This window comes from Candidatus Fermentibacter sp. (genome assembly GCA_030373045.1).
Classification (GTDB): Bacteria; Fermentibacterota; Fermentibacteria; order Fermentibacterales; family Fermentibacteraceae; genus Fermentibacter.
Map to the genome: position 1 here is coordinate 1 of JAUCPW010000004.1, position 57671 is coordinate 57671.

At 66.6% G+C, this 57671-nt stretch carries 56 protein-coding genes and 2 tRNA genes (1 of these 58 running past the window's edge); 10 read left to right on the top strand and 48 right to left on the bottom strand.

What is annotated here, in order from left to right:
• Positions 1–8: 8 nt before the first annotated feature.
• Positions 9–84, bottom strand: a tRNA-Arg gene (locus QUS11_01180).
• A 790-nt stretch (positions 85–874) separates the two neighbouring features.
• Here QUS11_01180 and QUS11_01185 point away from each other — a divergent pair.
• Entirely contained in the window at positions 875–1282 is a 408-nt protein-coding gene (locus QUS11_01185) for a hypothetical protein (GenBank protein ID MDM7991905.1), read from the top strand.
• A 26-nt stretch (positions 1283–1308) separates the two neighbouring features.
• Here the strand turns inward: QUS11_01185 and QUS11_01190 are convergent, their stop codons facing one another.
• The 7 genes from QUS11_01190 to QUS11_01220 all read right to left on the bottom strand — a co-directional run bounded on the left by QUS11_01190 (position 1309) and on the right by QUS11_01220 (position 6353).
• Positions 1309–1788: a YfcE family phosphodiesterase gene (locus QUS11_01190; protein ID MDM7991906.1), complete on the bottom strand. Its 480-nt coding sequence runs from the start codon at positions 1786–1788 to the stop codon at positions 1309–1311.
• Positions 1789–1885: 97 nt separating this feature from the next.
• Positions 1886–2242 carry an HU family DNA-binding protein gene (locus tag QUS11_01195; protein MDM7991907.1) on the bottom strand — a complete coding sequence of 119 codons (357 nt, stop codon included), beginning with the start codon at positions 2240–2242 and terminating at the stop codon, positions 1886–1888.
• 31 nt (positions 2243–2273) lie between these two features.
• A tRNA-Ala gene (locus QUS11_01200) sits at positions 2274–2350 on the bottom strand.
• A 42-nt stretch (positions 2351–2392) separates the two neighbouring features.
• On the bottom strand, positions 2393–2830 hold the full coding sequence (locus tag QUS11_01205) for a DNA-binding protein (protein ID MDM7991908.1): 438 nt from the start codon (positions 2828–2830) through the stop codon (positions 2393–2395).
• Entirely contained in the window at positions 2827–3189 is a 363-nt protein-coding gene (locus QUS11_01210; GenBank protein MDM7991909.1) for a hypothetical protein, read from the bottom strand. The genes QUS11_01205 and QUS11_01210 overlap by 4 nt, the downstream gene beginning before the upstream one ends.
• Positions 3190–3192: 3 nt before the next feature.
• A complete protein-coding gene (locus tag QUS11_01215; GenBank protein ID MDM7991910.1) occupies positions 3193–5586 on the bottom strand; it encodes a C25 family cysteine peptidase in 2394 nt (797 codons plus the stop codon).
• Positions 5586–6353, bottom strand: a complete 768-nt coding sequence (locus tag QUS11_01220; GenBank protein ID MDM7991911.1) for a nitrilase-related carbon-nitrogen hydrolase — start codon at positions 6351–6353, stop codon at positions 5586–5588. The genes QUS11_01215 and QUS11_01220 overlap by 1 nt, the downstream gene beginning before the upstream one ends.
• 121 nt (positions 6354–6474) lie before the next feature.
• Here QUS11_01220 and QUS11_01225 point away from each other — a divergent pair, with 121 nt between their 5' ends.
• The 3 genes from QUS11_01225 to QUS11_01235 are packed head-to-tail and all read left to right on the top strand — an operon-like array spanning position 6475 to position 8442.
• Positions 6475–7671 carry a pyridoxal phosphate-dependent aminotransferase gene (locus tag QUS11_01225; protein ID MDM7991912.1) on the top strand — a complete coding sequence of 399 codons (1197 nt, stop codon included), beginning with the start codon at positions 6475–6477 and terminating at the stop codon, positions 7669–7671.
• A complete protein-coding gene (locus tag QUS11_01230; protein MDM7991913.1) occupies positions 7668–7952 on the top strand; it encodes a glutaredoxin family protein in 285 nt (94 codons plus the stop codon). The genes QUS11_01225 and QUS11_01230 overlap by 4 nt, the downstream gene beginning before the upstream one ends.
• Position 7953: 1 nt before the next feature.
• Positions 7954–8442, top strand: a complete 489-nt coding sequence (locus QUS11_01235) for a ferredoxin-thioredoxin reductase catalytic domain-containing protein (GenBank protein ID MDM7991914.1) — start codon at positions 7954–7956, stop codon at positions 8440–8442.
• Here QUS11_01235 and QUS11_01240 read toward each other — a convergent pair.
• The 37 genes from QUS11_01240 to der all read right to left on the bottom strand — a co-directional run bounded on the left by QUS11_01240 (position 8432) and on the right by der (position 45269).
• Positions 8432–8812, bottom strand: a complete 381-nt coding sequence (locus QUS11_01240; protein MDM7991915.1) for a NusG domain II-containing protein — start codon at positions 8810–8812, stop codon at positions 8432–8434. The genes QUS11_01235 and QUS11_01240 overlap by 11 nt on opposite strands.
• Entirely contained in the window at positions 8793–9776 is a 984-nt protein-coding gene (amrS, locus tag QUS11_01245) for an AmmeMemoRadiSam system radical SAM enzyme (protein ID MDM7991916.1), read from the bottom strand. The genes QUS11_01240 and amrS overlap by 20 nt, the downstream gene beginning before the upstream one ends.
• 10 nt (positions 9777–9786) lie before the next feature.
• Positions 9787–10770, bottom strand: coding sequence for an FAD:protein FMN transferase (locus QUS11_01250; GenBank protein MDM7991917.1), 984 nt, complete (start codon positions 10768–10770; stop codon positions 9787–9789).
• A complete protein-coding gene (locus QUS11_01255) occupies positions 10751–11056 on the bottom strand; it encodes a hypothetical protein (protein ID MDM7991918.1) in 306 nt (101 codons plus the stop codon). Before QUS11_01255 ends, QUS11_01250 begins: the two co-directional genes overlap by 20 nt.
• Before the next feature lie 12 nt (positions 11057–11068).
• Positions 11069–11851 carry a hypothetical protein gene (locus QUS11_01260; protein MDM7991919.1) on the bottom strand — a complete coding sequence of 261 codons (783 nt, stop codon included), beginning with the start codon at positions 11849–11851 and terminating at the stop codon, positions 11069–11071.
• A complete protein-coding gene (locus tag QUS11_01265; protein ID MDM7991920.1) occupies positions 11848–12714 on the bottom strand; it encodes a membrane dipeptidase in 867 nt (288 codons plus the stop codon). Before QUS11_01265 ends, QUS11_01260 begins: the two co-directional genes overlap by 4 nt.
• Entirely contained in the window at positions 12714–12878 is a 165-nt protein-coding gene (locus tag QUS11_01270; GenBank protein MDM7991921.1) for a hypothetical protein, read from the bottom strand. The genes QUS11_01265 and QUS11_01270 overlap by 1 nt, the downstream gene beginning before the upstream one ends.
• Positions 12878–13273, bottom strand: a complete 396-nt coding sequence (locus QUS11_01275; GenBank protein MDM7991922.1) for a hypothetical protein — start codon at positions 13271–13273, stop codon at positions 12878–12880. Before QUS11_01275 ends, QUS11_01270 begins: the two co-directional genes overlap by 1 nt.
• A 4-nt stretch (positions 13274–13277) precedes the next feature.
• Positions 13278–13778, bottom strand: a complete 501-nt coding sequence (lptE, locus tag QUS11_01280; GenBank protein MDM7991923.1) for an LPS assembly lipoprotein LptE — start codon at positions 13776–13778, stop codon at positions 13278–13280.
• On the bottom strand, positions 13747–14193 hold the full coding sequence (gene dut, locus QUS11_01285; protein ID MDM7991924.1) for a dUTP diphosphatase: 447 nt from the start codon (positions 14191–14193) through the stop codon (positions 13747–13749). Before dut ends, lptE begins: the two co-directional genes overlap by 32 nt.
• 13 nt (positions 14194–14206) lie before the next feature.
• The gene (gene pnp, locus QUS11_01290; protein ID MDM7991925.1) at positions 14207–16324 is read right to left on the bottom strand and encodes a polyribonucleotide nucleotidyltransferase; all 2118 of its coding nucleotides are present in this window, start codon (positions 16322–16324) and stop codon (positions 14207–14209) included.
• Between the two features lie 64 nt (positions 16325–16388).
• Positions 16389–16658, bottom strand: a complete 270-nt coding sequence (rpsO, locus tag QUS11_01295) for a 30S ribosomal protein S15 (GenBank protein ID MDM7991926.1) — start codon at positions 16656–16658, stop codon at positions 16389–16391.
• Positions 16655–17503 carry a riboflavin kinase gene (locus tag QUS11_01300; GenBank protein ID MDM7991927.1) on the bottom strand — a complete coding sequence of 283 codons (849 nt, stop codon included), beginning with the start codon at positions 17501–17503 and terminating at the stop codon, positions 16655–16657. Before QUS11_01300 ends, rpsO begins: the two co-directional genes overlap by 4 nt.
• A gap of 192 nt (positions 17504–17695) precedes the next feature.
• Positions 17696–18577, bottom strand: a complete 882-nt coding sequence (gene truB / locus QUS11_01305) for a tRNA pseudouridine(55) synthase TruB (protein ID MDM7991928.1) — start codon at positions 18575–18577, stop codon at positions 17696–17698.
• Positions 18574–18924: a 30S ribosome-binding factor RbfA gene (gene rbfA / locus QUS11_01310; protein ID MDM7991929.1), complete on the bottom strand. Its 351-nt coding sequence runs from the start codon at positions 18922–18924 to the stop codon at positions 18574–18576. Before rbfA ends, truB begins: the two co-directional genes overlap by 4 nt.
• A gap of 10 nt (positions 18925–18934) precedes the next feature.
• The gene (gene infB, locus QUS11_01315) at positions 18935–21070 is read right to left on the bottom strand and encodes a translation initiation factor IF-2 (GenBank protein ID MDM7991930.1); all 2136 of its coding nucleotides are present in this window, start codon (positions 21068–21070) and stop codon (positions 18935–18937) included.
• A complete protein-coding gene (gene nusA / locus QUS11_01320; GenBank protein MDM7991931.1) occupies positions 21063–22436 on the bottom strand; it encodes a transcription termination factor NusA in 1374 nt (457 codons plus the stop codon). The genes infB and nusA overlap by 8 nt, the downstream gene beginning before the upstream one ends.
• Before the next feature lie 45 nt (positions 22437–22481).
• Positions 22482–22916 carry a hypothetical protein gene (locus QUS11_01325; protein MDM7991932.1) on the bottom strand — a complete coding sequence of 145 codons (435 nt, stop codon included), beginning with the start codon at positions 22914–22916 and terminating at the stop codon, positions 22482–22484.
• A 181-nt stretch (positions 22917–23097) separates the two neighbouring features.
• Positions 23098–26070 (bottom strand): O-antigen ligase family protein, encoded by a 2973-nt coding sequence (locus QUS11_01330; GenBank protein MDM7991933.1) that lies wholly within the window; start codon positions 26068–26070, stop codon positions 23098–23100.
• Positions 26060–27160: an MraY family glycosyltransferase gene (locus QUS11_01335; GenBank protein MDM7991934.1), complete on the bottom strand. Its 1101-nt coding sequence runs from the start codon at positions 27158–27160 to the stop codon at positions 26060–26062. The genes QUS11_01330 and QUS11_01335 overlap by 11 nt, the downstream gene beginning before the upstream one ends.
• Entirely contained in the window at positions 27157–28200 is a 1044-nt protein-coding gene (locus tag QUS11_01340; protein MDM7991935.1) for an ABC transporter ATP-binding protein, read from the bottom strand. The genes QUS11_01335 and QUS11_01340 overlap by 4 nt, the downstream gene beginning before the upstream one ends.
• 10 nt (positions 28201–28210) lie before the next feature.
• Positions 28211–28582: a hypothetical protein gene (locus tag QUS11_01345; GenBank protein ID MDM7991936.1), complete on the bottom strand. Its 372-nt coding sequence runs from the start codon at positions 28580–28582 to the stop codon at positions 28211–28213.
• Entirely contained in the window at positions 28579–29844 is a 1266-nt protein-coding gene (locus tag QUS11_01350) for a hypothetical protein (GenBank protein ID MDM7991937.1), read from the bottom strand. The genes QUS11_01345 and QUS11_01350 overlap by 4 nt, the downstream gene beginning before the upstream one ends.
• Positions 29814–30611, bottom strand: a complete 798-nt coding sequence (locus QUS11_01355) for a hypothetical protein (GenBank protein MDM7991938.1) — start codon at positions 30609–30611, stop codon at positions 29814–29816. Before QUS11_01355 ends, QUS11_01350 begins: the two co-directional genes overlap by 31 nt.
• A gap of 5 nt (positions 30612–30616) precedes the next feature.
• On the bottom strand, positions 30617–31912 hold the full coding sequence (locus QUS11_01360) for a PAS domain-containing protein (protein ID MDM7991939.1): 1296 nt from the start codon (positions 31910–31912) through the stop codon (positions 30617–30619).
• Positions 31913–33307 (bottom strand): sugar transferase, encoded by a 1395-nt coding sequence (locus QUS11_01365; protein MDM7991940.1) that lies wholly within the window; start codon positions 33305–33307, stop codon positions 31913–31915. It lies immediately after the preceding gene.
• Positions 33307–34254, bottom strand: a complete 948-nt coding sequence (locus QUS11_01370; GenBank protein MDM7991941.1) for a glycosyltransferase — start codon at positions 34252–34254, stop codon at positions 33307–33309. The genes QUS11_01365 and QUS11_01370 overlap by 1 nt, the downstream gene beginning before the upstream one ends.
• Positions 34255–35703, bottom strand: coding sequence for a radical SAM protein (locus QUS11_01375; protein MDM7991942.1), 1449 nt, complete (start codon positions 35701–35703; stop codon positions 34255–34257).
• Positions 35684–36703, bottom strand: a complete 1020-nt coding sequence (locus QUS11_01380) for a glycosyltransferase family 9 protein (GenBank protein MDM7991943.1) — start codon at positions 36701–36703, stop codon at positions 35684–35686. The genes QUS11_01375 and QUS11_01380 overlap by 20 nt, the downstream gene beginning before the upstream one ends.
• Positions 36684–38066 (bottom strand): glycosyltransferase family 39 protein, encoded by a 1383-nt coding sequence (locus QUS11_01385; protein ID MDM7991944.1) that lies wholly within the window; start codon positions 38064–38066, stop codon positions 36684–36686. The genes QUS11_01380 and QUS11_01385 overlap by 20 nt, the downstream gene beginning before the upstream one ends.
• A complete protein-coding gene (locus tag QUS11_01390) occupies positions 38048–38776 on the bottom strand; it encodes a ChbG/HpnK family deacetylase (protein MDM7991945.1) in 729 nt (242 codons plus the stop codon). The genes QUS11_01385 and QUS11_01390 overlap by 19 nt, the downstream gene beginning before the upstream one ends.
• Positions 38773–40149: a radical SAM protein gene (locus QUS11_01395; protein ID MDM7991946.1), complete on the bottom strand. Its 1377-nt coding sequence runs from the start codon at positions 40147–40149 to the stop codon at positions 38773–38775. Before QUS11_01395 ends, QUS11_01390 begins: the two co-directional genes overlap by 4 nt.
• Positions 40146–41417: a glycosyltransferase family 39 protein gene (locus tag QUS11_01400; protein MDM7991947.1), complete on the bottom strand. Its 1272-nt coding sequence runs from the start codon at positions 41415–41417 to the stop codon at positions 40146–40148. The genes QUS11_01395 and QUS11_01400 overlap by 4 nt, the downstream gene beginning before the upstream one ends.
• The gene (locus QUS11_01405) at positions 41393–42601 is read right to left on the bottom strand and encodes an ABC transporter ATP-binding protein (GenBank protein MDM7991948.1); all 1209 of its coding nucleotides are present in this window, start codon (positions 42599–42601) and stop codon (positions 41393–41395) included. The genes QUS11_01400 and QUS11_01405 overlap by 25 nt, the downstream gene beginning before the upstream one ends.
• Positions 42601–43380 (bottom strand): ABC transporter permease, encoded by a 780-nt coding sequence (locus QUS11_01410; protein MDM7991949.1) that lies wholly within the window; start codon positions 43378–43380, stop codon positions 42601–42603. The genes QUS11_01405 and QUS11_01410 overlap by 1 nt, the downstream gene beginning before the upstream one ends.
• On the bottom strand, positions 43377–43970 hold the full coding sequence (gene plsY, locus QUS11_01415; GenBank protein MDM7991950.1) for a glycerol-3-phosphate 1-O-acyltransferase PlsY: 594 nt from the start codon (positions 43968–43970) through the stop codon (positions 43377–43379). Before plsY ends, QUS11_01410 begins: the two co-directional genes overlap by 4 nt.
• On the bottom strand, positions 43971–45269 hold the full coding sequence (gene der, locus QUS11_01420) for a ribosome biogenesis GTPase Der (protein MDM7991951.1): 1299 nt from the start codon (positions 45267–45269) through the stop codon (positions 43971–43973). It lies immediately after the preceding gene.
• 78 nt (positions 45270–45347) lie between these two features.
• On the opposite strand from der, the gene QUS11_01425 reads away from it, so the two are divergent.
• The 6 genes from QUS11_01425 (at position 45348) to QUS11_01450 (ending at position 53013) form a co-directional block, all read left to right on the top strand.
• Positions 45348–45824, top strand: a complete 477-nt coding sequence (locus QUS11_01425) for a hypothetical protein (protein ID MDM7991952.1) — start codon at positions 45348–45350, stop codon at positions 45822–45824.
• Positions 45825–45904: 80 nt separating this feature from the next.
• A complete protein-coding gene (locus QUS11_01430) occupies positions 45905–47380 on the top strand; it encodes an MFS transporter (protein MDM7991953.1) in 1476 nt (491 codons plus the stop codon).
• The gene (locus QUS11_01435; GenBank protein ID MDM7991954.1) at positions 47370–48863 is read left to right on the top strand and encodes a mechanosensitive ion channel family protein; all 1494 of its coding nucleotides are present in this window, start codon (positions 47370–47372) and stop codon (positions 48861–48863) included. Before QUS11_01430 ends, QUS11_01435 begins: the two co-directional genes overlap by 11 nt.
• Positions 48864–49015: 152 nt before the next feature.
• Positions 49016–50260 (top strand): ABC transporter permease subunit, encoded by a 1245-nt coding sequence (locus QUS11_01440; GenBank protein ID MDM7991955.1) that lies wholly within the window; start codon positions 49016–49018, stop codon positions 50258–50260.
• Complete coding sequence (locus QUS11_01445) at positions 50253–51005, top strand: ABC transporter ATP-binding protein (protein MDM7991956.1); 753 nt, start codon at positions 50253–50255, stop codon at positions 51003–51005. Before QUS11_01440 ends, QUS11_01445 begins: the two co-directional genes overlap by 8 nt.
• Complete coding sequence (locus tag QUS11_01450; protein ID MDM7991957.1) at positions 50998–53013, top strand: ABC transporter permease subunit; 2016 nt, start codon at positions 50998–51000, stop codon at positions 53011–53013. The genes QUS11_01445 and QUS11_01450 overlap by 8 nt, the downstream gene beginning before the upstream one ends.
• Here QUS11_01450 and QUS11_01455 read toward each other — a convergent pair.
• The 3 genes in view from QUS11_01455 to QUS11_01465 are tightly spaced (at most 49 nt apart) and all read right to left on the bottom strand, a layout consistent with a single transcriptional unit that may run on beyond the window.
• Complete coding sequence (locus QUS11_01455; protein MDM7991958.1) at positions 52940–55261, bottom strand: PAS domain S-box protein; 2322 nt, start codon at positions 55259–55261, stop codon at positions 52940–52942. The two genes, QUS11_01450 and QUS11_01455, sit on opposite strands and share 74 nt — an antisense overlap.
• Positions 55262–55310: 49 nt before the next feature.
• Positions 55311–57197 (bottom strand): hypothetical protein, encoded by a 1887-nt coding sequence (locus tag QUS11_01460; GenBank protein ID MDM7991959.1) that lies wholly within the window; start codon positions 57195–57197, stop codon positions 55311–55313.
• Between the two features lie 39 nt (positions 57198–57236).
• Positions 57237–57671: the 3' portion of a hypothetical protein gene (locus tag QUS11_01465; protein MDM7991960.1), read on the bottom strand. 360 nt of this gene lie beyond the right edge of the window; 435 of the gene's 795 nt are visible here — the last part of the coding sequence; the start codon falls outside the window, past its right edge — the gene reads right to left on this strand; the stop codon is at positions 57237–57239.

The window sequence follows — 57671 nt, forward strand, 5'->3', positions numbered from 1 at the left end:
GTCCAGTATGGTACCCCCGACGGGACTCGAACCCATGCTTTCGGCTCCGGAGGCCGACGCTCTATCCAACTGAGCTACGGGGGCACCGATAGAACCAGGACAAAACCAGAATATCGCTGCCCCCGAAAGGCTCGATCGCTTTCGCAGGTCCCTCCGGGACCATGCTGTCGCTTCCGTTTCGCGCGCACCGCTCTTGCGGTGCTCAAGGATTGAGCTACGGGGGCATGAAAACGAGCTTGAATTATAGCAGGAAAGCAGCGATGCCGAAAGAGGCTGCAGAGGTAAACCCTTCGGGCATCGTCTGAGGAAGTACGCTCCGGCCCTCTCGCGGTTCGCCAGACACGGTATTCGCAGATTGGCGAACCACTGACGGGCCTGCTCATCTCCGCGGACGCGGAGATGAGCGTTACGGGGGCATGAAAACGAGTTTGAATCAAAGCAGGAAAGCAGCGATGCCGAAAGAGGCTGCAGAGGAAAACCCTTCGGGCATCGTCTGAGGAAGTACGCTCCGGCATTCTCGCGACTCGCCGTTCAAGGATACCGATAGCTGGCGAATCGCTGTCATGCCTGCTCATCTCCGCGGACGCGGAGATGAGCGGGATGAAGCGTTCTGGCCTCGAGGCCGATGTTGTCATCCGGGGGCATTCTAATATACTAGGAAGTGCCGATTATTCAGGAGTAAGGAGTTGCCGTGATGAAACTATCGGTTTCACTTCTGGCTCTCGCCTCCTCACTCGCTTCAGCCGACGTCGTCTATTCGTATACATTCGAGAGTCTGCCGCCCGGATGGACCGCGGATGAGCCGGACTGGACCTTCGGTCCTCAAGGGGCTTGTGTCCAGGTCGGGGCGTCGGGGGGTCCGCCAGTGTCGAACATGGCGGACCTGGAATCGGATTCAGCGCCGATCGTCCTGCCCATGGAGACCGACTCGGTGCTCGTCAGCCTGACCTGCGAATACGAGCTGGATGGATGGTTCTCCACCGGCGAGGCCTACGCTACTGTCTCTGCCAAGGCATATCTGGACGGAGTAGCTTACACTGTGTTGTTCGATTCCGACTCCTGGGGATTCCCGGCCAGGGACGGCATCGACAATCTGGCTTCATACTCGGTGGCATTCCCCGCATCGGCCGGGCAGGAGATCACCTTCCTCTTCAGGGCATCCGCATCGGCCTTCGGGGGTGGTGCCTCGGTAGACTGGACCATCTCCCTCCTCCAGGTTACGGTCTCCGGTCCGATGGCGTTGCAGGGCCAGACATGGGCCGAGATCAAGTCGTGCTTCTGAGCCGATCGAACTGAGATCGGAAGGTACTAGAGGGAGATCCTCTCGACAGAGGGGAGCGCCCCCTCCTCGAGCGTGAGGACGGCGAACGAGGAACCGTGGCCGCCAGAGGCGGAGCCGGGGTTCAGGAGGAGCTTCTCCCCCGTCCACTTCTCCTGCCATTCGTGGGAATGGCCGTGGATGATGATGTCAGGCTCGACATCGAAGGACTTCCTGACCCTCGCCTCGAGGTCCCACGGGGGGCCCCAGCCGTGGATCAGGCCGATCCTCGAGCCTTCGAGCTCGAACACGAGCTTCTGAGAGAGCAGCCTGGACAGGTCGAAGCCGTCCATGTTGCCCAGCACGCCCCGCACGGGCGCCAGGCGTTCGAGGTCCTCCAGCACGAAGGACTCGACGAAATCCCCGGCATGGATGACGAGATCGCAATTCGCGCATTCCTCGTAAACCCTGCCGGGGATCCCTGACGCTCTCGTCGGCACGTGAGTGTCCGAGAGAACGACGATTCTCAAGCTAACGGATCTTCTTCTTGTGCCGATTCGCGCGACGACGCTTCTTGCGCTTGTGCGTCGCGATCTTCAGCCGCTTGCGCTTCCTGCCGTTAGGCACTTACTTGGCCACCTCTTCCTTGACGGCCCGCGAGGGCTTGAAGACGGGGACGAGCCGCTTGGGAACGACCACGGCCTCGCCGGTGTGCGGGTTGCGCGCCTTGCGCTGGTTCCTGCTCACTACCTTGAATGTACCGAAGCCCCTGACCTCGATGTGCTCGTTGGAAGCAAGGGCCTTCTTAACCTCGGCGAAGAACTGGTTGACCACGGTGGCAACTTCCTTCTTCGTAAGGCCGGTGGTTTCCGCGATGCTCGAAACGATGTCGGCCTTCGTCATCTCGATCCTCCTGACCGCCGCGACGCCCCCGCGGCAATTGAACCCCTGCCGCCCTGGCGTGACGGCGTTTTCATGACACACCCGGCGGAATCGCACGCCGGAAAGGGGGACCTGGTGGAGCTGACGGGAGTCGAACCCGTGACCCCTTGACTGCCAGTCAAGTGCTCATACCAACTGAGCTACAGCCCCACCGGGAAAAAGCACCACAAGATAAGGCACTCGGCGAAACTGTCAAGTATCTGCAATGTCACCTTTTGGAGCCTGGAGGGGCCGGAAGGCTCCCTGGGCCTCGCCTCTCTCCATAGGCGTATCCGTAATGCGGAGAGCCACTTCCAGGGTCACCGCCACGGTGCCCCCGAAGAGGTGCCCTCCCCTGGCCTCGAATTCGTGGCTGCCGAGGACCGCGTGGACATGGACGAACGGCTTCCCGTCGAGCATCGAGACGTTTCCGGAGAGCGAGAGAACCTCGTCGGGCCCGGGGAAGACCCGCCTGCGGTAGGCCGAGCCGTCGTACACTCCCAGCTCGACGTCGGCCATCATGCCGACCCCGCATAGCAGCACGGCTCCACCGACGCCCGTCTCCGCACACCACGCGGCCAGGGCCTCCGGGAAGCGCTCACCCCTGTCGAATCTCAGGAGCGGGTAACTCCCGCCGTTCAGGACCCTCAACCCCCGCCACCCCCTCCGATGCTCCCGCCGGCAGTCCAGCTCGGGCTTCCCGTCTCTATCGAGCCGTGCTCGCCGCACGGGCAGGTGACGGTGTATCCGTCTCCGCCCGCTTCCATGACGTACCCGTTACCGTCGGACGGGCACGCAAGGGGTACGGTCCTGCCGGAGAAACGGTCGAGTTCCGCGATCGAGGAGGCCCAGCGGCCGTTGGTCGTCCGATAGAGGGCCTGTTCGGTCGAGAGCGAGTTCATGTTGGCCCGGCACTGGCGGGTCTCGGCCTCGTTCCTGAAACCGTCGCACCCGGGGGCGACTGCGAGGAGCGCTGCCAGGGCCAGTGCCGCGATCAGCGTGATGCGCATGTCCTACCTCATCACGACGATGCGCCTGGTGGCCGCTTCGCCCGTGCCGGTCGAGAGTCTGACGACATACACTCCCGACGGGGCCTCGGAACCGTCTCCGCACTCCAGGTTCCATACCGCCTCGCCGGAGCCGCTGGAAGTGCTCACCAGGATCACGTCGACGACCCGGCCCGCCAGGTCGAGGACCTCCACCGTGCCGCCACCCTGGGCTATCCCCCAGCGGAAGGACACGGACCCGAGGGCGGGATTCTGCGACGGCGCACCCAGGAACGTCGAGAAGGGCGACGGCCCGCCGCCTATCCCCACGCCGTAGACGAGCAGGTCCTCGGATACGGGTGCATGGTTCCTGGCCCATCCCGTGACGGTGGCGGTACCCGGGGCGCCATCGATCGTCACGTCGATCACGGCCTGTCCGGCTGCGTTGGTGAAGCCCACGGCATAACCGGCGGGATCGTCCCACTCCCCGGCCAGGATGCATACCCTGCCCCCCTCCACCGGCCCGAAGGCGTCGGAGAGCGTCACCGTGACAGTCTGCGCCCCCACGTCCAGGTGTGCGGGGCAGTCCATGGAGAGAGCCCCCTGCGGCACCTCGCTCCACATTGGCAGTTCGGGGTCGCCGAACAGGGTGATCGACTTGGCGATCCAGTCATAGTGGGTGTCGGTGGGGATCAGGGGGATGAACTCGTCCCAGGCCAGCGCGTGCGCCGCACCCAGGTGATAGACGCCGTTCACGAAGAACTCGGCGAAGAACTGCTGGTCGACGAGGTCGGACCACTGGTTGCCCGGGTCGGTGGGCTCGCCCCATCCGTACCGGGTGTTCATCATGCAGAACCCGCCGCCGTTCGGGGCGTTGAGCCAGGACTCGGCCAGGCAGTCGCACGTGTCGAACGAGCCGGCCAGGCAGGCGAGGGAGTTCCAGATGCTCACGCGGCCGTGGGCCGAGATGTTCGTGAGGCCCTGGAAGTCGCTCGTGGTGAGATAGCCGTAGGCGTCGCCGATCGATACGAGCGTCTCGCTGCCGTGTCCGGCGTGGTTCACGAGCTGCATGCCGCGGTTGAGCATCTCCATCGACAGTTCGTGGCTCTGCGTGCCGTTCTCCTCATAATGCTTCACCACGGGCTGCCAGGCCGGCGGGGTGTAGAGGGTGTCGACCTTCTCCTTGCCGGCCGAGCCCGGGCAGAAGGCGGGGTCGGTCCACAGGATCGCGGTGGTGAACCCCATCGACGTGTACCAGGGATCTGTGTCGTTCGAGTCGACCGAGGGGATCTGGTAGGCCGTCACCTTGCCGGTGAAGATCCCCACCTCGGCCGTGGTGGAGCAGGCGGCCCGGCCCACGAGGTAGTCGGGATGATAGTCCATCACGTCCTGGCCTATCTCGCCCCAGATCCCGTCGTTGTCGAAGTTCCAGGCGTCGGCTCCGGGCGCCGTGTCGTTCATGTCGCTGAAGTAGATGTCGGCCGCGGGATAGTCGACGTATCCCTCTGCGGTGGCCCAGCAGTTGCGCGCGGGGACCTGGTCGACGTCGCCTCCCAGGAGGACGTACATGGGCGCTCCCTGGTCCCACACGGTCCGCAGGAAGTGCCTCATCCTCTGGGGTCCGTCGACACCGCTGTAGTTGGCCTGGATGTACTCCATGGTGACGATCGAGGCCGGTATCCCCATCTCGGTCTTGAAGGCCGCGAGAGGTTCGAAGGCGCCCGACAGGGCCTCGGACGTGATGATGAGGTAGTCGCCGTAGGGCAGGTCGCGCGAATCGAGGATCACCGCGCCCGAAGGACCGACGTCGCCGGGGTTGAGGACGGATGCCGCCACCAGCTCCCTTGCGGTGCGCTCGGAGGCCGCACTCCTCGCGGCGGGGGCGCAGCCGTCGGGATCGGCCGAGCAGTGGAGCGTGAACGTCAGCGAGGTGACGGCCGAAAGCCTGCCGGTGGAGGGATTCCAGGAAAGGGGCTTCACCACGAGGCCTGCAACCGGATAGCCGAACAGGGAGCCGCCGCCCGAGAGTGACAGCACGGGGGCGCCGGTCTCCCTTGAATATGCTTCGGCGTCACGGGCGACCGGCGAGAAGTCCCAGGGCCGGGAGATGGGTACTGCGTGCTGCATGGGCCTGATGTCATGGCGCCCCGGGAGCGCCGTGCGCTCGACGGAGACGATCGACACCGAATCCACCCCGGTCCAGGGAGCCAGCGCGACCAGGAGAGGCACGGCCGGCAGGGCCGGTTCTCCGGGATGCCCCGAGGGGGAGGCGCCGGGGAGGGTCACCCTCTCGCCGAAGGCGCCGTCCTGGATCGAGAGGTCGTCCAGGGGCATGGTCCAGGTCAGCGTCAGGTCTCCGGCTCCGCCGGCACCGGCGGAGAAGAGGAGGACGGCGAGTGCGGCCAGGGCTGGGAACCTCATCAGTAGACCTCCGGACGCCTGTCCGACAGGCAGTCGATCTTCTGCCGCACCCGCGGCACTTCTTCCGGATCGATATCGAAGTCGCGCACGCCCGGCGCGACATCCCTCCACTGCAGCAGCGCCCCCGAAGGAGAGGAGACGGCCCCGCCGCCGCCGAACCTCACGCCGAGATGCTCCCCTCCGGGATTGCATCCTGCCGTGAAGATCTGGGCTTCGGCCGACCTGGCCCGCAGGAGGCACCTGAAGAGCTCCATCCGGGGCTCGGGCCACTCGGCGGGGACGAAGATCATGCGCACCCCCGCCAGGGCGAGGCGGCGGGAGAGCTCGGGAAACCGCAGATCGTAGCAGACCACCGCGCCCGCCTCCATCCAGGGAGTCACGAACGTGCCGGACGGCGAGCCCGGCGTGAAGACGGAGTCCTCGCCCATGAGCCTGAAGAGATGGGCCTTCTCCGTGCAGTGCACGACGGCGCCTTCACCGGAGATGACATGGAGCCGGTTCACGATGCCGCGGGGAGTGGAGACGGGAAGGGTCCCCGCCACGGCCCAGACTCCCTCGCGCGCGCAGAATGCCCTTACAAGCGGCAGGGGATCGACATCTCCGTCCAGCGCCAGCCCGGGCAGCCTGTCGAGGACGTAGCCCGTGGTGAAGAGCTCGGGGAGCATGAATGCGTCGGGCAGGGGCCTGATCGAGGCGGCCTCGACGGCCTGCTCCTCGGCCTCCGGGGGCGTGCCGGCGATGTCCTGCTCCAGGAGACGGAGTATCATGCCTGCCCTATTGCCTTTCCGGGTTGGAGCGGATAGCTTTCCACGGCAGTCTCGCGTCAATATACGAGGATACCGCCGCATGCGGACAATCCGGAAGGAGAGAACATTGGCCTCCCCCGCAGTGAGCAGCCGCGCAAGGCTCATACAGGCATCGCCCATCCGCAAGCTCACCCCCCTGGCCGATGCCGCGAAGAAGCGCGGAATCGAGGTTTTCCACCTCAATATCGGCCAGCCCGACATACCCACGCCCTCCGACTACTGGGATGCGATGAGCAGGAGAACCCCCCAGGTGCTGGCCTACGGCCCCAGCGTGGGCATACCCGAGCTCAGGCAGGGCATCTGCTCCTACTACAGGCGCGCCGGCATCGACGTGCAGCCCGCGCACGTCATGGTGACCTCCGGCGGCTCGGAGGCAGTGATCTTCGCCATGATGGCGGTGTGCGACGACGGCGGCGAAGTGGTGTGCTTCGAGCCGTTCTACACGAACTACAACGGTTTCGCCACGATGGCCGGGGTGAAGCTCGTACCCGTGAGCTCGAGGGTCGAGGACGGCTTCCACCTCCCTCCCGACGAGGCGATCGAGAAGGTCATCAACGACAGGACCCGCGCGATCCTGATCTGCAATCCCAACAACCCGACCGGGACGGTGCTGACCGCCGGGGAGCTCGACCGCCTGGCCGGGATCTGCACCAGGCGCAACCTGTTCCTCCTCGCGGACGAGGTCTACCGCGACTTCACCTTCGATGGCCGCGTCCACAAGTCCACGCTCGAGCTCGCGGGCATGGAGGACAGGGTCATCGTGATGGACTCCATCTCGAAGCGCTTCAGCTCGTGCGGCGCGAGGCTGGGTAACATCGTGTGCAGGAACGCAGAGGCCATGGACGGGATGGGCAGGTTCGGGCAGGCCAGGCTCTGCCCCCCGACGCTGGCGCAGTACGGCGCGGCCTACATGTACGAGAACCTGCACGAGGAATACTTCGCCGACGTCGCGAGAACCTATCAGAACAGGCGCGACGTGCTGGTCTCGGAGCTCGAGGGGGTCGAGGGAGTGTTCTTCCTCAAGCCCGAGGGCGCCTTCTACGCCACCATAAGGATCCCTGTCGACGATTCCGACAGGTTCGCGGCCTGGATGCTCGACGAGTTCAGCTTCGACAGGATGACCACGATGGTCGCCCCCGCCGCGGGCTTCTACGCCACCCCCGGGCTCGGCACCGACGAGATCCGCATCGCCTACGTCCTCAAGGAGGACAACATGAGGACTGCGCTGGCCGTGCTCCGCGAGGGCCTGAAGGCATACCCCGGCAGAAAGGTGCGATGAGCGCCTTCCCGGCCAGGGTCGAAGGGCGCGATGCGGGCGATGTCCTGCTGTACGCCCTGAGCACATGCGTATGGTGCCGCAGGGCTCGCCAGTACCTGGATTCGCTGGGCATCGCGTACTCCTACATATACGTCGACCTTCTCGAACCGGCGGACAGGGACGAGGCGGTCGAGGCGATGGCAGCGTTCAATCCGCGCAGGTCGTTCCCTACGATCGTCATCGGAGGAGCCAGGGTCATCACGGGCTTCGACGAGAAGGCCCTCAGAGAGGCCCTTGGCTGATATGGAGCCGGAGGCTCTTCTCTCGAAGCTGACGAACGAGGCGGAGGCTTCCGGGTACTCCATCAACCCCGACCGTGCCTTCGCCCTCGAACTCGCACAGGGGCTCGCGCTCAACACCGCAAGGTACGGCTACCCGGCCTGCCCGTGCAGGCTGGCATCCGGTGATGCGAAGGCCGACCGGGATATCGTCTGCCCCTGCGACTACAGGGATGCCGATCTGGACGAGTTCGGAAGCTGCTACTGCGCCCTGTACGTCAGTTCGGAGATCGCCCGGGGCGAAGGGAACGCCGCCCCGGTGCCGGAGAGGAGACCCACGGGAGGTCCGTCCGTCGAGAGGGACACTATTCCTAGCTCAGGTCTTCCATATCCGGTATGGCGGTGTCGTGTATGCGGCTATCTATGTGCAAGGGATAATCCTCCCGGCGTATGCCCGGTGTGCAAGGCAGGCAGGGACAGGTTCGAGATATTCATCGGGCGTTCTAGTGGGTGACGGCGTCGGGAGCCCCTCCGGGCCCTCCCTCGATGCATATCCAGACCTCCGACGGCATGCAGGCCGAGCACTCTCCTGCCTCCGTCACCCATCCCGCCTCCACGCACTGCCTCCCCGGGCATGGTGACGACACGATCCTCGCCCGTCCCCCGGAGATCTCGACCGCCAGGGGGCCCAGCCTCCCTTCCACGGTGAACGAGGTGTCCCTGCCCAGGTCGAACGAAGACTCTCCATGGGGCGAGTGGACCATCAGCCTCGAGGCGCCACCCGTGCCGCCGCCAGCCAGCGCAACCGTCAGTGCAGCGAGGAAGGCGTATAGAACCAGATCGGCGGGGCGGAAGAGCGGCCATTCACGTGACGATGCCGACATCCCTGCCACATTTCATACAGCGTCCCGATGACATTGCTGCTATTCTGACGGAATAACCCGATCTTTCTATCAATACTGTCCCACACTCGGGGCAAAGGGTGTCGCATTCCCCGCCCAGGTTGCCGGGATAGACGAAATCGAGCCGCTTCGAGAACGCCTCCACAGCCCTGCGTATCGTGTCCGGAGGGGTAGGCGGCCTGTCCATCCTGTAGCGCGGGAAGTACCGCGAGATGTGCAGCGGCGTGGCGCGGCCGGCATGGTCGGAGAGCCAGGAGGCCATTTCGGGCCAGTCGGCCGGATCGTCGTTCTCGCCGGGGATGAGCAGGAACGTCACCTCGAGATGCCTGCCCGACCCCGCGATCCTCTCGATCGAACGCAGGACGGGTTCCCGCGAACCGCCGCACAGGCCTCGGTAGAAGCTGTCGCGCCAGCCCTTGAGGTCGACGTTCCACGCGTCGGTGACTTCGAGGAGCTCGTCCAGCGGGCCCGGTTCGACGTAGCCGTTCGAGACCATCACGATGAACCCGCCGGCACGCCGCACGATCGGAGCCGTCTCGACTATGTACTCGAGCCACACGACGGGTTCGGTGTATGTGAAGGCGAGGCCCGAGCTGCCGCCAGAGACCGCCGCGGAGGCCAGGTCGGCCGGGGCGACGAGCCTGGTGGGGCTCTCCTGCTGGGAGATCTCCCAGTTCTGGCAGAAGCTGCACGACAGGTTGCATCCCGCCGGACCCGTCGACAGGACCATCGTCCCGGGATGGAAGTGATACAGGGGCTTCTTCTCGATGGGATCGGCCGAGATGCCGACGCACCTGCCCCATCCAGGGAGGGAGGGCGATCCTCCCGAGAGGCCCCTGACCCTGCACCTGCCGAGTGGCTCCCTCGCAGTCCAGAGGCAGCGCCTCGGGCAGAGCAGGCAGCGCCACGCGCCACCGTTCCCGTCCGCGTCACCGGCCCGGGTCACCCAGCGCGGATCAGTCGAGGGTGCCGTACCGGGTCTCCCCGAGGCCTCCGCCGGGCAGCTCTGTGAGCACGAGCACCCCGGAAGCCCCTGTCTCACAGGGTCTCATCGAGGATCCGGCCACCGCCAGCGCTGTCGAGAGGGCATCGGCCATGTCGGCCCTGTCGTGCATCACCGTGACCGACGCCGGAACGGCCGCCGGCCAGCCCGTCGCCGGGTCGAGGATGTGCGACCAGCGCCTGCCGTCCTCGATGAAGAAGCTCTCGTAGTCGCCGGAGGTGGAGACGGCTCCCCCGTCCGTCTCGATCACGGTGTAGAAACCGTCGCCACGGGGATGCCGGACGGCGATGCGCCATATCCTGCCGCCGCAGCGTATCTCTCCGCCCATATCCACGAGCACGGCCCGCGCACCCATGCCGACTGCGAGATCGTAGGCCCTGTCCGCCGCGTATCCGGCGGCTATCGCACCCATGTCCAGCCCGGAGCCGGGCTCCGCCACCAGCCTGCGCCCGTCTTCGGAGAAGCGGCTCCATCCGCACAGGGCCAGCGCGGAGTCGACCGACGACGACTCCGGAACCGCGGGCGTGCCTTCGAACCCCCAGAGTTCGACCAGCGGCCGTATCGTGGGATCGAACCTTCCGCCGGTGGATGCCGTCAGCTCCCGGGAAAGCGCTGTAAGCCTGGCGAGGTCGGGCGACGGGATGCACGATCCCGTGGCGTCGAGTCGCCCGAGGGAGCCCGTGCCTTCAGGATCGAGATCGCGGTCGAGCGCCGTGACGAGAGCGGCCATGCAGTCGGCTATGGAGTCGGCCGAGGCTTCGTCGGCCACCACGATGAGGCCGGCGATGGTGCCCATGGCAGGGAAGGACCGCCTGACCTCGACTTCCGATCCTCTCCCGGAGAGTATCCTGTACCCGGCCGCCAGGACGAGCGACAGGACGAGGACCGCGGGGAGCAGGCGGCCCGGACGGATTCTGCTAGCGCATCCCTCCGCCATCGAGGGCCCTCATCTCGTCCGTGTGGTACTTGCAGAGATCGGAGCCGGGAATCGCCGGCCGGCCGCAGGTGCGGCACTTGCGGAGGTCGCTCTTCCTGACCGGCCTGTGGACCGGAGCGGATCCGGGAAAGACGATGGCCAGCAGGTGGAGGAACACGCCGAGCCCGGCCATGAACAGCGAGTATCCCCCCACCTTCCAGATCATCCCGTTCGCCGGGCCGGTGAAGAAGGCCGCCGTCCAGGAGACGAGGGCCAGGAAGAACATGATGTTGGCGAAGCCTCTCATATCCGCGCCTCCCTACAGAAGGTCGAAGAAGCTGATGACGTGATTGGTTCCCAGCACCGCCAGCCCCTCCTCCTCGTAGTCGGAAAGGTAGAGCCCGACGGCGCCTGCCTCGACGAGAAGGTTGACCCAGCCGATGCCCTCACCCGACGAGATCTGGCCCCATCCCGGCAGGATCAGCGACTTCCACGCCTGACCGCCGCGCTCGACCGGCTCCTCGACGATTTCGGTCACCGTACGGGACTCGGACAGCTGGAACGCGAGAGGCGGGCGGAACTCTAGGGGCGTGGAGGCGGTGCCGACCTCGAGCATCGACACGTCGGCCATGGACCAGAACTGCTCCCTGTCCACGAGGCCCCTGCGCAGGCTGTCGGCGAGACCGAGAGGGAACGAGAGCGAGACCCAGCTCATGTCGTCGTACGAGACGAGATCGAGCCTGACGTGGGTGATGCCGGTCGACGGGAACTCGGCGTCCTTCGCGAGGATGACGTCGAGCACCCTGTCGAATGGTGCCGAGAGCAGATCGATGTCGAACAGGCTCTGGCCCTGGAAGGTCATGCCCGAGGAGCCCACGGTGTCGACGCAGAGGGAGAGTCCGGTTCCGCGAAGGTCGAGGCCCGCGCGGGTGGATATCTCAAGCGTGTTGCACCCCGGGGCCGGCGTACCGGCCGAGATGTCTATCCTCATCACGCTGACGAAGGGATCGCCCTCGATGAGGGATTCGACGACGCCGAACTCGAACTGTGTCTGAGCGAAGGCGGGAACCGCCGCCAGCGCCGCGAGGATGAGGTATCTCAACGCCGCCCCCTGATCTGGTTGAAGACGCGCCTCCAGTTGGATCCGGCCATCCTGTGCACGTCGATCTCCTTGAAACCGGCGCCGGCCAGGTACGAGAGGATCGAGGGCCACGACTCGCAGCCCGTGATGCCCGAGGGCAGGTTCGTCACCCCGTCGAAATCGCTGCCGAAACCGACGTGCTCGATGCCTGCGACGTCCACGGCATGCCGGACATGGTCGAGCACCGTTCCCATCCCCGCGTCGGCCCCCAGGAAGTCGGGAACGAGGGTGATGCCGACCACTCCGCCCAGGCGGGCGATCTCACGGATGTCGTCGTCCGGCAGGTTCCTCGGGATGTCGCAGTAGCGCCTGCAGTTGCAGTGGGTCGCCACGACCGGCAGACCCATCGAGAGCACCGAAGCCCGCGACCTGTCGCAGAGGTGCGATACATCCACGAGGATGCCTGATCTGATGAGCCTGCCGGCGAGCTTCCTCCCGGCGGGCGTCAGGTCCTCGTCGGTGCCGATCCCGCCGCCGTAGGAATTCATGCCGTTCCATGTTAGGCTCGCGATGGAGACGCACGCGAGCTCGTCGTCGGTGATCCAGCCCGCGGCGATGGATTCGCATCCCTCCAGCCCGAGCAGGATCTCTACGCGCGTCGAGCCGATGCCCTTCCAGGCGTCCATGCCCTTTCGGAATGCCTTCGCCGGATCCTTCCAGGCCTCGGCGCAGATGGCCGCCACGACCGTTCCGACACCCGAAGCCTCCGCCCTGGGCAGGTCGAAGTGGATCTGTCCGGAACCGCCGGTGACCCAGGAGGCATCGTCGGCCTTCAGGAGCGTGTCGACATGGGCGTCGAATACGCCGTCCCGCCCGCCCTTCATCAGGCTCCCGGAGACCCGATGAGGGCCGTGAAACCCGATGCGATCGTGTCGGAACCGAGTATCATGATCAGCACCAGAGCGAGTATGAGGATCAGCAGCAGCACCTTGCCGTACTGGCGCGGAGCCCTGGGGTGCCTGTTCCTCCACTCGGTGGATATGTCCACTAGAAGACGCGTCCGATCCGGAAGACCTTGTGGTATTCACCGAACAGGGGGAAGTAGAGGGTGTCGGGATAGGCGACGTAGATGCTGTCGTCGGTGAACGTGAGGTCGCAGCCCAGAGGTCCCCGGCACTGGAGCACGAGCGGGTTGTCGGTGGAGTCGCGAAGCGAGTTCCAGGCCTCGCGGCAGACCGCACGCCTCTCGACTTCGGTTCCCCTGAAGGCCCTCACGGAGTCGTACGCATCGTTGACCGCCGCCCTCACGCTCGCCGGACCGAGGAGATGGAAGTCGACCATCTTCCAGATCATGACAACGACAAGAAGGCCCAGAGCTCCCCAGATGAGGCAGCCGGGCCTGATCGCCCCGCGCCTGCTTCCCGCCATGCCCGTCACTGCCACTGCTTCACCATCCAGAGATGCACCGCCTCGCCATCTCCTCTGCCACGATGCCGAGGAGGCGCTGTTTCGCCGTGGAGTATTCCTCCAGGTCGGGATCATACACAATCCATTCGTCCACGGGTTCATCGTCGAGGATGCTCCGATCCATCACGAGGTCCGTGAACTCTAGGGACACCCTCATCTCGAGCTTGTACTCCTCGATCTCCTCCGATGCCGAGAAGGAGTAGGGGGTCCTGAAGAAGCCCGTCACCTGGCATTCCACGAGGGCGTCCGGGGACTCGGTGACCACCGACAGGCGTCCGCCCGAGATCAGCTCCGAGACGAAGAGCGAGTTCAGCTCCTGCTCGAGCCCGTATTCCTGGACGGAGCTCCTGAACTGGGCAACGCGGACGGTGGAGAGATGCCCGGGGAGGTTGCCCGTGAAGCTGTAGGCGCACCCGGCCGAGGCTGCGAGGATGGCGGCAGCCGCGAGACTAAGCGCGCCCCGTGTGACCGAACCCGCCATCTCCCCTCCCTGTCGCGGGAAGGCTCTCCACCCTGGCCAGCTCCGCGGCCGGGACTTCGCAGAGGACCGCCTGCGCGATCCTGTCGCCCCTCGCAATGGTTGCCGGACCTTCGCCGTGGTTCACGAGGATGACCTTGACCTCTCCCCTGTAGTCGGAGTCGACAGTGCCGGGGGAGTTCAGGACCGTGAGGCCCAGCTTCGCGGCCATGCCGCTGCGGGGCCTCACCTGCCATTCGTACCCTTCGGGGATGGCCACCCTGATCCCCGTGGGGACGAGCGCCCTGCCGCCAGGGAGGATGGTTACGGGATCCTCAACCGCGGCCAGGAGGTCGAAACCGCTCGAGCCTCCGGTCGCCCTCGCGGGGAGGGGCAGCCCCTCCCCGTGGGGCAGGACCTCGACGAGTATCCTCTTCAAGCGGCCCGGGCCGTCAGGAGCGGCCGGATTCCCCGGACGCGTCCTCGTCGACCCTCTTCATGGTGAGGTTGATCTTGCCGTCGTCCCGGATCTCCAGGACCTTCACCCTCACACGGTCGCCCCTCTTGAGCACGTCGGAAACCTCGTTCACGCGCTCGTTGCTTATCTCGCTGACGTGGACCAGCCCGTCGGTGCCGGGCATAATCTCGACGAAGGCGCCGAACTTGGCCACGGTCGAGACCGTTCCCTCGTAGATCTTGCCCACCTGCGGGACGCCGACGATGTCCTCGACCATCTTCATGGCCTTGGCTGCCGCCGTGGAGTCGGTCGAGAGGATGCGCACCGTGCCGTCGTCGCAGATGTCGATCTTGACGCCGGCCTCCTCCTGGATGGAGCGGATCATCTTGCCGCCGGGGCCGATCAGCTTGCCGATCTTGTCGGGGTTGATCCGGGTGGTGCTCACCCTGGGGGCATACGGGCTCAGCTCGGCCCTTGGCTCTGCGATCGCGGCCTGCATGATGCCGAGGATGTGCTCCCTGCCCAGCTTCGCCTTCTCGAAAGCCTCGGCCAGCATCGCCGTCGAGATGCCCTCGATCTTGAGGTCCATCTGTACGGCCGTCACACCGTTCCTGGTGCCGGCGATCTTGAAGTCCATCTCGCCTAGGTGGTCCTCGACACCGGCGATGTCGGTCAGCACTACGTAGTCATCGCCGTGCTTGGCGAGCCCGAGCGCTATGCCGGCAACCGGGGCCTTTATGGGGACCCCAGCGTCCATCAGGCAGAGCGTGCCGCCGCAGACCGTGGCCATCGAGGACGAGCCGTTCGACTCGAGGATGTCGGACACGACGCGGACCGTGTACGGGAAGGCCTCTTCGTCGGGCATGACGGCCTGTATGCCGCGCTCGGCCAGGTGGCCGTGCCCGATCTCGCGCCTTCCGGGCCCCCTGATGGGCTTGACCTCGCCCACGCTGAAGGACGGGAAGTTGTAGTGCAGCATGAACCGCTTGGTGTACTCGCCAGTGATGGCGTCGATCCTCTGCTCGTCGCTGTCGCCGCCGAGAGTGGCCGCGACCAGCGCCTGGGTCTCGCCCCGGGTGAAGACCGCGGAACCGTGAGCCCTGGGGACCAGCCCGATCTCGCATTCGATGTTCCGGATCTGGTCGGGCGAGCGCCCGTCGAAGCGGATCTTCTCCACCGCGAGCTTCCGGCGGACATAGGCCTTCTCGATCTTCTCCATCACGTTGTCGCGGACGTGCCGCCAGGCGTCGTCAGCGGGCTGGAAGCCGAAGCGCTCGGCGAGCTCGTCGGCGCGGGCGACAGCCCTGTCCACGGCCTGTCCCCACATCTCCTTGCGCCCGTGGCCGTAGACTCCGTCGAATTCGGGGACGGCGACGGCCTCGACGGCCTGGGCCAGGCCCTCGGGTATGGCGATCGGGGTGTGGGTGCGCTTCTCGCGCCCCGCCTGCCTGACGATCTCGAGCTGGAGCTCGTTGATCCTCATGGCCTCGGCTCTCGCGATCTCGATGGCTTCGAGCACCACGCTCTCGGGCACCTGGCTGCAGCCGCCCTCGAGCATGACCACGTCGGTCCCGCGGACGGCGACGACTATGTCGAGATTGGTCTCTTCGAGCTCGGCGAGCGTGGGGTTGACCACGAAGCGGTCGCTGATGCGGCCGATCCGCACAGCGGAGACCGGGCCCTTCCAGGGGATGTCGGAGAGCATCAGCGAGGCCGACGCCCCTATCATTCCCAGCAGGTCGGGATCGTTCTCGGAGTCGGAGCTGATCACCATGCAGTATACCTGGGTCTCGCAGCCGTAGCCCTCGGGGAAGAGGGGCCTTATCGGTCTGTCGATCAGCCTCGCGGCGAGGATCTCGGCCTCGCTGGGCCTGCCCTCGCGCTTGAAGAACCCGCCGGGGATCTTGCCCGCGGCGTACGTGCGCTCGCGGTACTCGACCGTCAGGGGCAGGAAGTCCTGTCCGGGCCTGGCCTCCAGATCGGAGACCGCGGCCGTGAGGACCACGGAGTCGCCATATCTGACCAGGGCCGCGCCATCAGCCTGCTTGGCGAGATGGCCGGTCTCGATGCTGAGCTTGCGTCCGGCAACCATCGTCTCGACTTTGAAGGGCATCTTCTTCCTCTCATGATGGCCGCCCGACGCCGCCCGTGTGGCGCCGCCGGGACGGACCGCGGGTCTATCTCCTCAGACCCAGGTCGTTCACGATCTTTCTGTAGCGCTCCACCTCGGTGGATTCGAGGTACTGGAGGAGCCTGCGGCGCTTGCCCACGAGCTTCAGGAGGCCGCGCCTGCCGTTGCTGTCGTGGGGATGGCGCTTGCTGTGCTCGGTGAGCTCCCGGATGCGCTCGGACATTATCGCTATCTGGACCTCCGGCTTGCCGGTGTCGCTCTCGCTCGCACCGAAGGTCTTCACCAGCTCGGCCTTCTTCTCGGCTGTGATGCTCATCCCTTCACTACCTCCAGAACCCGCTCGACATCACGAGCGATCCTACCTGTCAGTTCACCACTCGTCAGGCCGCTCTCGGGCGGCCTCAGGAACCACCGGAACCCTATCCAGGCGGCTCTCCCGTACGCATCTCCCGACCAGCCCGGTATGTGAGCCTCGCAGATGCAGGCATCCCCGCGGGGTATGAAAACCGCCGCGGGACGGACCGATCCGTCCAGATCCACCGTTGCCGCGTAGCTCCCCGGTGGCGGGAGGAGCTTGGCTTCGGGCACCCGGACATTCAGGGTCGGGAATCCGAGCTTGCTGCTCAGGCCCGTGCCCCTCGAAACGGCCCCGAGGGCCGAGTATTCCCTTCCCAGGAGTTCCGCAGCCTCGTCCAGCCCGGCCTGCGAAACCAGCAGCCTTATCCGGCGGCTCTTCACCGGCTCCCCGCCGTGACACACCGGATCGACCACATGGAGGCCCACGGACCTCTCGCTGCACCACGCCCTCAGCGTGGGGGCGGAACCCGCCCTCCCCGAGCCGAAGCCGAAATCATAGCCAACGACGATCTGCTCGAAGCAGCATGATTCCAGAATGGCGTCCAGGAACTCGCACGGACCCGAGGCCATCGTGGCACCGTCGAAGGGGTGCACGACCAGACCGCAGAGACCCGCTTCCGAGAGGATTTTGCGTCTTTCGCCGGGCGTCGTCAACCTCGCATGCTTCGCGCAGGCCAGGACCTGCCGGGGCACGGGTTCGAAGCACAGCACCGACGCGTCCGGAGAGATGCTGACAGCCCGCTCCACGATGGCCATGTGGCCCCTGTGGAGCCCGTCGAAACCGCCCAGAGCCAGGACCTTCAATCCGTTCCGCCTTCTAGTCCGGCCGAAGACCCGGCAACGGACCCGCGAAACATCCGTGAATCCGGTCCCAGCGCAAGAACCTTCAATCGAGCAGACCTCCGAGCGGACCAGCATCAACGACAGATCTGCCTGTCCCGTACATCGGTGAACGTTGCCTCCCCGCCCGGGGACCGGGGGAGAAAGTTAAAGGAGTCAAGAGCGTTCCGGGCATGCCGGGAGCACGGTCACGGGCCTTATGAACCGCCCGTCGCCGGTTCCCACGGCGAGGAGCTCCCCTCCCGGCCCTTCGAGCAGCGCGACCGTCCCCACGGTGGCATCCTCCACCGGGTTCCCGTGCGACACCCGGGATGCCTCCTCCCCGGTCAGGACCCTTGCGGGATATCCCCTCATCGCCTGTGCCGGGGCGAGCAGGGAGCCGGGGGAATCGGGCCCGGCAGCACACTCCGCCCTGGTGAAGGCTCCGTACGATTCCCTGACGATGCCGGCGGCATGGGCGCCGCAGCCCAGGGCCGCCCCGATGTCCGAGGCGAGAGCCCTGATGTAGGTGCCCGGAGACACGGTGACAGCGAGCCTGAACCTCCCGTCACTGATCCACTGGATCTCCCAGGATCGGGCGGTCACGCGGCGCGAAGGCGTTTCGGGCGAACCGCCGGCCCTCGCGATGCGGAAGGAGGCCAGGCCGCCTATCTTGACGGCCGAAAAGGCCGGCACCTTCTGTTCGAATACGCCCTCGAACCGCTCGAGGACCCTCGCGAGATCATCGGGGGCCGGAGTCACCGGATCGGCCCTGCCGACGACGGTGCCCTCCGAATCGAGGGAATCCGTCTCGATGCCCGTGACGACCTCGAAGGAGTAGCGCTTCTCGTGCCCCGACAGGTAGGCCGAAAGCCTCGTCGCACACCCGAGGAGGACTGGCAGCACTCCGGATGCAGAGGGATCGAGAGTCCCGGCATGTCCGAACCTGCGGTATCCCCAGAATCGTGCGACTCCCGCCGCGGCCCTCCTCGAGGTGCATCCCGACGGCTTGTCCAGCAGGTAGACGGCCCCGCGGCCCCCACGGGGATCGAGGGTCATGTATCCTTCCGGTCCATCTTCCTCATCAGCCTGAGGACCTCCTCGCCTTCCTCGATCGAACTGTCCTGGAGGAAGTGGAGTTCGGGCACGGTCCTGAGGCTGAGCCTCTCGGCCAGCAGGCGGCGGGCATAGCCCTTCGCCGACTCCATGGCATCCCTGGAACGGCGTTTCTCCTCGTCGGTGCCGAGGGTCGAGAAGAAGATGAACGCGTGGGTGGCGTCGGGAGACAGCTTCACGCGGGTCACGGTGATGAATCCTATCCTGGGATCGGCGATCTCGGTCCGCAGGATTCCCTCTATCTCTGCACGGACGGTCTCCGTGAGCCTCTGGAACCTTCTCTCCTTCATCGGATCGGAGCTAGAGCTCCCTCGACACCTCGACTATCTCGTAGCACTCGATGGTATCGCCCGACTTCAGATCGGCATAGCCCTCGAGGCCGATGCCGCACTCGTAGCCTGCGGCGACCTCCCTGCGGTCGTCCTTGAAGTGCTTCAGGGACGAGAGCTGGCCCTCCCACACGACCACGCCGTTCCGCACCAGACGGAAGCGGGAGTTCCGCTTCACCACGCCTCCGACCACGTAGCACCCTGCTATGGTCCCGATCTTCGGGACGCGGAAGATCTGGCGTATCTCGGCGGAACCCAGGAACTCCTCGCGCTTCTCGGGCTTCAGGAGGCCGGAAAGAGCCTTCCTGACGGTATCCTCGACATCGTAGATGATGCTGAAGCACTGGATGTCGACTCCGCTCGCCGCGGCACGCTCGCGGGCCCTGGAGTCGGGCCTCACCCTGAAGCCGACGATGACGGCGCCGGAGGCGGCTGCGAGCATGACGTCGCTCTCGGCGATGCCGCCCGCCCCGCTCCTGATCACGTCGACCGACACCTCGTCGGTGTTCATCCTGGTGAGGGTGTCCACGATGGCCTCGGCCGAGCCCTGCACGTCGGCCTTGACTATGAGCCTCAGGGTGCTGTCGCCTTCGGCGGCGGCCTTGAAGAAGTCCTCGAGGGTGATCTTCCGGTGAGACTGGAGCTCGCGCTCCCTCTCGACGATCTGGCGCCTCAGGCCTATCTCCTTCGCCTCCTGCTCGGACTCGACCACAGTCACGGAATCCCCGGCCTCGGGCACCCCGGTGCAGCCCATCAGCTGGATGGGAGTGCTGGGGCCGGCCTCCTCGACGGGCTCGTTGTTCTGGTCGTAGAGCGCCCTGACCCTTCCGGTGCACTGGCCGGCGATGAACGAGTCGCCGAGATGGAGGGTCCCGTCCTGGATCAGGATGCTGGCGACGGTTCCGCGGTAGGGGTCGACCCTGCCCTCGAGCACCGTGGCCCTGGCCGGGCGGTCGGGGCAGGCCTTCAGATCGAGCATGTCGGCCTGGACCAGGATCTTGTCCAGGAGATCGTCCACGCCCTGGCCCGTGATGGCGCTGACCTCGGCGCACTGGACCTCGCCGCTCCACTCCTCCACCAGCACCTTGTGGCTGGCCAGATCCTGCCTGATGAAGTCGGGATTGGCCGTGGGCAGGTCCATCTTCGTGATCGCCACGACTATCGGCACTCCGGCGGCCTTCGCGTGATCGATGGCCTCCTCGGTCTGGGGCATCACCCTGCTGTCGCCAGCGACGACGAGGACGACTACATCCGTCACCTGGGCGCCCCTGGTCCTCATGGCCGTGAAGGCGGCATGGCCCGGGGTGTCGATGAAGGTGACGCTCCTGCCACCCGCGACGTTCGCCACGTAGGCGCCTATGTGCTGCGTTATGCCGCCGGCCTCGGTCGATATGACGTTGGTCGACCTTATCCTGTCGAGGAGGGCGGTCTTGCCGTGGTCGACGTGACCCATGATCGTGACCACGGGGGCCCTCTGGACCTCCCTGCAGCTCTTCTCGACCCTGCGCTTCTCGATCGATTCGGCGCCGTACTCGGAGACGGTTTCGATGTGGTGCCCGAATTCGGCGGCCACGAGCGCGAGCGTATCGGCGTCGAGCCTCTGGTTGGCCGTGGTCATGAGGCCGAGTTCGAGGCACTTCGCGATGACCTCGCTGAGAGGCACGTCCATGAGGTCCGCCAGCTCGGAGGGGGAGGTGAACTCGGTCACCTGGAGGACCTCGCCCTCGCCGGACGCGGTCAGCTTCTCGTGGCGCTCCTGCTTCTCCTCGCGGTAGCGCCTGCGGCGCTTCTTCTGACTGCGGGCGGCATTCGAGCCCATCTGGGCGACGGTGTCGCGCACAGCCTTGACCGCCTCTGCGGACACGACCGCCTTCTTGCGGCGCTTCTTGCGCTTCTTGGACTTCGACGCGCGGTCGCGCGCCTCCTGCTTCTCCTTCTCGAACCTGCTGACCACGCTCTTGCGCTGATCCTCGGTCAGGGTGCTCATGTGGCTCTTCACGACCACCTGCATGTCGGTGAGCACCTTGATGAGGGCCTCGCTCGAGATGTTGAGCTCTCTGGCCAGCTCGTAGACCCGCTGCTTCTTCTCCGCCTGCTGCTCAGTCATCTCCACCGCCCTGTCCGGCTCCGTCGGAAGCGGCCCTGCCGGCCTCGTGCTCCGCCCTGAGCGCCTCGACCTCGATGGCACGCTTCTCTACCAGACGCCTGGCCTCCTGATGGATCTGCCCGACCTTGACCGGCCCGATGCCGTGCACCTTGAGGAGATCCTCCTCGGTGACCTCCGCTATCGAGTTGGCCGAGTCGTACCCGGAGACCCTCAGGCGCTCCAGGAGCTTTTCGCTTATCCCCGGGATCTCGGAGGCTTCGACCCTGAGCATCTCCTCCCAGCGCTTCTGCTCCTCCCAGAGGGACTGCGTCTCTATGTCTATCCTCGAGCCCACCAGCTCGCCGGCAAGCCTGACGTTGTGGCCGTTCTTGCCGATGGCGAGGGAGAGGTGGTCGTCGGGGACTATCGCGATCATCCTGATCCGCTCCTCGCCCGTTTCCGGATCGGTCTCGCGCGTCTGGTCGACGTTGAGCACCGTAGCGGGCAGGAGGGCGTGGGTGACGAGCACCCTGCGGTCCATGGTCCAGGGGATGATGTCGATCCTCTCGCCGTTGAGCTCCCTCATCACGGCCTGGACCCTGCTCCCCTTCACTCCCACGAAGGTTCCCACTGCATCGACCCTGTGGTCGTTGCTCGCCACCGCGAGCTTGGTCCTGACGCCCGGCTCGCGGGCTATGGCCCGGACTTCGACGACGCCCTCCTCGATCTCGGGGGCTTCGCGCTCGAAGAGCCGCTTGACCAGGAGAGGCGTGGCCCTGGAGAGGACGAGCTGGGGCTCCATCGAATCGGGCTTCTCGACCCTGATGAGGACGGGGAGGATCGGGTCGTTCTGGTTGTAGCGCTCGCCCCTGGCCCGCTCCTCGGCGGGCACGACGGCCTCGATGCGCCCGGCGACCTGGACCAGGACCCTGTTCCTGTAGACCTGCTGGACACGGCACCTGGGGATGATGTGGCCGATCTTGTCCTCGTACTCGTGCTGGACCTGTTCGCGCTCCGCCATCCTGACCAGGGTCAGGAACTCCTGCCTGAACACGTTGACGGATGAGCGCTGGAACTCGGAGATGTCGACCGGCATCGAGATCTTCTCGCCGTTCTCGGCGTCGGGCTTGATCTTCCGGGCCTTCTTCCTGGCTATCTGGAGGTGCTCGCTGCCCTCCTCGACGTTCTCGACGACCTCCATCACGGCTTCCAGCCTGACGTCGCCGAGCTGGTGATCCCACGAGATCCTGATGTCCTGCGGGCTTCCGTACTCGAGTTCGGTGGCCTTCATCAGGGCCTGGAACAGGCTCCTGACGAGGACCTCCTTGTTCACGCCCTTTTCTCTGACCAGCCTCGCGAGAGCGTCAATCCTGTCGTAGTTCGACACTTCGTTCTCCCTAACCGGAAATGGGCTCCCGACCGGCTGCGCCCGTCAGGCCTTCCTGCCCTTGTTCACACCCGTCTCCAGGACTTCGACGGCGCGCGTCACGACCGAGACCGGCACTATCCTGCCCCCGGGAAGGACGAGGCATCCGCCCTCGAAGGACAGGAGCTCGCCCTCGAAAGTCTCGCCGCCGGCCTCGACCCTGATGGTCCTGCCGACGCATCTCAGCCAGTCGTTCTCGGACTCGAGCCTGCGCCCGACCCCGGGCGAGCCGACCTCGAGAACGTAGGACCCGGATTCGACCATCTCGCGGTCGAGCATGTCCTCGATCGCCCTGGAGAGAGCCGCGCATTCGCCGACAGTCACCCTGCCGGGCCGGTCGACCAGGACCCTCAGTACGGCCCGCCTGCCGGTCTGGAACCACCCCGCGTCCACCACGAGGAGGCCCATGCCGCTCGCGAGCGTCTCGAGCGATTCCCTCAACCGGGCCGCGTCCAGTCGGCATCCCCCCAGTAAAGTACAAAACCGCCCCGCTGGCAGGTACACCCGCCCGCGCGGCTCGTACGCATGCAGGAGCTTTTAGCGCTTGAATCTAGCTGGAAACGCCAATCCTGACAAGGGCGGCGGGGCCGCGGCGGGCCGGCCGCCATCCCCCGGCCGGGGATCACATCACCGAGGCCAGGACGTCCCCCTCTATGATGTCATCCTCCAGGATGTCGACGAAGGGATTGCCGGCTTCGCCGAACCGCGTCCTCAGCAGTGGTTCGATCTCCCCGAAGAGCGCGTACATCGAGTACATCGCCTCCTCGGGGCCCAGCAGGGAATCCAGCGAGGTCCTGAGCGTGTCGATCCGCGCCAGGAGGAAGTCGCGCTGGATTTCCGTATAGCCCTGGGACTCGACCCAGAAGGAGCTCGCGATCAGGAAGTGGAACGCTATCGAAGTGCGCACGCCTTCCGCGCCGGTGAGCGCGATGCTGTCGGCCAGCCCGGCGGCCGAGGCCATCGCCGATCCCGGTACCCAGGGCTCCGGCGAACCGGGATCGAGATCCCTCGCGGCGAGCATCCCCCCAGTCCCGTACCAGACGCTCTCGAAGCGCGACAGGACGTCAGGGGGCACGTTGTCACGGAAGTCGCTCCGCGAGATCATGATCCGGTTCATGAGGAACATGTCCACGTCCTGGAGGCCGAGGACAGTCTTCAGGAAGGTGCCCCTCCATGCGGGAACCGTCCCCGTCCGCGGCAGCGCGGCCATGACCTGCAGCGGCACGATCCCGTCCGGCGGCCAGAGGGATATCCATTCGAAACCGTCGGTGAGGAGGCACACGGACAGGTCGACCATCCCTTCGGGGCCACGGGGATCGCCCTTCAGGGAGAGGGCCACCGCTCTCGCCGCCAGATGTCCGGGCAGCAGGGCGTCCGTCGATGCCATCCCGCCCTCGGCCAGGGCCAGGAGCCCCGTGGTGTCGCAGGCCATGGCCCTGCGGAAGAGGTCGGCGTCGGTGGCTGCCATTGCCGCCTGGTCCGCCAGGTCGGACGTCAGGCGCTGGCGTATATCGGCCGGGAGCTCGTCGCAGGTGGATGAGAGGGCCGTGCAGAGGCTGTCGGCGGCTTCCGGATGGAAGAGCATCGCGAAGCCCGAGGTCCATTCCGCAGACTCGATCCGGGATTCGGTCCTGTCGCCGGTCGCGCTGGATCCGGCTATGCCCTGGAGCTTGTCCAGCCAGATCATGTGGAGGGCGTCGAAGCCGCCTCCCAGGGGGGCGAGGGATATGGCCTGGTGTATGTAGTCGGCCCGCCTGTGGCCATGGAGCTGATAGGCCCTTCTCATGGCCCTCATCGTCATGTCGGGCATGCCCAGCCTCGTGTAGGTGAGCGCGAAGTTGTTGTTGAGCTCGGCATAGTCGGGAGCCCTCGTCCTGAGGGATTCATAGGCGGCGAGAGCCTGCATGGTGGCTTCGAGCGAGAGGTCGCGGCCGGCGGGATAGCCGGCCTCCTGCGTCAGCCTTGCGAGCGCCGGATTCGCGGGCTGATAGAGGATGGCCTTGGTGAGCCAGGCGCTGCCGAGGCCGTACCATCCCCCGAGCTCCTCGGGGTTTACCTCGACGCACCTGGTGCAGATCGCTATCGAGCTGTCGCAGCACACCCAGGCGTACTGGAACCGCTGCAGGGCCTCCTGCCGCCTGGCCTCTTCGCCCGTCTGCTCCCAGGCCATGGCCGCATTGGCAGCCAGGCCGAGTTCGCTCTCTATCTTGTCCAGATACTGGTCCTTGCCCAGGAAGAGGTAGTGGCCGGACCTCATGCCGGTGACGTAACGCTCCGTGCCCCAGAGTGCCATGAACAGGGCAGGGAGCAGGAACAGGACGGCGACCGCCCTGGGCAGGGCCCTTTCGCCCGCCCTGCCTCCCGAGAGGAGCAGGCCGCAGAACAGCGCGAACACGAAGGCGCCGGGCGGCCATCTCAGGCTGACCGACACGAAGGCCTCGCCGAGGAAGGCGATGATGCCCGCCAGTATCCCGGCATCCCTGACGGACAGCCTCCTCCTCCCGCCCGACCCGTCGTCCATCGAGGAGGAGAAGAGCCTCCAGAAAGCCGCCGCGAAGAACAGCGCGCCCACGATGCCGATCTCCACGAGTATCTCGAGGTACTCGCAGTGGACGTGGAGCGTGTTGTGGCTGGTGCCCAGGATGCTGTACATCGGGTTCCGCACGGCCGGGAAGATGATCTGGAACGTGCCGGGGCCGTATCCCAGGAAGGGATTGGCGGCTATGAGCGCCAGGGCGCCGCTCCAGATGACCAGCCTCACCCTCGCCGTGCCCTCGCCGAGGCGGGACAGCTCCATGAGCCTGTCCTTCATCAGCAGGCCGACTATCACGACGGCTGCCAGCGCCGCCAGCGGGATGACCAGGCTCCTCCCGGAGCCCCCGCGGATGCCGGTCGACGAATAGAGCGCCATGAAGACCAGGCCGGCGATCATCCCGAGCAGGCTCCCGCGGGTGCCGCTGGCGGATATCGTCAGTACCGAGATCAGCGTGAACGCGGCCATGGACGACAGCTTCGCGGCCCTGCCCATGCGCGATCCCATGAGGATCCCCACGGCTGCGGGCATGAAGGCCGCGACGAGGCCCCCCAGCAGGTTCGGGTTGCCCAGCGAACCCGAGACCCTGCCTCCGGAGCCGAGGTAGACATCCCAGGGGAAGATCACGACGTTCATCCACTGGAGCATCGAATAGACGCAGAGCAGGGCCATTATCACGAGAAGACCCCACTGCACCGTGATCCGGCCCTTGTCGTCGAGCAGGAGCCCGGCCGCCCCGGTGGTCAGACCGAGCATGCCGAGGCTGATGATGATGTTGGGGCCGTTCACGGAAGGCACGCCGGAGAAGTGGCGGGCCGTCATCCAGGCCATGAGCAGGAGGAAGGCCGACGCCAGCTTCCAGTCCACTGCGCGGTTGAGGGGAACCCCCCTCGCCGCCGCGGATGCCACCAGCAGCGAGACCGCGGCCCCGCCCAGGCAGTAGGCGAGCTCCTTGACCAGGATGCTCGATCTGTTGTTGGGCAGGAGAGTGAACACGACGAGGGCGGACACTAGTATCAGCAGCCAGGGGGCGACGGATCTCTCGAAGGGTCTACTGGTCATCCCTGGTCCTGTTCCTCTTCTCTCCACGCGAGATGAAGAATGCGATGATGGCCGAGAAACCGACGGCATGGGCAAAGACGAGCACGGCCTGGTAGGGGGCCAGGGTCGGGAGCAGCAGGGCCAGGATGCCCATGAGCAGCCCGACCGCGTAGAGGAGCAGCACGGCCTCCCTGTGGCTCATGCCGATGCGCATCAGCCTGTGGGCCAGGTGGTTCCTGTCGCCGGAGAGGAGGGGCACGCCCCTCCGTTTCCTGTAGATGAGGACCAGGAGCGTGTCCAGCAGGGGCACCGCCAGGACGAGCAGCGGCGAGAAGATCGCGATCTCCCTGATGGAACCGGCGGGCGTGTAGACACCGAGGACCGATGCGATGCCCAGCATGAACCCGAGGAAGTTGCTCCCGCAGTCGCCCATGAAGATCGATGCGGGATTGAAGTTGAAGACGAGGAACCCGCACGAGGCCCCGGACAGGGCGGCGCAGGCGAAGGCCACAGCCTCGTTGCCGGAGATCAGGTTGATGACCGTCAGGAAGGCCGTGGCTATCGCGGATACCCCGGCGGCGAGGCCGTCGGCGTGATCAAGGAGGTTGAGCGAGTTCGTTATCCCGACCAGCCAGATGATGGTGAGCGGGGCCGAGAGCCAGGCCAGCGGTCCCCCGGCCAGGAAGATGCTGAGCTGGGCGCCCTTGAGCACGAAATAGACCCCGACCGCGAGTGCCGAGAGGGACTGGAGGAGGAGCTTCATCCGGGGGGAGAGCTCGAGCATGTCGTCGAGCAGACCCGTCAGGGTCATCAGGAGGCCCCCGCCGATGACCATCACCCCCAGGGACTGCCAGTTCAGGGGGGTGTCGGCTATCGCGCCCTCGGGCAGGCCGCGCCAGAACAGGAGCCCCGCCGCGATCGTAACGGCGAAGGCCGAGTAGACCGCCGCCCCGCCCAGCAGGGGCGTGGCGATGAGGTGCTTCTTCCTGTTCCCGGGCCTGTCGACGAGGTTTGTCCGGAGGGCCACCCTCCTGGCCACCGGGGTCAGCAGGAGCGATATCGTGAGCGCCCCGATGAAGGCGAACAGGATGTGCTGGATGGAATCGCTCATTTGACGAGCCTTTCGCCGCCTGCGCCGAAGAAGTGGCAGCGCCCGGGCCTGAAGCCGAGCCGGAGCACGCTTCCGACGGAAGCCTCCACGGACGGGTCGCACCTCATGACGATCGGCTCACCCGTATCCGTTCTCATGTAGACGATCTTCTCGTTGCCCAGTATCTCCACGACCTCGGCGACGCAGGAGACGGCGCCTGCCTGGAGCTGGACCACGTCCTCGGGCCTGATGCCGATCCTGGCAGCTCCTTCCGGGATATCCTGCCCCGACGACACCGCTCCCGCCCTCCCGGCACCCTCCCCGGTCAGTTCGAGGAAGTTCATCGCGGGGCTCCCGATGAATCCGGCCACGAACGAGTTCACTGGTCTGTCGTAGAGTTCGAGAGGGGCGGCGAGCTGCTGGATCAGGCCGTCCCTGAGCACGACTATGCGGTCGCCCAGCGTCATGGCCTCGGCCTGGTCGTGTGTGACGTAGATCATCGTGGATCCGAGCCGGTGATGGATCCTGGCCAGCTCGCTCCGCATCTGGACGCGCAGCTTGGCGTCGAGGTTGGACAGGGGTTCGTCGAAGAGGAACACCGAGGGCTTCCTGACGATGGCCCTTCCCAGAGCGACCCTCTGCCTCTGACCGCCGGAGAGCTCGCGCGGCTTCCTGCCCAGGAGGGCGGTGATCTCCAGGATGCCCGCGGCCTCCTCGACCCTCCGGTTCATCTCCGGCCCCGGTATCCTCCGCATGCGCAGGGCGAACGCCATGTTGTCGAACACGGTCATGTGCGGGTAGAGGGCGTAGTTCTGGAAGACCATGGCGATGTCGCGGTCCTGCGGGGAGACGTCCGTGACGTCGCGCCCGCCTATCCATACTGAACCGGAGGTCGGGGTCTCGAGCCCGGCGAGTATCCTGAGCGATGTGGACTTCCCGCATCCGCTCGGTCCCACGAGCACGAGAAAGGAGCCGTCCTCCGCGGTCACGGTGAAATCCCCCAGGGCCGTCACCCCGCCGGGAAAGACCTTGCCTACCGATCTGAATTCGACTGCCGCCATGTCCTCCCCGTCACCTGACGAGGACCGACACCTCCCTGCCGCCGTATTCCGCGCGGAGATGGTTGGAGGGATCGGGCACCCAGATGTGCCCGTCAACGAGGAAGGCGTACCTGTACCTTCCCTTCTCGAGGGCGGCCTCGGCCGTCCAGAATCCGTCGTCATCGGGGGTCATCACACCGCAGGACGGGTCGAGCGTGCCCCCGGCGGATTCGAGTCCCCCCCATGCGTTCCAGTCGCCGATCACCTGGACCGAGGCTGCCCCGGGATACCAGAGCCTGAATCCACCGGGATCCCCCAGGGTCGCGGGCGTGAAGGCGGAGCACCCGCCGAGGGCGAGCGCCAGCAGGAGCGCGGGCACGGCCGCGGCGATCCGCAGCCTCATGGGAACACCGCGCAGAGCGAGACTCCGACGGTCGTCCCGCCGCCCGACCTCTCGAGCACGATCAGGGCGCGGGCACCCTGCCTGCAGTAGGCCACGCCCAGGCTGCATGCGGGCTGGGGAAGGGCCCCTCCCCCGGCTTCGGGGCTCGCCGAGATGTCGAGCAGGGCGTGCACCCCCGGAAGCGGCGAGTAGCCTGCGGTTCCCGTGATCCTCACACTGTCCTGCATCAGCTCCAGCCCGCCGCCCATGGAAGTCCGTCCGGCGTGGAGGACCGATTCGAGGCTGCACCGCCAGGAACGGCCTCCCATCCCGGTGGCGAGGAGGGAGTGGTGGAAGCCGCCCTCGGAGACGAGGTCGACCGACGCCCTTCCTCTCGCCGCCCCCGGATCGGCGGGATCATACCGGCAGCCGGCCATTCCGGAAAGTGCGGAGGTCAGCGGCCTGACGACCGCATCCAGGCCGACCGTGGTCCTGCCCGGCGAGAAGGCTTTCCCGGGCACTCCGATCGAGTCACCGGCCCAGGTGAACACGGGCACGAGTTCGAGACGGCCCCCGCCCCAACCCATGGGCGAGTATCCTGCCCCTTCGACGACGAGGGCCGTGGAATCGGCTCCCGATCCGCTCCTGGCCAGGACGATCCAGGGTTCGATGATGCGCAGGTCGATGCGCGCCTCGTATGTGTCGAGGTCGAAGGCGGAGTCGGCTCCGGCGCTCCAGATCCGCGTGTAGCCGAAGCTGCCGAAGCCGAGCCATGGAGAGGAGGCTTCGAAGACGCAGACGGTGTCGGCGCCGGGAAGGAAGTGTTCCGTGAAATCGAGGGTCGTTCCCAGGAGCCCGCCCAGGCAGCCGTGGATCGAGGACACCGAGTCGATGTCGACCCAGCCGTGCTCGATCAGGGGATCCCTGAGCCCCGGGACGAAGGGCGCCCTGAGCGAACGCGAGACGCCGGCCCCGATCCAGGGGGTTCCGGGCCAGCCGGCCTCGATGCCGCCGCTCCGCAGGAAGATCTCGCTCGAATCCGCATCCCTGGCAGTGACTGTGAGGGAGGCGCCGATGCGCCCTGATTCGAGCTCGAGAGTCTCGCTCAGTTCCATAAGCCTGTCCCCGGCGCCGACCCACGAGTCGCCGCCCGGCGTGCAGAGAGCCTCCGCGGTGAACGTCGCCCTGTGGGAGAGGACCCAGCCTCCCGGATCCAGGGAGTCGGGAGGACTCGCCACGGCCATGAGGAGTATCAGTACCAGCTCGCACCTCCGAACCCGCATTCGACGGTGACGGCGTGAACCGCTGAGGAATCCCCCAGCGACAGCCCGTACCCGATGGTGAATCGCCCGACGTCTGCTGCAGCCCCCGCGTTCCAGGCGTCCCCGTCGGAGCCCGTTGCCGCTCTGAGCCAGGGAGTGACATCCAGCTCGGCCCCGAGTGCCGGACCGTCATCCGAGACGGAGGCATGGACCCTCAGCTCGCGGGTGAAGATGTAGGTGGCCCCCCAGTGGGTCTCGGCCTCGGTCCCCGACGGCGCCGACAGCGGGATGTCGACCACCGAGGCACCGAGGGAGAAGGTGGGGAAGATGGCGAACTGGAGCCCTGCGCTTCCGAGGGCCTCGTTGCCGCCGTCTCTCCTTTCGACCCTGCAGGCCGCTCCCAGGGCGATGCTCGGGCCGAAGAAGCCCTCGATGAATCCCACCGGATCACCCGTAGCGACCCATGCGCATGCCGCAGTGGCCGAGACTGGATCGGAGCCGTCCCCCGGTGCGCCCGGTGCCTCGGCCCAGCCGAGGACGAGCGAGGAGAAGACGGGACCGGTCCTGGTGCCGGCGCCGGCCGCGGCGGAGCTCCCGGAGCCGTCGAGCCAGGACGCCGACAGGTCGATGCCCTCGATCCTGGAGATGCCGGCAGGGGCCTCGTAGGCGGTCGAGGGAGAGTCGCCCCATGCCGAAGGCCAGGCAGCAACGGCCAGGGCCTCCACCGAGCCGGCCCCGGACCATGCCGTGGAGGCGGAGAGGAGCAGGGCTGCAAGGCTCGGTATCATCTCGGCTACCTCCCCTGGTCCGGTACGGGGATCATTATCTGGTAAAACCTGCGGTCTCCGTCAGCCCTCGACACGAAGACGGCGCCCGAGGCGCCTCCGCTCCGGGAGGCGCCGTGCATGGGGAAGTTCGAGAGTCGGTTCTGCCGTCCGCCCGGCACCGAGGCGCAGTCGGTGGAATCGAGCGCGAGCCTGGTGCCCAGCGACACGGAGAGGTAGCTGCCGGCAGCCATGCCGTGCAGGCCGGCTGCCAGTTCGGCACGGTCGATCCTCACCGCTATCCCGCTGCTCTCGGGCAGGCAGGTCCCGAAATCCGCCCCGGCCAGGTTGTTGAAAGCCTCTAGCAGATCCTCGGGGGTGACGCACGCCCTCGCCGGTCCTGCCGGCGCCAGGATCTCCAGAGGGGAGCCCAGCAGCGATTCGAGCCTTCCCGCCGACGAGTGCAGCCATCCAGTGACATCGAGTTCCCGCGGGGCCGCTCCCGGGTTCGGGGTGTCCCCGGGAGGGGGCTCCGGGAGCGGGGTTCGCCCGGCTCCGCCGTCGACCAGGCCTAACGGGGCCGCAGCGGCCCCGTCGCGGCCGACCGGTGATGACCCAGCCCCCGGCGGTTCCTCGAGGATCATCAGCACTGCGCCGGCAGGCGAGCCGTCATATCCCCGGAAGGATGAGACGGATACCATGAGATCCCTCCCCGGGGCGCACGGTGCGTTGGACAGCATGGACCGGGTCCTCATCGCCTGTATCGCAGGACATCCGGGGCACGGCGTGTCGAGCCCCCCGAGCATCCTGTGGCACTGCCTCCCGGCGAGGGACCCGGGGCGCTCGCCGGCGAGGGACGCGAAGGAGCCGCTGCACCAGAGAATCCTGCAGTCCCTGTCCACGCAGAACACCGGGCTGCCAGTCGCTTCCAGCAATGCGCGCCTCTGCTCCTCGTGGTCGAGGATGGCCCTGTTCCTCTGCTGTCCCTCGGTGAAGTCGCGCAGGGAGATGAGGAGGCCGCCCCCGCCGAGCCCCGTCGCGCGGATGATCACGGGGATGTAGACCGCTCCGGGCAGGGACAGCTCCCACTCGTAGGCACGCACGTCGCCGGGGAGTATCCGCGAGAGGGCGGCATGGAGACCCACCCGGTTGTCCAGGTCCATCGGGATGATCTCCTCGATGCGCCTGCCCTCGGCTTCGGCCCCCGCCCTGATCCCGAGGAGCCTGCACATCTCCTCGTTGACCCTGACGACGAGCCCGTCGCGAACGATCATCAGGGCCTCCGGACAGGCCTCGAAACAGATCCTGCCGAGCTCCTCGGCCACCTAGTAGGCTCCCCTCCCCCTGAAGACGGTCGCAACGGTGCGCAGAAGTATGGCGACGTCGAGCATGAACGACTGATTCCTTATGTAGTAGAAGTCATACTCTATGTTGTCGTGGAGCGGTAGGTCCTTCCTGCCCATGATCTGCCAGAGCCCGGTTATGCCCGGCCTGACCTCGAGCCTCCTCTTCTGCCATTCCGAATACCCTTCGACGATGAAGGGCATCTCGGGCCGCGGACCCACCATGCTCATGCTCCCGGCGACCACGTTGAAGAGCTGGGGCAGTTCGTCGAGGCTGGTGCGCCTGAGGAACCTCCCCACCCGGGTGACCCTCGGGTCGCCGGGCGAGAGCGGGGCGACCTCGTACTCCCCCGTCTCCGGCTTCATGGTCCTGAACTTGTAGAAGGTGAAGGGGACGCCGTTCCGCCCTATCCTCACCTGCCTGAACACGGGCGATCCGTTCCCCCCCAGCAGGAGCACCAGGTAGATGATCACGAGGAATGGGCTCAGAACCACGATGGCCAGGGAAGCCATAACGATGTCGGACAGGCGCTTGACCGCCCTCGCCGGCATCCCGTGGGGCGAATGCCCTATCTCGATGATCGGAAGCCTCGCCAGATCGTCCAGGTCGGTCGGGGCGGACGAGATCTCGAACAGGTCGCTGACCACCCTGAAGTGCACGTCGCTCTTCTCGACGGAAGAGATGACGTCCAGGATCCTCCCCCTGTCGAGGTCGGGCGCCGCGAAGAAGACCTCGTCTATCTTCATGCTCACCAGCAGCCTCGGGAGATCGTTCAGCGAGCCGGAGACCGGGATGCCTCCCACCGTTCTGGGTCCGCCGTCGTCCGAGGCCGGCGAGATGAAGCCGACAACCACCGGGTGAGGTCTCGGGAGCTTTTCGAGGCTGCCCGCCACCCGCGTCGCGACCTCTCCGGTGCCCACCACGAGTATCCTCGGAGCCTCCATCACCGGAGCGACGCGCCGTGCCAGCGATCTGGCCGCCGCCCTCAGGATCGATGCGACGGGAACGGCGCAGGCCGTGTAGAGGATGAGCATCAGGCGCGAATAGTCCTTCTGAGCCAGGTAGCTGGCCGCCATCATCGCCACCGACATGGCCAGCAGGGCCTTCATGGTCTTCTGGATTTCGCCGGTGCCGCCGGGGAGCCTCCTGGGCCTGTAGAGCCCGGCCCAGCCGAAACAGACGATCCACAGGAGCCAGATCGCCGGTATGACGTGCAGGTAGTCGCCGAAGCGGACGTCGAAGCCGGGCACGTGATCGCCTATCACGGCGGATCTGAGCCAGAAGGTAATGAGGAATATCACGGGCACGGCCACGGTGTCGGCGGCGAGCAGGAACAGGCTGAGGACCCTGTCGGCCCTCCTGACCGGGGCGAGCATCAGGCGGCTCCGCCGCGGATGGCGCCCGCGCAGAGCCCGCAAACGAGTGCGGCGCCCCTGACGAAGGCGAAGGCCGGCACGAGGGGCGAAACCGGCGGATCGACGCGGAGCGCGGTGCGGATCAGCGGTATGCACGAGAGCAGGAATGCGGCCGTCCAGGCGAGCGGGACGAGCGGTTCGACGAAGGCGAGGAGCGCCGCAGCCGGGGAGATGGCGCAGAGTGCGAGCTGGACCCGCAGACTCCCTGTAACGTACCTGTCGGAGATGCTCCTCCCTGGATGGATGCGCGTCACGACCGCCCTCCATCGCCCGCGGGAGAACTTGGTCCTGGCATAGGCGGCCAGGGTGGGCCTGTGTTCGTGCACGACCCTCGCCCCGGGCTCGAAGCGGAGGATCATGCCGCGTTCCGCCATCCTGTAGGAGAGGTCAACGTCCTCGTGGTCGGCCGCTGGGAAGTGCTCGTCGAATCCTCCGCACTCCTCGAGTGCAGCCCTCCTGAAACCGCTCGAGTAGGTGTCCACCATGTCAACGGCACCGCCCGGTTCGAGACCCGCATATCTCTCCTCGAACTCGACCTGCTGGAGCCGCTGCACGATACGGGCCCCGCCCGAGGAGTAGACTCCCTTCACGGCGTCGGCGCCGGCCTCGACTGCCGCCGTGAGCGAGGCCGCCCAGCCGGCCTCCGGTATGCAGTCGGCATCCGTGAAGAGGATCACGGGATCGGTCGACGCCCGGAAGCCCCTGTTCCGGGCGGCGGACGGGCCGCCGTGCGCCCCCGCCACGATGGAGTCGGCCAGCGATGCGACCCCGGCGGGGACGGGGAACGAGCCGTCGAGGGACAGTATGATCCTCAGCCCTCCCGGCAGTTCCTGCGCCTTGAGCGCCTCCAGGCACGGGAGCAGCCTGGATCCGGCCACGTGGACTGGGATCACCACGGAGGCAGGCATCTACCGCCTCCCTGGCAGCAGGAACCGCCAGAACGTCGAGAAGGCCTTCAGCGTCCTGCTCCTCTCCGCAGGATCCGAGATCGTCCTGGCGATGGTTCCGGCCACGTATCCCGGCCTGAGGTAGAACCGCCGGCGGGCATGGTCGCAGAAGGCCGAGATGTCGGATGCGGACAGCTCCCCGGTTCTCACGACCGCGGTGTGCAGTCCCTCCGGCGAGAGCCAGTCGCGGAAGCAGGAAGGCACGATCCGGCCTTCGGCCGCAGCCTCGTCGTAGGCCTCCGTTCCCGGATAGACCATCAGGGGATAGAACTGGGCCGTGTAGAGAGGCAGGGAAAGGGCGAAGTCGAGGGTGCGCCGCATGGAGGCCCTGGTCTCGCCCGGAGCCCCGAACAGGAAGCAGCCGTGGACGAGCACGCCGGCGCGTTCCGCGTCGAGGGCGAAGCGCCTCATGGTCGCGACGTCGAGCCCCTTCCGCATGGCAGCGAGCATGCCCGGGTCGCCGCTCTCGAAACCCGTGCAGACGGTTCTGAGGCCCGCCCTCCTGCAGGCGCGCAGCGTTTCGTAGTCCACGTCCGCCCTCATGTTGGCGGTCCAGCGGAGAGGGCTCCCGGCTTCGAAGAGTGCGTCGGCGAGGCTGCGCAGCCTCGTCCTGTCGGCCGAGATCGTGTCGTCCTCGAAGAAGACGGCCCTGATCTCCGGCATGTTGTCACGAACCCAGAGCACCTCGTCGACGATGTTCGAGACCGACCGCGTCCTCATGGCCCTGCCCGTCAGGGTCTGCGGGAAGAGGCAGAACGAGCAGGAGTTGGGGCACCCGCGCCCGCCCATCACCATCACCATGGGGTGCAGTGCGTTGGGATTGCTGTACCTGCGCGTGTCGAGGTGCCGGGCATACACCGAGCTCACGAACGGCAGCGAGTCGAGGTCCTCCAGCCTGCGGCACGGACCGGTGTCGAAGGGTTCCCCGCCCGTGCGCAGCAGCAGCCCGGGCACCGAACGCAGGCTCATGGCGTCTCCGCCTGCGAGGGCGTCTGCCGCGAGGCGCACGGTCAGGTCGTATTCGCCGACGGCGACGGCCTGGAAGGAGCTGCCCGATGCGAGGGTTTCGCGGGGAAGGGCGGAGGGATGGGTTCCGACCAGTATGACGGTCCTTCCATCCCCGGCCAGGCGGTCGGCGAACGCCGTGTCGCTCTCTATCGAGGGAGTAGACGACTCCAGGACGACGAGCTGCGAACCATGCCCGGAAACCCTTCGGAGGACTGCGTCCTCGTCGAGATCCGAGGCCGGGGCGTCCACGAGGTCGACATCGTGTCCGGCGGACTCGAGGACCCCGACCGCGTAGGAGAGCCAGATGGGATAGTAGAGGGTGCCGCTCCTGGTCACGGCCGGGCTGCGCTGTCCCCTGCTGAACCGCCTCAGGAAGGGCGGATTAACCGCGCTCGTCTTCATCCAGGATTCTCTCCAGAGTGGACCATACCCTGCCGGGATCGATGCGGAACATACAATCCCCCCGGCCCGTTCGACAGCCGCGGAACACGCTGTTGGAATAGCACGGGGAGCAGGGGCTGTCCGTGCGCACCGCCTCGATCAGGCCGGGGGCGTAGAGGCTGTCAGGGTCGGTGGGACCGAACAGGACCACCACCGGGAGGCCCGCCGCGCAGGCGAGATGGGCAAGGCCGGAATCCGGTCCGACGAAGGCCCGGCACCTCTGCATCACGGCAGCGGCCTCTCCCCATCCCGTGCGCCCTGTGAGGTCCGCGGCGACCGCAGATCCGGCAAGCCTGGAGACCGCCTCGGCCGAGGTCCGGTCGTGCGAGTCGCCCAGCAGGACGGCCTTCAGTCCGCGGGCGGATGCCCTGCGGATCACATCCGCGAAGCTCTCCGGCGCCCATCTCTTCTCGGGAACGGTATCCCTGGGATTCCGGCCGCCTCCGGGCGCAACGGCCAGGAACCGGCCCTCCCCTATCATGTCGCGGGCAGCCTCCCTCTCCCTGTCGAGCACCGCGAAGACCGGCCTGAAGGAATCGACCCCGGCACCGGCTATGCGGGCATACAGACCGGCGGCGAAACCGGGGGAGTCGAGCGGGCTGACCGTCTCCCACGCGCCCAGCGGAGACCGGCCGCCGCTCCGTGAAGGCGCCCCGGTCGCGAGCCTTATCCATCTCCTGACGCCGGGGCTGGCATGCATGACGACGGTCATGTCGAATCCGCCGAGGGCGCGGGCGGAGGCTGCCGTCCAGAGAGCGAGCCTGGCCGCGCCCAGGACCCCCGGGGCGGGGAAAGGAGCCTCGATGACGGAGCTGAGACCGGGCAGCCTTCGCCATACCTCTGCGCTCGACGGCCCTGCCAGGGCGGTCCACTCCCCTCCGGAAGCGACGAGGGCGGCCGCGGCCGGAGTGGCCGTCAGGGCGTCGCCGAAGGCGTGTGTCTTAACTATCAGGCCGCGCAACGGAAGACCTGCGAGCTGCGCCGGCCCTGGCCCGGAAGACCCCGAAGCCCGTTCCGGCCAGTACGGCCAGGGGGAAGTCGAGCGCGACCCTGTGGGGAGTGCCGGAGATCGATGCGAGGTGGGCCAGGGTATATGCGACGACGGTGAGGGCCAGCATCAGGGTGGCAGGCTGCCTGGCCCTGAGATGGAGCACCAGCCCGGCTCCGGCGAAGAGCAGGACGAGCCCGAAGGTGAGAAGCCCGGCCAGCATGTAGTGGATCGGGAATTCATTGAACGGGAAAGGCTTGAAGAACTCCGTGAACCTCAGCAGGACAAGCCTCGGGAGGAGGCCCGGATTTGCGGCGAGGAACTCGATCGATCTCTCGGTGAGAATGCTGTCCCTGACCCATTCGGGTTCGTCCCTGAACTCGGGGAACTCGGCGAGCCACGGCTTCCGGATGGAGCCTGCATACTCGGCCCTGAGCGGGCCGTACAGGCTCTCGGCCCCCCGGGCCTCCCCCTCGAAATGGGAGGAGAATATCCTGCCGCCGGCCTCCCAGATGTTCACTCCTCCCTGGGTGGGGGTGATCCGCCATTGCCCGCTCACGGAGTGCGCATAGACGGCCCACGGCGCCAGGACGGCCAGGAAGACGGCGGAGCAGGCCCCGGCGAGGGCGGCTTTGCGGAGCATGGCGCGGCCTGGTGCGGCCAGGATGCAGAGGATGAACACGGCCATCACGGGCAGGGCGGCCGGCCGGACGTAGTATGCGAGACCCCAGACGGCGGATGCGAGGAGGGCGCGGGGGGCGCTCCGCCTGTCCAACGCCGAGGTTGAGAGCAGGAGCGCCGACATGAAGAGGAGGCTGAAGGCGGCCTGCGTGGCCGGGATGGCCTCGTAGTAGATCTCGAACGGGTCGAGAGCCATGAACAGGCAGACCAGGGCCAGGGGACGCCCCGAGAGATGCCTCCGCGCCAGGATGAAGCCGAGCATCACCGTCACCAGCCCGGCCGCGAGCTGCAGTCCCCGCACCGCCAGGAGGTCACCCGCGCCGAAGATCGAATAGGCCGCCGCCATCAGCATGGGATAGCCGGGGGGGATGAAGATCGTGGGCCTGCCGGGCCTGAGGACTCCGTAGAAGCCGTCCACCCTCTGATAGAACTGGAAGGTTCTCGTGTACAGGAGCCTGGTGACCTCCGGATCCTCGTCGGGGCAGAGCATCGAGGGCGAGAGCGTGAATCCCCTCCCTTCGAGGATGTTCACCGCGAGGTCCGAGTAGACCCTTCCCTCGCCTATGAGCACGCCCCCCCGCCCGGCGAGGAGGAAGACGCCGATCCTGGCCGCCAGGGCCAGCACGAGGAGTATCTTCAGATGCCGGTCTTCCATGTCCTGAACCATTCCGAACAGAGCAGGGCGAGTTCCCCGGGCTGTCCATCGGACCAGACCGGAGCCGTCGCGGGATGTGCGACGAGTTCGCATTCACCGGCCGGCAGGGCCAGCCTTTCGAGATACTCCCTGCTGATCCTCCCCGACACGCCGAAGCCCGCCATGCAACGGGGCACGGTGAGACCCGCCCCGCGGGCCATCCCCGCGAAGCGCCTGCCGAGCAGGTCGAGGAGGGGGCCGGAGGGCCGCGCGAACCTGTCCGGAAGCACCGCCGCCCTGACGCGGCCCGCCCCGTACTCCAGAGCGAGTCTCACGATGAGCCCTGCGAGCCCCGGCAGATGGTGGACGTGCCTGTGGCTGTCGAGCCAGCGGACGGGGACGCCGTGCGATGCCGTCAGCTCTATCTGCGCCCTCCATTCGCGTTCCACGGCCTCCACTGCCCTTCTCCCCCCGGCCAGGATGCCTGCTTGCGTCACCGGGGCCATGGTGAGGAGCGGAGCCTCGACTGCGTTGAGGTGGACCCCGGACGGGAACCCGAGATCCAGGGCCATCCTGCAGGCCCTCGCCGCGCCGGGGGAGGACCCCAGAATCGAGAAGCCGTCGACCGAACCCGCGGCGATGCACGCCGAAACTGCGTCGTCCACCTCCGTGCAGGAACCCGCATCGTCGATCACCACGCGGATGCTCCTGCCGGCACGGCCGGGGCTCATACCCGCCTGGCCTTCAGCAGGGTCCTCCGGAGGTTCCCGGGTCCCAGAGCCGTGGCGATGGTTCTGAAGATGCGCGACGGATGGAGGTAGAACCGCCAGAAGGCCTGCTTCTTGAGGCGCTCGACCCTGCCGGGCTCGATCCCGTCCAGGTCGTAGACGCATTGGTGGAAGCAGTCGAAGTCGGTGTAGTCCTTCGTGACCAGGTGCCGGGTCCTGTTCCACAGCTCGGTGTGAGGGAACGGGGTGGTTATGTCGAACAGCGCGTCGTCGAAGGGATGGGAGGCTGCGAATTCCACGGTGCGCTTCATCTCCCCGAGGGTCTCGCCCGGGGCGCCGAGCATGAAGTAGCCCTGCACCCTGACGCCCATGCGCCTGGCCATCTCCAGGGCCCTCACGACCCCCTGCACCGTGATGCCCTTGCTGTAGATGTCGTCGAGGACCCTCTGGGAGGCCGATTCCACCCCCATGTTGATCTTGGCCAGGCCTGCGTCCTTCATGTGGGAGAGCAGGTCCTCGTCGAGGAGGTCGGCCCTCACGTTGCAGCACCACTTCAGGCGCAGGCCCCTGGCCTTCATCTCGTCGCAGATCTCGTGGACCCAGGCCTTGTCGAGGATGAAGGTCGAGTCCTCGAACATGAATGCGGTTATCCCGTATCTGGAGACGAGCGATTCGAGCTCGTCGACGATGGGTGAAGGCGACCTCTTGCGGAGCCTTGCGCCGAAGATCTCCGAGAGCGTGGGCTGGCAGAAGGTGCAGGTGAAGGGACAGCCGCGCGTGGCCATCACCGATGTCCCCTTCAGGCCGGGGTCGACCCTGTCCATCGAATACCAGCTCCGGAAGTACCTCTCCATGTCGAACAGCCCGCGGTCGGGTTCGGGAAGGGCGTCGAGATCGTCCACCAGGAGCAGCCCGGGGGTCCTCGCGGGGCGGCCGTCCTTCAGCACGCAGCTCCCGGGTATCGCCGAGGGATCGGCACCGCCGAGGATCAGGGGGAAGGCGGTCTCCCCCTCGCCGGCATAGACCAGGTCGGCACCTGTCGCCGTAAGCGTCTCCTCCGGCAGCACCGTGGCATGGGGTCCGCCGATCGCCAGGAACGCGCCGGGTGCGTCGCGCCTGATGACGGCCACGGATTCCAGGGCCGCCCCGAGCTGGGGGGTCAGCACGGTGATGCAGACCAGGTCGGGCTTCGTGGAGGCGAGCATCCCCGACAGCTCCCCGAAGGGATTCCTCTGGAAGGACATGTCGCAGAGGAAGGGTTCGACCCCCGGCATCCTCCTCAGCACCGCCGACAGCGAGGCTATGCCCAGCGGGGGCTGCCCCGACGGATACCTGGTCTCGGGGAAGACGAACAGAACCCTCTCGAATCCGCTCATGTTCTTCTCCAGATCGACGATACGACCGCAGAGGCCGCGGCCAGGAGGACCGAATCGACGGGCAGCCTGTACCGCACCCCGCCGTGCCCGACCGCGTGAACGGCGCAGTATGCGGCGAACACGGCAGCCATGAGCCATGCCAGCGATGACTTCCTGTACCTGTGGAGCGCCACGCCGGCCAGGCCGGCGGCCGCTGCGTACATGAGAGCCCCCGGAATCCACTCCCGCCCCGCGGGCGAGGAGGGCACGGGCGAGAGGAAGGCGGTCAGCCTCTCGACCGAGAGCCAGGCCATCAGTGCCGGATTGTCGAGCATGAACATGCGGGCTCTCCTGCCCAGCTCCGCGCTCCGCTCCACCTCGCCGTCGAGTCCGGAGAAATCGGGATACGACAGGAGTTCCGGGGAGTGCACCTCGATCCATCCCGGCACCTCGATGCCCTCCTCGGACAGCGCCACGGGGTTGTTTCGCATCCAGAGGTTCAGGGAACCCTTCGTCGGGAGCAGGACCGGACTGCCGAGCTCGACCGCGTTCCGTGCAACCCACGGAGCGACGCAGACGAGGAAGGAGGCGAGGACCCCGGCCGCCGCACGGATGCCCCTCGCGCGCCATACGAATGCGAGCTGCACGGGCAGCAGGAACAGGACCGTGCTCCTGACCAGGAAGAGCAGCCCCGCGGCCAGGCCGGCGGCCGAGGGCCTCGAGCGCCCCTCCATGGCGGAATGCGTGGCCAGGACCACCACGGGGATCATGCCTGCATGGATGGCTTCGGTCATGGCGTTCGCCGTGTAGAAGACGTAATAGGGGTAGAGCGCGAAGGAAAGCCCGGCCAGCAGAGCGCCTCGCGATCCGGCGAGCCTCCTCGCGATCTCGGACACGGCCAGCGCACCCATGATCTGGGCGAGGAGATTCGGCAGGAACACAGCCCCGGAGACCCTTCCGGCGATTGCCATGCACGCCGCGAGGATAATGGGATAGCCGGGCTCGACGAGCGCGGATGGCTCCTCGACGGGACCGATGCCGAAGACGTAGCGCGGATCGGATGCCCAGGAGCCGGAGATGCCTTCATCCCCGCTCCTCCCGACCCTCAGCATGTTCTCGTCGGAGCCGAAGGAGAGGCCCTTCCCGTCCAGTATGCTCCCGGCAAGCCGCAGATAGAGCTCCTGGTCCCTGGCTGGCTCCGCGAGGGCTCCTCCGAGGTATGCCATGAAGGCGATCCGGACCGCCACGACCGCGGCCGCGACGGTCAGACCGACTGTTCTGTCCGCCATGAAGCCTTCCTGAGCCTGACCGGAGGATCGTGTCTCTCGCCCGAGAGGGCGACGGGATAGTAGTAGTCCTGCCAGTGGTAGTCCCTTCCCCTGACGGGATCGGTCAGGGCGAGCCCGAGCAGGTAGGCGCCCGGTTCCAGGGTCTCCAGGTCGATATCCATGCATACCACGGCCCTGCTCTTCAGGGACAGGAGGGGTTCGTCCAGCTCGAGATTGTTCGATCCGATCACCCTCTCGCCGTCGGGCCTGTGCAGGGAGAATCCGAACACTATCCCGTCGGCGCCCCCGGGCAGCGACGTGGATATCTCGGCCCTCACCCTCAGGGTCCGCCCGGGCTCGAAGGAAGCCACGGGCAGATCGTCCCCCCCGGTGATGTCCACGCGGTCGAACCTGACCTCCCTGGTGCCCCACTCCCTGGGAGAGCAGGAGACCGCCCGGGGTCCGGGCGTCGCCCTGGACATGTAGGCCGACAGGACGTCCTGCACCGGCCCGTCCATGACGATCCTTCCGTCTCCCAACCAGATGGCCCTGTCGCAGAGCCTCCTCACCGCGGCGGGGTCGTGGGAGACGAACACGATCGTCCTGCCCGTGCCCCTGAAGCCGTAGATCCTGTCCTGGCACTTCTGCTGGAACTCGGCATCGCCCACGGCGAGGACCTCGTCTATGAGCAGCAGGTCGGGTTCGACGGCCGTGGCAAGGCTGAATCCGAGCCTCATGAACATGCCCGACGAGTAGAACTTCACCGGCGTGTCAAGGAACCTCTCCAGTCCTGCGAATGAGGCGATACCGGGGATGAGGGGCTCCATGTCCCTCCTCCCCAGACCGAGCAGGGCGCCGTTCAGGTACAGGTTCTCCAGCCCGGTCAGCTCGGGATGGAATCCGACCCCGAGATCGAGCAGGGATGCGATCCTCCCCGAGGTCTCGACCGATCCCCGGGATGGACGGTAGATCCCCGCGAGCAGCTTGAGGGTGCTCGACTTGCCGGCCCCGTTGGGGCCCAGCAGGGCGACTGCCTCGCCGGGGCCGATGGAGAAGGTCACGCCGTCGAGGGCCTTCAGCTTCTCCGACCGGGTCCGCCGGTTGAAGAGGTTCGACATGGCCTCGAAGAGGCTCGAGGTGCGGTCGTGGAAGATCCTGTAGTCGAGTCCGACGCCGTTGAAGCGGACCGAGCCGGGCGCGGCCACTACAGCTCCTTCACCACTGCCGGTTCGGCGGCCCGGAATGCCGCGAATCCCGCCAGGAGAAGCACGGCCGTCCAGGTGCACAGCGAGATCCAGCACCAGGATGGCGGCCATGTCCCGGAGTACATGGCGGAATGCACTATCTCGAACGCCCCCGCCACGGGATTGAAGCGCATGACGGCCTCGGCCCCCGGCGGGAGGAGCCCGGTGCCGAGGGGATAGATGACTGGCGAGGCGTAGAACCAGGCCAGCAGGACCACCTCGACGAGCTGCGACACGTCCCTGAGATAGACGTTCCAGACCGAGAGCGCGAGGGAGATCCCGGTGGTCATCGCCATGAGCAGCAGCACCGCCGGGACGAGGGCCGCGAGGGAGGCCGAAGGGGCATGCCCGAAGCCCCACAGGAGCGCCTCGGTCACCAGCAGGGCCAGGAGCAGGTGGACGGCGTTGGCCGCCACGCTCGCGGCGGGGAGCACCGCCCTGGGGAAGCTGATGCTCCTTATAAGCCTCGTGTTGTCGAGCAGGCTGGTGGTCGATGCGGTGAGGGAGGAGGAGAAGAAGTTCCAGACCAGCAGCCCGGTCAGGAGGAAGAGGGGATAATGCTCGATGTCGCCGCCGAATCTGATGATCCGGGTGAAGACCACGGTGAAGACGACCATGTTGAACACGGGTTTCAGCAGGAACCACGCGAAGCCCAGGAGCGACCTCTTGTAGCGGACCTTCAGCTCCTTGGCGGCCAGGCTCGCGAGAAGGAGTGCGATCCCCGGGCGGGCGCCGCTCACCGGTCCTCCCCCAGCCTTCTCTCGGTGCCCGACCGGATGCGCCTCATGTTGCCGGCATGCCTCGCGATCAGGAGGATGGCGATGACGATGCACGCGATCCTCCCCGGCAGCCCGCATGGGAGGAGGAGGGCGGCTGCCGCAAGGGCGACGGCTGCGGCGACCGATGCGAGGGAGACGAATCTCCAGGCCGCCAGGACGGCGGCGAACACGGCCAGGGCGGCGAGCAGGGGCAGCGGGGCCATCACGGCAACGCCGCCCAGGGCGGTGGCCACTCCCTTGCCCCCCCTGAAGCCCAGCCACGGGCTGAAGACGTGCCCGAGCACGGCTGCCACGACAGTAGCGGCGGTGACGAGATCGTCATGGGTCAGCAGGAGTGCGGCAAGCGCCGGAACGGTGCCCTTGAGCGCATCCAGCAGAAGACCGGCCGCCCCCGCGGCCTTCCCGCAAGAGCGCAGGAGGTTGGTGGCGCCCACGTTCCCGGAGCCCGCCCTCCTGAGGTCGACTCCGCGCGACCTGGCCAGGATCCAGCTCCAGGGCACTGAACCGCTCAGGAACCCGGCCAGCGGCAGGGCTGTCCCGAGAGGGTCCACCTAGTGCTCCCTCTTCCTGTAGATGATCCCGAGGGGGACCCCCCTCAGGCCGAGGAGCTCGCGCAGGCTGTTGTCGAGATATCTCCTGTAGTTCTCGGGGATCTCGTCGGGCCGGTTCGTGAAGATGAGGATCCTCGGCGGTTTCGAGGTCACCTGGGTGGCGTAGAAGAACCTGAGCGGCTTGCCCTTCGGAGAGGGCGGCTGTACCGCCTCGACGGCCTCTTCGAGCCTGCGGTTGATCTCGGACGTCGGGAGGGCCGCACTCCTGTCGTCGGAAACCCTTGCGGCCATTGGCAGTATCCTGCCCACACCGGCTCCGGTGAGCGCGGAGAAGAACATCACCGGTATCCATCTGGCGGGGCTGAACCTGTCCAGCAGGGTCTCGAGCCAGGCCTTCCTGTCGAAGCCCAGGTCGAGCTTGTTCACGCCTATGATGAGGCCCCTGCCCATCTCCCAGGCCTTGCCAGCAATACGCAGATCCTGCACGGAGGGCGGTTCGGTGCCGTCCATGAGCATCAGCACCACGTCCGAACGCTCGAGGCTCCGCCAGGACCTGAGCGTGCTGTAGAACTCCAGGTCCTCCATGCGGCGGGCGGTGCGCCTCAGGCCCGCCGTGTCCACCAGCCTGAAGGTGCGCTCCTTCCACTTCACGAAGGTGTCCGTCGCATCCCTGGTGGTGCCCGGTACATCGGACACGATGCCGCGCTCGTAGCCCGCGAGGCGGTTGTAGATCGAGCTCTTGCCGACGTTCGGCTTCCCGACGATCGCGAGGGAGACCGCATCGATCTCCTCGTGCTCCTCCTTCGGCAGGAGTGCGACCAGGGCGTCGAGGAGATCGCCCGAGCCCGTGCCGTGGAGGGCGCTGACCGCCAGCGGCTCGCCCAGCCCCAGAGGGTAGAACTCGGGCGCGGACTGCATCACCCTTCCGCTCTCGGCCTTGTTCACGGCTACGATCGCGGGCCTGCCGGACCTCCTGATCAGGTCGGCGGCGGCGGTATCGAAGGGATGCGGGCCGGTGGCGCCGTCCACGACCAGGATGACTGCGTCCGCCTCGTCGAGTGCGAAGCCGACCTGCCTCTCGATGGCGGACTGGATCGGGTCCTCGCTGCCGGGAACCAGCCCGCCGGTGTCGACTACAAAGAAGTCGTGGCCGGACCAGTTCGCGAGGGCGATGTTCCTGTCCCTGGTGACCCCCGGCGAACCCGACACGATCGCGGAGCTCCCTCCGACGATCCTGTTGAAGAGGGTCGACTTGCCGACGTTCACCCTGCCAATTATCGCAACCGTTGGTGCAGCCATGGGCTCCTCCCGTAAGACGGTGATTATACGGGCATCGGGCTCCTCCGGGAACCTGCCGGCCCGGGAAAGAGGTGTATCTTGAACCTGCTCGTCCTAGCGCTGTCGCTGATCCAGGCCGGTACGCCGCAGGGCGGCACCGGTCCTGACAGGGTCCTCGACAGATTCCTCCATGCCGTGACGATCCGTGACAGCACCACGGCCCTCTCCCTCCTCTCGAACAGCGCGTTCGGACTGGTGGATTCGCTTGCCGACGCAGACCCCGAAAGGCTCGCCGAACTCGTGGAAGGGTTCGGAGTCGTGATCGACCCGGCGGCGATCGGCTCGGCCGATCCCAGGGCCATCCTCAGGGACGTCCTCACATCCGACGCCCTGCTGGGCCTTGTGGCGATGGTCGAATACAGCATCGGCACGCCGGTGGTCGACGGCTCCCGTGCCCTCCTCCCCGTCGATTTCTCGTTCATGGGCAACGAGGGCGTGATCACGGTCGAACTCAGGCGTGAAAACGGCAGATGGCGGCTGTGCGACTACTTCGGCAACACGCCGATGGGCGGCTAGCACCGGTCCACCCCACTGTGGAAGCCGGAATGGCTTAGATTCCCCCCGATGCGCGGCCCTGCGCCGCGCCGGGAGGATCCATGGCCGTGACGGGACGCGCCGGCGGGGGGTCGGAACTCCGCCGCACGATAGACATCTCGATAACCGAGGGCCTGTTCTCGCAGATCTTCGCGAGCCTCGCAGGCCCGGGGTGCGTCTTCCTCACCAAGCTGGCAATCGCCATGGGAGCCGGCCCGATGCACTTCGGGCTCCTCTCCGCCGCCGGGCAGGTCTCGCAGCTCTTCCAGCCCGTGGGCGTCGTGATGACGAGGTCGCTGACGAGACGGAAGCGTGCGGTGATCACGCTTGCGGCCCTGGGGCGGGGCATGACCCCGGTGTTCGGCGCCCTTCCCTTCCTCATCGCCGGATCGGGCTCGCTGGACGCCTTCCTGCTCGCCTTCACCGTGTCCACCGCCCTGCAGGCCGTCTCGACCAACGCCTGGATGGGATGGATAGGCGACATGGTCCCGATGCGCATCAGGGGCCGGTTCTTCGCCAGGAGGAACCAGGTGCTGATGCTCGCCGGGCTTGCCGTCGGCTACGTCTTCGGGATCGGCATGGACATGTTCGAGAGGGAGCCCTCCGGCGTGGCGGGCGGCATCGTCCGCCTGCTCGACCTGCCCGACCTCCATTCCATGTCCATGCACGCATTCCTCGTGCTGTTCCTTCTGGCAGGGGGCCTGGGGCTCTTCGGGCTGACGATCCTCCGCCGGCAGCCCGAGAGGAGGAAGGAGATCGAGACCGACCCTCCCCTCTCGATGATCCTGTCTCCGCTTGCCGACCGCAATTTCAGGAAGCTGGCCCTGTTCGGGCTGTGGTGGATGCTGGCCGTCGGCGTGGGGGCCCCGTTCTGGCAGCCCTTCATGATCAGCGTCCTCCACATGAGCATCTTCTCGATCCAGATCTACGGGACCCTGAGCACGGTGGCGGCCATGATCTCGCTGAGGGTATGGGGCCGGTTCATCGACCGCTGGGGGAACAGGAACGCGATGGCCCTTGCGGTCATACTCGGCAGCATCAACCCCATGCTCTGGGTCGCGGCAGGGCCGGGTACGGTTTGGCTGATCTACGTCGAGGCCGTCCTGTCCGGGACGATGTGGGCCGGGGCGGCCATCGTGTCGACCAATTTCGTGCTCTCGATCTCGCCTCCCGCGAGGAGGCAGGCGAGTTCAGGCCTCTACGCCGCAGTCTGCGGCGCAGGCATGATCGTCACCATGCTCCTCTCGGGCGCATTCATGCCCGGGTACGCCATGATCGGGGATTACATCCTGCACCCCATGCAGGTGCTGTTCTTCGGCACGGGAGTGCTGAGGCTGACGGCCCTAGTCCCGCTGTTCTGGGTCGAGGAGCCCCAGGCAAGGCCCTTCACCGCCGTGATCAGGAGGGTGCTGGAGTTCGCATCCGTGAAGGTCGTGGCCCTGGCCGCGGTGCTCACCTCCGGCAGCAGGCGCGGGGAGGCTTGCGCGGGGCGCGGGGATTTAGATAATCCCACCGACGGAGGTGGAGATGAATCCTGATCTCCTCACGAGCATACTGACCGCGGTAGCGCTGGGCCTGGCATCGGGTCTGATGATCAGGCTCCTCAGGAACGTCAGCGAGGGCAGGCGGCTGGGCTTCTGGGTCTTCCTGGCCGTGGCCGTGCTGTCGGCCTACCTCGTCACCAGGGCGATCCATCCCGACGTCTCGGGCACCGGCATGGAGATCTTCCTCACCACGGCCGTCATGCTCTCGGCGAACGCCCTGCTGCAGCTCATGAACATCCTGCTCTGGGAGCAGTTCCTCAGGCACAGGCGGAACATCTCCGTCCCGCGGCTGATAATCGATCTGATCAACTTCCTCGTCCTGGCGGTGGTGGCCGTCAGCATGCTGAAGACGGTCTTCCACGTCGATCTCAACGCCCTTCTCGTCACATCCACCGTGGCGTCGGCGGTGGTGGGCCTCTCCCTGCAGGACGTCCTCGGAAGCGTGGTCGCGGGCCTCGCCCTCCAGATGGAGAAGCCTTTCGCGGTGGGCGACTGGGTCGAGATCGACGGCGACGAGGGGCAGATCATGCAGATGAGCTGGCGCGCCATCTACATGCGCGACCGCAGCTCGCACGTCATAATCCACCCCAACTCGAGCATCACGAAGCAGAAGGTCAGGAACCTGTCGAAGATCAGCCCGTTCATGGCCCGCTTCCAGATGGGCATAGCATATCCGCATCCCCCCGGCGTGGTGAAGAGCACCCTGGTCTCCGCGACGCGGGAGATCGAGGAGATAAGGCGGGAGCCCCAGCCCCACGTGTTCCTCAAGTCCTTCGGCGACTCCGCCGTGGAGTACGAACTCAGGTTCTGGATGGACGACTACGGCAGGAAGTACGCCGTCCTCGACGCCGTTGCCACGCGCATCTGGTACGCTCTCCGCAGGTCGGGCATCGAGATCCCCTACCCCGTGCGCGACGTCAACGTCAGGATGATCCCCGAGGATCTCGAGAAGCGCAGGGAGGACTCCGCCTACGAGACCATCTATGCCGAGCTGCGTTCCATCCCGCTGTTCGACGGCCTCTCGGACGCACAGATAAGCTCGATCTCAGCCACATCCTGCATCCAGAGGTTCTCGGCCGGCGAGAGCCTGGTCATACAGGGCGACACCGGCGACTCGATGTTCCTGGTGAAGTCCGGGCAGCTCAGGGTCGAGGTGGCGGGAGCGTCGTCCCGCGCGGTGGTCGCGATGCTCGGGACAGGCGACTTCTTCGGCGAGATGAGCCTGCTCACCGGCGAGCCGCGGTCGGCATCCGTGATAGCAGAGTCGGATACCGAGGTGATCCGGATAGCGAAGGACGACTTCGCCTCCGTGATCAGCACCGATGCCGGCGCCGTGGAGGTCCTGTCCGCGGCACTGGAGGAGAGGCTGAAGGAGAACGCCGAGAGGGCCGCCCTGTCGAGCGGTCAGGAATCCCGCGCCCCCCAGCGCTCCAGGGCCGACATCCTCTCGAAGATCAGGGGCTTCTTCGGGATCTGATCCCGGGCCGCCAGCCCTCCCGTTCGGGCCCGCCGCCTCGAGCGAGCCCGGCTCCAGGAGGAGCCTCGAGATGGCTCCCTCTCCTCGACGTCCTTCACCGCCCGGGGTCATGGAGGATGGCGCAGGAAGCCCGTCGGCATTAGCTTCCCGCCATGGATGGATCGACGATCCGGACCGTTTTCGGCAACGAACTGCGGGGAGCCCTGCGCGACAGGACCCTGACCACCCATTTCATCGTCATACCCCTTCTCCTCTATCCCGTCATGCTCTGGCTCGGCATCACCGTAGCCCTCCTGTACGACGCGGGCTCCGAGGACACGTCGTACAGGGTCGGCATCTCTCCGGGCATCGACCCTGCACTTGCCGGGGAACTGAGAGCGGATCCCTCCATCGACGCGTTCTTCGTTTCCCGCGGTGCGGAGACCGGGGGTCCGGCCGGAGGGTTCGACGCAACCGCGGGGCCCGTCCCAGGTGGGGATGGCCTCCCGGGGGGCTGCGTCATCACCGCGGACCTCTCGACCGACAGGGGCAGGACGGCTGCAGGGTTGCTGGAGGGTCTGGCGAGGGACGTGCGGGCGGCAGGATTCGCGCGCCTGAGGGACAGCCTCGGCATCGGACGCGCGGAGTGGGAGGTGTTCCGCATATCGACATCCAACGAAGCCGGCGGCAGGGACATGGGCGGGTTCATCCTCGGCCTCCTCCTCCCGGCCACGTTCGCCGTGATGGTCTCGATAGGCTGCTTCTACACCGCCGTGGACGCCACCGCGGGAGAGAGGGAGAGGGGGACGATCGAGACCCTTCTCTCCACCGGGGCGGACAGGTTCTCGATCCTGGCGGGAAAGTACCTCTCGGTCCTGGTCTCGGGCATGACGTCCGGGCTTCTCAACACGGCCTCGATGATCCTGTGCGTATCCGCCATCCTGGGCCCTCTGCTGCGCAGCGAGGGGGAGGAGATCTCGTTCGCCGTGGAACCGGGCGCCGCGTTCTCGGCGGTGTTCGCCTCCGCCCTTCTTTCGGCTCTTCTCTCCGCCCTCATGATCGCCTCCTCGTCACTGGCGCGGAACTACAAGGAGGGGCAGGCCATGGTGACGCCGGTCTACCTGCTGTCGGTCCTCCCCGTCATCTTCATGCAGGATCCTTCGATATCGTTCTCGGTTTCCACGGCGGCGGTGCCGGTGCTCAACGCGGCCCTGCTCCTGAGGGACTCCCTGACGGGGCCCGTGGAACCTCTCCCGATGATCGTTTCGGCGGTTTCGACGGCTCTGTTCTGCCTCGCCGCCCTTTGGGCCGCATCGTCGCTGCTGTCGCGTGAGGAGGCGGCCTTCCCCGGAGAGGCCACCGGGAAGAGGAGCCTCTTCTCCCTGCTGCGCGGAAGGAGGAGCATCGGACATGCCTGACAGCGCCGTCACGGCTGTCGACCTGTGCAAATCGTTCGTCGACGATTCGAGGGGCGTCGTCAGGGCCGTGGAGGAAGTGTCCTTCCACGTCGACAGGGGTGAGGTCCTGGGCATCCTCGGGGTCAACGGCGCAGGGAAGACCACCACCCTCAGGATGCTCGCGACGCTCATCGAACCCACATCCGGAACCGCCTCGGTCGACGGGCACGATGTGCGTGAGGACCCGAAGGCCGCCCGGAGATCGCTCGGCTTCCTCTCGTCCACCACTGCGCTCTATCCCAGGCTCACCGCCAGGGAGACGCTCAGGTTCTTCGCCAGGATGAACGGATACCCCCGTGAGCGCCTGGAGGAGAGGGTCGAGAAGGTCGTGGAGATGATGTCGATAGGCTCCTATGCGGACACCAGGATCGAGAGGCTCTCCACGGGGATGAAGCAGAAGGTCTCTATCGGGAGGGCGATAGTCCACGACCCGCCGGTGCTGGTTTTCGACGAACCGGCGGCCGGGCTCGACGTGCTCAACGCGCACGAGATGCTCGCGATGATCGAATCGCTGCGCGACTGCGGGCACGCCGTCGTCTTCTCCACGCATGTGATGTCCGAGGCCGAGAGGATCTGCAGCCGCATCGCCGTCATCCACCAGGGAAGGATCCTCGCCGAAGGCACCGTGCCAGGCCTCCTCGAACACACCCGTGCGAACACCCTCGAGGATGCCTTCGTGTCACTGGTGGAGTCCGCGCGTGTCTGAGAATCCCCGGTGGACGGCGTTCCTGGAACTCCTGGGCGCGGAGCTCCGGATGCTCTTCCGCGACAGGAAGACCCTCCTCATCTCCATAGTCCTGCCGGCAGTCCTGACTCCCGTACTGATGTTCGGCTCCGCGAAGATCGCAGAAACCCGGGAGGAGGAGATCGCCGGCGACACGTGCAGGATCGTCCTGTCGGGGAACGCCCCCGATTCCGTCATCTCGGCGGTTTCCCGCACGATCGCGTCGGGCGGCGGCCCGGTCTCGGTGTCCTTCACGGATTCTCCCGACCCGGCGCAGCTCGATTCCGGGCTCGTGCATGCAATCGTCACGGCTGATGTCGGCAGGCGTCCGGTGCCCGTCGTGGACGTGGCTTACAGGGCCGACATGGACATGTCACGGGCCGCTCTCGACGTCATCCTGCCCCGGCTCGAATCGCTTCGCGACTCCACCAGGGAGGCGGTCCTGGCGCGGTCGGGGGTCTCGTGGGCGCCTGACTCGACGATGATCCGGATCGAGGACCTCGCCCCGCCGGGGGCGAGGGAGGGATCGGACTTCGGCAGGCTGGCCATGCTGTTCGTGATGCTCCTGCTCCTGTCCGGGGTGTCGGTGGCCGCGCTGGACAGCATAGCAGGAGAGAGGGAGCGGGGATCGCTCGAGACCCTGCTCTCGACCGGTGTCGACAGGGGGGTGATCACGGCCTCCAAGCTCTCCGCCGCCTGCGCCGTGGGTCTCATGTCGGCCCTCGTCCAGGCAGCCGACTTCGCCCTTCTCGCAAGACTAGGCTTCTTCGAGACGCAGGGAGGGGGATTCCTGCCCCCCGCCTCGGCCTTCTCGCCGCTCCTCCTCGTGCCGGTGATCCCGGCGGCGGTCTTCGCCGCCGCCCTTGTCCTGTTCATCTCCGCCGGGGCCTCGACCTTCAAGGAGGCTCAGCTCAAGATGTTCCCTGCCCTCCTGGCCGCCGCCGCCCCCACCCTCGTGACGCTCTTCCCCGGGATAGGCAGCGCCCCGGTGATGAGGGCGGTGCCAGTCGCCGGCCTGGCGGTCTCCTTCCGCGAGATCCTCTCGGGCAGGCAGGACATCCCGGGCCTGCTGCTCGCCGCCCTCTCGACCCTGTCACTCGCCGCGATCCTCGCATGGGCGGCGGCCAGGGCGATGTCGGGCGAGGGCATCATCCGGGGCTCCGCATCCCCGGAACCGGGGCCGGGCATGCTGGGAAGGCGGGCCTTCCAGGTCTACGGCGTGATCTGGGCCGTCAACGTCATAACATCCATGCAGATGGAGAGGCTCTACGACGTCCGGACATCCCTGCTGGTCGGCCAGTTCCTGATCCTCCTGGCTCCGGCCGTCTATCTCGCGATCAGGTACAGGCTTCCCTCCCGGACCGTCCTCAGGCTGAGGTCGCCGGGGCTGCTCGCCCCTCTCCTGGCGCTGCCCTGTGCCGCAGGCGGGGTGATCCTCTCGTCGGACCTGTACAGGCTGGCCTCGCTCCTGCTGCCTGCCGGAGAGCGCGTGCTCCACGACTTCGGCGACACGATGACGACCGGTTCGACGGATCTGGCCGGGATGATCCTGCTCTTCTGCCTGATCCCCGGCATCGTGGAGGAGTTCGTCTTCAGGGGCGTCCTGATGGGTTCGCTCGCGGAGCGAAGGGGGTGGGGGCCTCACGGCGCGCTCGTCGCCTCGGCCCTGGTCTTCGGGATGTTCCACTTCCTCTATTTCCGGATAGTGCCCACGGCCTTCATCGGGTTCCTGGCGGGCCTGGCGGTGCTCAGGTCGGGTTCGCTCTTCACCGGCATGGTCTGGCATGCAGCCTCGAATGCCGCCGCGCTGCTCGCGGCCAGGCAGGCGGTCGAGCCCGTCGGGCTGCCCCTGTGGGGGCACGCCGCTGCTGCCGTTGTCGTAGTCGGAGGGCTGCTGCTGATGGGAAGGGGCCGGGTCAGGCCCCTGGCCGGCCGGGGGCGGGACCCAGGATCGACAGGAGGCCGTCGAGGCGGAACGGCTTCTGCATGATGCCGTCGGGCGTCCGCGACCCCATCCTCTCCTCGACCTGGAGCCTGCTGTAGCCGCTTGCGATTATCACCCTGACGGCCGGATCCATGCCTCGCAGGAACTCGAGGACTTCGGGACCGTCCATCCCCGGCATCGCCAGATCGAGTATCACCGCATCGAACCCGCCCTTCGTCCTCCTGAAGATGTTGACGGCCTCGAGCCCTGAAGAGGCGGCAGTGACGGTGTAGCCTATCTTGACGAGCATCCTCTCGAGCACGTTCCTCACGATCTCCTCGTCGTCGACCACCAGTACGCAGCCGTTCGGAGCCCTCTCTCCGCGCCTGACCGGAACATCTACGGCGGGTGACGAACCCTGGGGGCGAAGGGACGGGAGCAGCACCTGGACGGTGGTGCCCTGCCCCTTCTCGCTGAAGACGCGCACGGATCCACCGTGTCCGCGCGAGATGCCCAGCACCGCCGCAAGCCCCAGCCCCCTCCCGGGCCCGCGGGTCGAATAGAAGGGGTTGAAGAGCTTCTCCTTCTGCCCCGCATCGAGGCCCGATCCGTCGTCCGACACCTCGATGTAGGCGTACTCGCCCGAGCGAAGCATGGCCGGCAGGAAGAAGCCCCTCAGGGAGCTCTCGTCGAACATCGCCGCACCGGTCCGTACCGCGACGGATCCGCCGGAGCCGGGCAGGGCCTCGAAGGCGTTCTTGACCAGGTTCAACACGATCTGCCCGATCTGGGTCGGGTCGGCCTCCACCAGGGGCAGCCCGTCGCCCATCACGAACTCGAGCGAAACGCCGTCCGGCCTGCTGACCGAGAGCAGGTCCTTCATCTCCAGGATCAGGGTGTTGAGATCGAGGCTCACCTTGCTCGAACCGCCTCTTCCGGCGTAGGTGAGCATCTGGCGGCAGAGGTCCGAAGCCTTCCTGGAGGAGGATTCCACTTCGGCGAGGAGCCGGCGCGCCGACTCGGGCCCGTCGATCTGCTCCATCACGGTGTCCGTGTTCCCGATGATCGCCATGAGGATGTTGTTGAAGTCGTGTGCGATGCCGCCTGCGAGCATGCCGAGGCTCTCGTAGAGCTGGGTCCTCTGGAGCTGCTCTTCGAGGGCCTTCTGGTCGAATTCCGCCTTCTTGATGTCGGTAACGTCGCGCACCGTGGAGACGACGCCGGTGAACCTGCCGCCGTGCATCACGGGAGACAGCCTCGTGGAGTAGAACTTCGCCCCCCCGGACAGGCTCAGGGTGTACTCGAACTCGGTGGTCCCGCCCTCGCGGAGTATCCCCATGGCCTGATTCATCAGCTCGGTCACCTGGGGCGGCAGGATCTCGGAGTAGTGCCTGCCGATGAAGCGGGCCGGGGGCATGAGGAGCTCGATCCGCGGTGAGTTCACGAACAGGAAGCGTCCCCCGGCGTCGAACCTGAAGACCGTATCCTCCATGGCGGAGAGGATCCCCTCCATCAGCTCGACCGAGCCCTTGGCCTCGCTCTGGGCCCTGACGCGCTCCGTGACGTCCCTCATTATGCCCAGGACGAGCACCTCGCCGGGCCTGCCTATGGGGACGGTGACGACCTCCACCTCGACCGTGCCGCCGTCCTTGCGCCTCACGCCGATCATGTAGTGCGGATCGATCGCGATCCCGCCGGCTCTGGCGCCGAACCTCCCCTCCATGAACTCCCGCTTCTCGGGGACGATCAGCACGTTGTAGTCGAAGTCCGGCGCGGTGAGCTCTCCGTACGAGTAGCCGGTGATCGAGCAGAAGCTCGAGTTGACGTACTCGTACCTCCTGCCCCGCAGGATGTAGATGGCGTCGAAGCTGTTCTCTACTATGCTGTTGAACAGCCTGTTGCTGTTCCTGAGGGAGTCCTCGGCGACGCGGCGCCAGGTCTCGTCGATCATGCCGTAGCAGGTCCAGCCCTCCGGCTCGCCCGGAACCGCGAGGTGCGAGGCCGTCACCGATATGCGCCTCGCGGCCCCCGACCTGGCGATGACCGAGCATGTCCTCCCTCTCGGGGCCGGCGGCCCGTCAGGCGGAGGAGGGGCGGGGAGCGGGATGTCCTCCCCCGTGTCGTCGTCCATGAGGAGGACCACGTCGGATGCCTGTCTGCCCAGGGCTTCGCCCGGCGTGGTGCCCGCCAGGGATGCGGCTGCGGCGTTGATGAACCGGATGGCTCCGCCGCCGTCGACGGCGAGGATCCCCTCCCGGGTCAGATCGAGCAGCGCTCCTGCCAGTCCGGGGATCGCTCCCGGTCCGCCAGGCACCTCCCAGGGGCTCCTTCCTGGTTCCGGCATGCCGGTGATCCCGCTCCTCTCAGTCCTCGGCCAGGACGATTATCCTGTCCCGTCCGGTGAAGGTGACGGCACCGGACTTGTCTGGGTTCACCACTATGCCGCCCTGCGGCTTGTCGACCTCGGACATCAGCCTGTAGCCGATGGCGGTCTCGCCCCTGAGGGCGGCGGCCTCCACGACGGTGTGGAAGTCCATCGCCACCCCCGTCTTCACGTACATGGACGCCGGCCTGATGTAGACCTCCGAACCGTCGGGATCGAACAGGTCGCGGAAGACCGCCTTCAGCTCACGGTTCTCGGCGACCTGGGCCAGCATCAGGCTTATGAGCTTGTCGCTCACGATGAAGTCGTCCGCATGGGTGACCTCGGCGAGCTCCCTGTTCCTGTCGTCGAGCATCTCGCTTACGATCGAGAAGGAGTATCCGGACCGCTCGCGGATGTTGCGCAGGTGGAGCAGGGAGATCAGGGTCCTGGCGTCGGCCTGCTGAGGATCGAGAGCGTCGGAGTAGCTCTGTATGATCACGTGGTCGAAGGAGGCCAGGTCGAGGGAGTCGAGCAGGGCCCTGTCGGTGGTGTCGCCCCTCGAAAGTGTGACCTTCGAGTTGCGGTACTCCCTCCCGAGAACCTGGGATTCGTCGAGCTCGAACTCCGGATCGACCACGATGCTCAGTTCCGAACCGGGGTTGACGTATCCGTCCAGTTCCCGTGCGACGATCGGCACCCTCTGGTTCCAGCCCAGTATCAGGGTCCGTTCGGGTCCGCCGTGAGGCCTGGGCTCTGTGGAGACAGAGCTGCTGTCGACAGCCGGGGCCGGCCTGCCGGAGAGCCTTATCGTGTCGTCGTCCTCCGAGATGACCACCACCATCGAACCGTCCGTGATCCGCGAGTCCATCGGCGGGTTGAGGCGCACCGATCCGTCGGGATTCCTCAGGCCGATGAGGCAGGAATCCTCGTAGGCGTGGAGAGCCTCTCTGTAGGTCCGCCCCGTCAGCGCCGGCTCGGACTTGAAGTAGATCTCGTCCCCTCCGAAGTCGAGCAGTTCCGTGTAGACGACGGACAGGCCCGACTGCCGGCATGTCTGTGCAGAGATCCTCGCGATCATGTCTCCCGCGAGAATGAGCTGGACCTCGTCCCCGCCGACCATCTCGGCAACCGTGAGGTTGTCGGGATCGCGGAGGACGCCCACGATGTGGTAGGGCTCCTTCCGCCTGGCGGGGTTGTTCACCAGCGCCAGCACGCTCTTGATGACGCAGGAATCTGGATTCTCGCCCTCGGGCGGCAGTATGATGATGGCCCGGGCGTCCCTGTGGTTGACTATCTCGAGGTCTACCAGCTCTATCGGGCAGCCCGTCCTGCAGACAATGCGCGTCGTCTTCGTGTCCGTGATCCTGGACCGGATCTCGTCCTCCATCTCCACCTTGTCCCTCTCGGCGAGGACGGCGACGCAGGCGTGCTTCAGGCTCGCGTTGGCCTCGACGAGTTCGGTGATCACCGTGAAGATCTGGGACGACCATCCCAGGATGATGGTATGGTCGGATTCGGCCACGAAGGATCTGCCCTTCCTGATCTGCTCGAGCTTGGCGTCGATCCCGTTCGTGATGATGCCGATCAGGGTGCCTACGATGAAGATCCCGCCTATCGTGACGGTGAGCATGGAGAGGAGGAACGCGGGTCCGCCCTCGTCCCCGCCCATGGTCCCGGCATCCAGCGTCCTCATCAGGCCCGCCCAGGCGACTCCCGGGAACCCTCTCTGATCGGGATCCACGCCCGTCGAGGTGACGAACGCGGCAACGAGGGTGACAAGGACGAGCGTGGCGGCGAAGAGCATGACGATCATCGCCCCGGTGCCCCGCGAGGTCGTGTTGTCGAACCAGTACCTGAGTCTCTTCCGGAACGAGATGTCAGACATGCGCCGATCCCTCCGATCGCCGGTGATGCCTAGTCAAAGTCACTGGACGGGCGGTACGGGCATATCCTCCCGCCGCCGCCCCTCTATCGTGATCGTGCCCCTGATGCTCTCGAGCCTGCGCGACTTCCTGCCGATGCCCCACACGAGCAAGGAGATGGGCTGCCTGTGGGCATCCCTGAAGCTGATGATGATCTTGCCGAAGCCGAGCATCCTCTCCAGGAGGTCGCCGGTGTCTATGATGGTGCTGTAGTCCTCCCGCGAGATCTGCTGTCCGCTCTCGGTGGGCCCCCTCTGTACGTTGATGTAGTTGGGCGTGATGGCTACGTAGTTGAAGAGGCCCCTCACCCACGACACCCCGATGGCGAACAGGAAGATCAGGGCGAAGGCCAGGTAGGCGAAGCCGTTCATCCTGGCGTCGACCTCGCCGAGCGTGGTGACGATATCGGAAAGCACTCCGACGAGATAGAGCCATAC

Excerpts from the sequence above, each read along its gene's own strand:
- QUS11_01345 (MDM7991936.1), bottom strand. The coding sequence starts at position 28,582 with ATGAGGCTGCGGATCGCCGCGGCCGTGCCCGCGCTCCTGCTGGCGCTC.
- QUS11_01240 (MDM7991915.1), bottom strand. The coding sequence starts at position 8,812 with ATGTCGGCATCGTCACGTGAATGGCCGCTCTTCCGCCCCGCCGATCTG.
- QUS11_01265 (MDM7991920.1), bottom strand. The coding sequence starts at position 12,714 with ATGAAGGGCGGGCGGGACGGCGTATTCGACGCCCATGTCGACACGCTC.
- QUS11_01350 (MDM7991937.1), bottom strand. The coding sequence starts at position 29,844 with ATGCGGGTTCGGAGGTGCGAGCTGGTACTGATACTCCTCATGGCCGTG.
- QUS11_01340 (MDM7991935.1), bottom strand. The coding sequence starts at position 28,200 with ATGGCGGCAGTCGAATTCAGATCGGTAGGCAAGGTCTTTCCCGGCGGG.
- QUS11_01330 (MDM7991933.1), bottom strand. The coding sequence starts at position 26,070 with ATGACCAGTAGACCCTTCGAGAGATCCGTCGCCCCCTGGCTGCTGATA.
- der (MDM7991951.1), bottom strand. The coding sequence starts at position 45,269 with ATGGCTGCACCAACGGTTGCGATAATTGGCAGGGTGAACGTCGGCAAG.
- QUS11_01215 (MDM7991910.1), bottom strand. The coding sequence starts at position 5,586 with ATGAGGTTCCCAGCCCTGGCCGCACTCGCCGTCCTCCTCTTCTCCGCC.
- QUS11_01435 (MDM7991954.1), top strand. The coding sequence starts at position 47,370 with ATGAATCCTGATCTCCTCACGAGCATACTGACCGCGGTAGCGCTGGGC.
- QUS11_01355 (MDM7991938.1), bottom strand. The coding sequence starts at position 30,611 with ATGATACCGAGCCTTGCAGCCCTGCTCCTCTCCGCCTCCACGGCATGG.
- rpsO (MDM7991926.1), bottom strand. The coding sequence starts at position 16,658 with ATGAGCATCACAGCCGAGAAGAAGGCCGAGCTGGTGAAGACCTTCGGT.
- QUS11_01365 (MDM7991940.1), bottom strand. The coding sequence starts at position 33,307 with ATGCTCGCCCCGGTCAGGAGGGCCGACAGGGTCCTCAGCCTGTTCCTG.
- truB (MDM7991928.1), bottom strand. The coding sequence starts at position 18,577 with ATGACCCTCGATCCCCGTGGGGGCCGCGGGGCCGTCTACCTGCTGGAC.
- QUS11_01430 (MDM7991953.1), top strand. The coding sequence starts at position 45,905 with ATGGCCGTGACGGGACGCGCCGGCGGGGGGTCGGAACTCCGCCGCACG.
- pnp (MDM7991925.1), bottom strand. The coding sequence starts at position 16,324 with ATGCCCTTCAAAGTCGAGACGATGGTTGCCGGACGCAAGCTCAGCATC.
- QUS11_01390 (MDM7991945.1), bottom strand. The coding sequence starts at position 38,776 with ATGAGCCCCGGCCGTGCCGGCAGGAGCATCCGCGTGGTGATCGACGAT.
- QUS11_01400 (MDM7991947.1), bottom strand. The coding sequence starts at position 41,417 with ATGGCGGACAGAACAGTCGGTCTGACCGTCGCGGCCGCGGTCGTGGCG.
- QUS11_01335 (MDM7991934.1), bottom strand. The coding sequence starts at position 27,160 with ATGAGCGATTCCATCCAGCACATCCTGTTCGCCTTCATCGGGGCGCTC.
- QUS11_01370 (MDM7991941.1), bottom strand. The coding sequence starts at position 34,254 with ATGCCTGCCTCCGTGGTGATCCCAGTCCACGTGGCCGGATCCAGGCTG.
- QUS11_01395 (MDM7991946.1), bottom strand. The coding sequence starts at position 40,149 with ATGAGCGGATTCGAGAGGGTTCTGTTCGTCTTCCCCGAGACCAGGTAT.
- QUS11_01185 (MDM7991905.1), top strand. The coding sequence starts at position 875 with ATGGCGGACCTGGAATCGGATTCAGCGCCGATCGTCCTGCCCATGGAG.
- QUS11_01460 (MDM7991959.1), bottom strand. The coding sequence starts at position 57,197 with ATGTCTGACATCTCGTTCCGGAAGAGACTCAGGTACTGGTTCGACAAC.
- QUS11_01250 (MDM7991917.1), bottom strand. The coding sequence starts at position 10,770 with ATGGCGGAGGGATGCGCTAGCAGAATCCGTCCGGGCCGCCTGCTCCCC.
- QUS11_01385 (MDM7991944.1), bottom strand. The coding sequence starts at position 38,066 with ATGGAAGACCGGCATCTGAAGATACTCCTCGTGCTGGCCCTGGCGGCC.
- QUS11_01235 (MDM7991914.1), top strand. The coding sequence starts at position 7,954 with ATGGAGCCGGAGGCTCTTCTCTCGAAGCTGACGAACGAGGCGGAGGCT.
- QUS11_01210 (MDM7991909.1), bottom strand. The coding sequence starts at position 3,189 with ATGCGCATCACGCTGATCGCGGCACTGGCCCTGGCAGCGCTCCTCGCA.
- QUS11_01375 (MDM7991942.1), bottom strand. The coding sequence starts at position 35,703 with ATGAAGACGAGCGCGGTTAATCCGCCCTTCCTGAGGCGGTTCAGCAGG.
- lptE (MDM7991923.1), bottom strand. The coding sequence starts at position 13,778 with ATGGCGGGTTCGGTCACACGGGGCGCGCTTAGTCTCGCGGCTGCCGCC.
- rbfA (MDM7991929.1), bottom strand. The coding sequence starts at position 18,924 with ATGAAGGAGAGAAGGTTCCAGAGGCTCACGGAGACCGTCCGTGCAGAG.
- infB (MDM7991930.1), bottom strand. The coding sequence starts at position 21,070 with ATGACTGAGCAGCAGGCGGAGAAGAAGCAGCGGGTCTACGAGCTGGCC.
- QUS11_01445 (MDM7991956.1), top strand. The coding sequence starts at position 50,253 with ATGCCTGACAGCGCCGTCACGGCTGTCGACCTGTGCAAATCGTTCGTC.
- QUS11_01255 (MDM7991918.1), bottom strand. The coding sequence starts at position 11,056 with ATGAGAGGCTTCGCCAACATCATGTTCTTCCTGGCCCTCGTCTCCTGG.
- QUS11_01220 (MDM7991911.1), bottom strand. The coding sequence starts at position 6,353 with ATGATACTCCGTCTCCTGGAGCAGGACATCGCCGGCACGCCCCCGGAG.
- QUS11_01440 (MDM7991955.1), top strand. The coding sequence starts at position 49,016 with ATGGATGGATCGACGATCCGGACCGTTTTCGGCAACGAACTGCGGGGA.
- QUS11_01230 (MDM7991913.1), top strand. The coding sequence starts at position 7,668 with ATGAGCGCCTTCCCGGCCAGGGTCGAAGGGCGCGATGCGGGCGATGTC.